The organism is Erythrobacter sp. (assembly GCF_030066995.1).
Classification (GTDB): Bacteria; Pseudomonadota; Alphaproteobacteria; order Sphingomonadales; family Sphingomonadaceae; genus Erythrobacter.
The window spans coordinates 171299-228584 of sequence record NZ_JASJAP010000004.1 but is presented as its reverse complement, the minus strand read 5'-3'; the positions used below and the strand labels follow the sequence as shown (position 1 = coordinate 228584).

Here is a 57286-nt window from a genome sequence, read left to right as displayed (position 1 = left end):
GTTCAGCGTTGCTTTTCAGCGGACGAATGCCCGTGACGCAGGCTTTGCCGGTGAGCTGGTACGAGACGCAGAATATCCACCATGTAACAATTGAGGACTTTCGCCGCCTGGTGAATGAAAGAGGCGCTCGCATCGAACGCCGCTGGTTCTTCTCGGGCGGAGAGGAAATCGGCACGCCAGGCGCAAACTGGCGCGCCGAATTCGCATTGTTTGAGGTCAGCCGCTGAGGCTTAACCAGGGCGGTGAATGCCGCAGATCTTGTGGCCATCGGGATCGGTGAAATAGCACAGATACATCGGACCCATGCTGCCTTCACGGAGGCCAGGGGGGTCTTCCATCGTCGCGCCGCCATTGGCCAGGGCCACATCGTGAAATTTCTGGAGCTGTTCTGGCGAATCGCAGACAAACCCGATTGTGCTGCCATTGGCGACCGTGGCCGGCTCTCCATTGATCGGCTCGCTGATCGAGAACGTGCTGCCATCGTGAACGTAGAACAGGCGGGTCTGTCCGGTGTCGTTAACATGGACCATAGGTTCGCCCGCGCCCAGCACACCGAGAACGGCGTTGTAGAACGTCTTGGACTTTTCGATGTCGTTGGAGCCGATCATCACATGGTTGAGCATTTGGGGGTTCTCCTCTCATCTACGCCCAGACCTTGTAGCCGGGCGTTCAGCCAAAGTCGTATAGTGCCTTGGCCATGATCGAAACCCTCTTTTTGTCCGCGCTCGCGCTTGCGCTTCAGGCCACCAATCCGTCCGAGCCCGCGCCCGTCACGCCCTCCGCCGAAGTTGCCGAGTCCGCACGTGAAACCCGGCTGACAAGCGAAAATCGCGCCGCGATTCGGTGCTCGGCGGCGTTTGCGCTCGCGGCCAACCGCGCGGAGATGGCGGGGGGCGCCGAGCCCGACTTGCGCGAACGGGGACGCGAGTTTTTCGTGGTGACGCTGGCAGGGATTATGGACGAGCATCGGCTCGACCGCGCCGCCATCGAGCGCGAAGTGCGCGCCGAAGCCGTGCGGCTCAACGAAGCGGGTGAGGTCGACGCCGTGATGCCTGCCTGCCTGTTGATGCTGCAAGCCGCCGGGCTCTGATCGCCCTATTCAGAAAGGGGCGTTAACCACGCTTTCAACGCGCGCTTTTGCGCGTTAAGGGTTCGCCGCAATATGTGGTATCTCTACCAATTCCCGCTGTGCCCGTTCAGCCGCAAGATCCGCTTGCTCATGGGCGAAAAGAATATCGCCTATCAGCCCGTGCGCGCGGATCCGTGGAACGCTTCCGACGAGTTTTACAACCTCAACCCGGCCGGGCGCACGCCCGTGATCGTGAGCGAGGATCGCAAGGCGGTGTTGTCGGACAGCCGCGCGATCGGCGAATATCTTGAAGAGACCGTTGATCGTCTGCCGATGATCAGCGGATCGGCCACCGCGCGAGCCGAAATCCGGCGCTTGACCGCGCTGTTCGATGAGAATTTCTTCCACGATGTCACGCAGCCACTGCTCAACGAACGAATGAAGAAACGCCTGATCTTGCGCCAACCTCCCGATAGCACTGTCCTTTCGAACGCGATGCGTATGGCGCATGGCCACCTCGATTACATGGATTGGCTGATCGACACGCGCCCGTGGCTGGCCGGATCGACCATGAGCATGGCGGACCTTGCTGCGGCCGCGCAGATTTCGGTCGCGGACTATCTGGGCGGCATCGACTGGACCGATCACGAACAGACGCGCGGCTGGTACGCGGTGTTCAAGAGCCGCCCGAGCTTTCAGCCGCTGCTGACCGAGCGCATGGACGGTATCCGCCCGCCCGATCACTATGCCAAGGTCGATGCGTGATTTTGTGCGCCGCGCGTCCTATATGCGCCGCGTAACAAGAAGAGGCAGCGGCGATGAGCGAAGACCCCAAGACACTGACCGAAGCGCAGTGGCGCGAACGGCTGAGCGCGGAACAGTTTCATATCCTGCGCGAGGCCGGGACGGAGCGCCCCTTTTCGGGCCGATACGACAAGTTCTACGAGGACGGGGAATATATGTGCGCGGCCTGCGGCACGCGGCTGTTCATCAGCGCGGCTAAATACAATTCGGGCTGCGGCTGGCCCGCCTTCACACGGCCGGCGGACGAAGACACGATCGAAGAACGGCGTGACATGTCGCACGGCATGATCCGTACCGAGGTTCTGTGCGGCAATTGCGGCAGCCATCTGGGGCATGTTTTCCCCGACGGCCCTCCCGAGGAAGGCGGACTTCGTTATTGCATCAACTCCGCCGCGCTCAGCTTTGCCCCCGAGAACGAGGGATGAGCGCGTAAACGGTTGCGCGATGCGCCGTGTGGTGCAGATCGGGCGGGGACGCGCCCGTGCGTCGGTGTTCACTCCTTGTTACAACTTGCCTATGCAGGGCGCTCTTCATGATCATCGATGACCGGGCACACAGCGCGTAATGGCAAAACGCGGCAGACAGCTGACAAACAAGGACAAGCGAGGCAGCCGCCGGGGCGCGAGCGAACGCGCGCGCCAGGCTGCGCCGCGCAAGAAGGCGCCCCGCAATGGGGGCTCGAGCGGTGAAGAGCGCCCTTCGTTTCTATGGAAATGGACCAAGCGCCTGGTCGTGGCGGGCGTCGGTGTCGCGCTACTTGGCGCGGTTTTTCTGGCGTTTGCGGTCGGTTTTGCCGCGCGTGAGATCCCCAGCTTCTATCAGCTCAAGTCCACCCAGAACGCCCAGACCATTCTGGTGCGCGCGCGCGACGGATCGGAAATAGTCGAACTGGGGCCGAGCTTTGGTGTCTGGCTGCCGTATAACGAAATTCCCGACACCATGAAAAACGCGATGGTCGCCGTCGAGGACAAGCGTTTCGAGGATCACTATGGTGTCGATCCGATCCGGCTGACCGGCGCGATCATCGAGGGGCTAACCGGCGCGCGCGAACGCGTGGGTGGCACTTCGACGATCACGCAGCAGCTGGCGCGCAACATCTTCCTCAATTCCAATCGGACCTATGACCGCAAGGCGCGCGAGGCGGTGCTGGCCATGGCGCTCGAATGGAAGTTCACCAAGGAACAGATCCTCGAGCTGTATCTAAACAAGGTCTATTTCGGCGGCGGCGCCTATGGGATCGACAGCGCGAGCCGCAAATTCTTCAGCCACCCGGCGAAGGAATTGAGCGTTGCCGAAGCCGCGATCATCGCCGGGCTTGTGAAGGCACCGAGCCGGTACTCGCCGACCGCCGACGTCCAGGCCGCGGTCGACCGCGCGAAAGTTGTCCTGCGGCTGATGCGCGAGCAGGGCTATATCACCGCCAGTCAGGCGCGCGTTGATGTCGACACGGTTGAGATCAAGCAGCAGGCGGGCACCAATTCGGTGCGCTATTTCACGGATTGGGCGCTGCCGCAGCTCGATCTGCTGCTGCCGGAAACCTCCGCCCCGATCGAGGTGTGGACGACGCTCGATGTGGGGATGCAGCGCGCAGCGACTACGGCGGTGAAGAGCAATGTGCCCGACGGTTCGCAGGGCGCGCTTGTCAGTCTCGACGGCGACGGCGCTGTCCTCGCATTGGTCGGGGGGACGGATTACGTCGCGACGAATTTCAACCGCGCGACCGACGCGCTGCGCCAGCCGGGATCCTCCTGGAAACTGTTTGTCTATCTCGCCGCGCTGGAAGAAGGGTACACGCCGGAAAGCCGCGTTACCGACGAACCGGTTCGCTTCGACGGCTGGAGCCCGAGCAACGCCAACGGGCGCAATATCGGCGAGACCAACCTGCGCACCGCCTTTGCCTTTTCGATCAACACGATCGCCGCGCAGCTGGGTAACGAGGTGGGGTTTGGCCGGGTCGCCTCGACCGCGCGCCGTTTTGGCATTTCCTCGACTGTTTCCAGCTTTCCCTCAATGGTGCTCGGCACCTCAGAGGTGCGTCTGATCGAGATGACCCGCGCCTTTGCCGCAGTTGCGGCGCGTGGGGAAAGCGTTGAGCCCTATGGGATCACCAAAGTGGTCACGGCGGGCGGTGAGCTGCTTTACGAGCGCCGGAAACCGCCCCGGCGCACACTTGTGCCTGAATATGTGGCCGCTGGAATAACCGATCTGTTGCAGGCCGCCGTCCAGACCGGGACGGGCCGCGCGGCGCAAATCGAAGGACGCCATGTCGCGGGGAAGACCGGTACGACGAGTTCGAACAAGGACGGCTATTTCGTCGGCTTCTCTTCCGGTATCACCACTGGCGTGTGGATGGGTCGGGACGACGCGCGGCGCGTGCCGGGCTTGCAAGGCGGGCGCGCGCCCGCTCAGGCTTTTGCGGCGTTTATGCGCGTCGCGGTGAAGGATCGCGCGGACATCCCCTTTGACACCGAGTTGAACCTGCCGGACTGGATGATCGAGCCCGATGACGAATACCTCTATGGCGATCCGGACGACTATTATTACATCGACGAGCAGGGCAATCTGGTCGATCCGGGCCGCACCGAGTTCGAAGACAGTTTTGGGGTGCCCGAAGGCAGCGATGACACATCGCCCTTAACTCCAGAGCCTCCTCCTGCAGCCAGCGAGGACTTCCTTGAGGAGGCGACCGGTCAGAACCTGCCGCCCGACGAGCCGCCAGCGCGTCCGCCACCGAACGACGGTGAGCCCCCGTCGTTTGAAGAGGTTTTTATCGACTAGAGCGGATCGGGGTGGGGCCAAAGCTCATGAAAAAGGCGCCCGGACAAGGAAGTTCCGAAGCGCCTTTTCCTGTTTCGCGCTGATCCGAGCCCCGCGTTTAGCGCAGGCGCACGGCTCTGAAGAGGGTGATGCCGCTTCTCTGACGCACGCGCAGCAAGAGCGCCGCGCGTTCTTCGGTTTCGGCCAGATCGATTTGTTCGCGAAGCGCCTCGACCGTGCCAACGGGTTGGTAATTGGCCTCAAGGATGAGGTCGCCGCGACGGAAGCCCTTGCGGCCCGCGTCCGAATTCGGATCCACCGCAGCGACCACGAGGCCGACCGTGTCTTCGTCAATACCCAGACGGCCCGCGATTTGCGGCGTGAGCGGCACAACCTGAAGGCCAAGCTTGTCGGCCACCACATCGTCCATCTCTTCCGGGTCCATCGGTTCTTCGGAATCGGGATCGAAGGTTTCCTGTTGCGCGCGCAGTTCCTGCTCGCTTGGACGCTTGCCCAGCGTCGCTGTGAGCGAGACGATCTGGCCGTTGCGCAACACTTCGATCGGGATAGTCTCGCCCGGCTGGAGATTGGCGATGAGGAAGATGACGGTCTGTTCCTTGGTCACTTCCTGATCGTTGATGCTGGTGATGATGTCCCCGGGTTGGAGGCCGGCGGACTGCGCCGCGCTGTCATCCTGCACGCTCTGGACGATCTCGCCGCGATTGGCCTCAAGGCCCAGCGAATCCGCCATGTCTTCCGTGACCGGACCAAGACCGACGCCCAGGAAGCCGCGCTCAATCTCGCTGCCTTCTTTAAGCTGCTGGACGATCGGCGCGGCGATTTCGGCGGGGATGGCAAAGCCAATGCCCACGCTCCCGCCCGAAGGCGAGAAAATCGCGTTGTTGATGCCGATCACGTTGCCGCGCATGTCGAACAGAGGGCCGCCCGAATTGCCGCGGTTGATGCTCGCATCGGTCTGGATAAAGCGGTCATAGGCGCCGCCTTGCCCCGTGTTGCGATACACAGCGGAGATTATCCCGCTGGTCACTGTCCCTTTGAGGCCGAACGGATTGCCAATGGCGACCACCCAGTCTCCCGGGCGCGCCTGGCTGGAATCGCCGAATTTGACGAAGGGGAAGGTCCGGTCCGACTTGATCTTGAGCACCGCAAGGTCCGAGGGCGCGTCGGCGCCGACCAGCTCGGCTTCGTACTCGGTTCCGTCAGGCATGGTGACCGTGATTTCCTCCAGCGTCGCGCGATCATTGGGCGCAACCACATGGTTGTTGGTCACCACGAAGCCGTCCGCGGAAATAATGAAGCCGGAGCCCAGCGACTGCGCCTCGCGCGTCTGCGGCTGCGAGCGACCGCCGCGGCGGCGGTTGAACAGCTCGGCAAAGGGCGTGCCGGCAAAGGGGTTGCGATTGATTTGCACGCGCTGCCGGGTCGCGATGTTGACGACCGCGGGCTGCAGCTGTTCGGTAAGGTCGGCAAAGCTCGCCGGCGCGCCAGCCCGCGGGACGATGCGCTGCATCACTTCGGTCTCGTTCTGGGCTACCTGCGCGCCAACAGGTTGGCCGGTCATCAGCGTCACCGCTGCACCGCCCACAAGGAGCGCGCTCGTCAATCCATACACATACCGCACGTTGCTCACGTCCTTCTTTTCCTTTTCGTCTACGCCCGCCCAAAGCGGACCCGGCGCGCAGTTCGGCGCCGCGTGTGTGGTCCAGTTACGCCCTCGTCTTAGGGCAAGACGCACTGAACGCTGTTTGAACAGTCCAACCGCTCGCCGGACCGTGTTGACGGTTCGTCGTTCGACGCGACCGAAACGGGCGCGCCGGACGCTCTGGATCAGGGCTGGCCCTGGAACTGACGGAGATACTCGTTGTCGGTCGACAGGATGATCGAGCTATCGCCGCGTCCCTCCCCCTTGGCAAAGCTGGTGTCGTAACTCTGCATTGCCCGATAGAAATCGTAGAACCCTTCGTCCTTGCCGAAGCTGTCCGCATAGATGCGAGCCGCTTCGGCGTCCGCCTCGGCGCGGATGATGCGGGCATCGCGGGTGCCTTGCGCACGGATGGTTCGCGCTTCCCTTTCGCGGTCCGATTCCATGCGCTGGAAAGCCGATTGCAGCGGCGCGCCTTCGGGAAGGTCGGTGCGCTTGATCTGCACATCGATCACCTCGGCGCCGTATTGTCGCGCCTCGCGGTCGAGGTTGGCGCGCACATTGGCGAGCGCGGTCCCGCGCTCGGCGGTGAGCATGGCGGCGAAGGTGCGGCGACCCAGTTCCTGACGCAGCGCAGAGTTGAGGATCGGCTCAAGCGCGCCGCGCACACCGTCAGTCGTACCTGCGCGCTCGATCATGCGCTTGGGATCGGTGATCTGGAAGCGCGCGTAGGCGTTGACGAGAAGACGCTGCTGGTCGTTCGAAAGCACTTCCTCGTCGGTCATCTCGAGGTCAAGCACGCGCTTTTCGATGCGTCGCACCGACTGGATGATCGGAACCCGGAAATAAAGCCCGGCTGGGTGCGTGTCCTCAACCTTCGGTGTGTTGACGAGGCCGATGGGTTCACCGGTCTGGATGACGACGACTTGCTCTTCCTCGTTGACCACGAACGCGCTCATCATGAAGGCGACGATGGCGAGGCCCACCGCGACGAAGGCGAAACGATACTTGGTCCAGATGTTTTCCACGATCACTGCCCTCCTGTCGTTGCGGTTGTGGGGGGAGGGGGCGGGGTCGAACGACGACGCACCTCCGGCAGCGGCAGATAGGAAGTAACGCCCTCCGCTTCGACAACGGTCTTGTCGGTTTGCGAGAGAACGCGCTCCATGGTTTCGTAGTAGAGGCGCTGGCGGGTGACGCCCGGTGCAAGACGATATTGCTCATACACCTTGTCAAAAGCCTCGGCCTCACCTTCCGCCTGGGCGATCGTCTGCTGCGCGTAGCCCTGCGCCTGGTTGCGCGCACGGTCGGCGTTCTGTTCGGCGACGGAGACGTCGCGGAAGGCTTCGACCACGGCGCCGGGCGGGTCCGCCTTCGCGATTTCGACACCAACGACCTGAATGCCGGATTGGTAACGGTCGAGCGTTTCCTGCATCCGTTCGCGCACCGATTGCTGGATCTCCGCACGGCCTTGGCCCGTGAAGGTCTCGTCAAGCGTCTTTTCGGCGACCGACGCGCGCATCGCGGCTTCGGCCACTTCGTTGACAGTCTCTTCAGGCTCGGCCAGCTCGAACTTAAAGTCCGGCAGATCCTTGATACGCCAGCGCACGATATAGCTGAGGTCGACCAGGTTCTGGTCGCCTGTCAGGATCAGCTTTTCGCTCGAACCGCCCGGAATGTTGACGGCGCGCACGCCCTCTACGTCTTCCACGTCGACCGTCTCTATGGGATACGGCAGGCGCAGATGAAAGCCGGGCTGCAAGGTCTCAACATAGGTACCAAGCCGTTTGACGACGGCGTTTTCGCGCGGCTCGATGATGTGAACGCCCGTTACGGCGTACCATAGGGCCAGCACAGCAAAAATGATGACTGGCGCCCAACTGCGACCGCCCGGAAGCTCGGGAAGGCGAAGATTGGGACCGCCCGGACCACCACCGCGGCGCGGGCCTTCGGGGCCTTTGTTCTTGAAGATGTCTTCGATGTTGGACGGGCGTTTACCCCCGCCTCCGCCCGGAAGCCAGGGGTTGCGCGGCCCTTCGCTCTTGTCCGGCTTGTCGCCCGTGGGCGCGCCGTCTTCGCCGGAGCCACCGCCCCAGGGGCTCTTTTTGCCAGCCATGGTCAAAACGCCAAACGCCTTGCCAAGCCGTGATGTCAATCCGTCCGTATTCTGCATGTCTTCCTTATAGGAACGCAAAACTGGGAAAAACAGGGGGTGGCTCTCGAATTTTGCTGGCGAGACGATCCTCAATTGGTGTTAGGGACAAAGTCGCTATGAGCGACAGCGATCCCTCCCCAGGCGGTTCCACCGACAAATCCGCGACTCCGTCGAGCGAGGCTGATGCGCGCCTGCGAGGCGCTTTGCCGCCCGACATGGCGCAGCGTGTGCGTTCGGCGCGTCTGAAGGATGGGCGCGCGATCCTCGTCGCTGAGGCAGGCGATTTGTCAAAAGGCGCGCGGGTCGAACTCGAAGCCGCAATGAAGCTGGCGGTCACACGACTTGACGACGTGTCCGAGGTGCACATTGCGCTCACCGCCGATCGCCAAAGGCGTCAAATCATCACGGTCGGATCGGGCAAGGGGGGTGTGGGCAAATCGACGCTGACCACCAATCTCGCCGTGGCGCTGGCGCGCATGGGCCGAAAGGTCGGCGTGATCGATGGCGACATTTACGGTCCTTCGCAGCCCAAACTGCTGGGCACCGAAGGTGAGCGTCCTGTGGCGCAGGACGACAAACTCGTCGCGATCGAGAGCCCACACGGCGTAAAAGTGCTCTCGATGGGCCACCTTGTTGCCCCCGGCAAAGCGCTGGCTTGGCGTGGGCCGATGGCGGGCAAGGCGCTCGGTCAGCTGGTCGAGGCCGATTGGGGCGATACTGACATACTGCTGATCGACCTGCCGCCGGGCACCGGCGATGTTCAGCTTTCCATGATGGCGGACAGCAAGCCCGATGGCGCGATTCTTGTCTCGACTCCGCAGGACCTTGCCTTGCTCGACGCCGCGCGAGCCGGGCAATTGTTCGAGCAGGGCGATGTGGAGATCATCGGTCTGGTTGAAAACATGGCGGGCTATGAATGCCCAAAATGCGGACATATCAGCGACCCGTTCGGACAGGGAGGGGTTGAACGGTTTGCGCAAGCGCTCGAAATACCGTTTCTCGGGCGTATTCCGCTGACGATCGAAACCCGGCTCGCTGGCGACAAGGGCGTGCCCCCGGCGGTTGAAGACGGCAAGGCTGGCAAGCCGTTCCACGCTGTCGCTGAGCGCCTGGCGCGCTGGCTGGACACCGGAGCGTCGTAGGCGATGAAGATTTCGCGCCGCGGCCTTGCAACAGGAGCGGCCCTCGGGGGTGGCTTGCTGGTGGCGTGGTGGTGGGTGCCGCGCAGCGTGCCCAATCCGCTCGCCCCCGCCGAGGGAGAATTCGCCTTCGATGCGTGGCTCAAGATCGGGGAGGACGGTGTTGTCACGGTCGCGGTCCCGCAATGCGAGATGGGGCAGGGGATCACCACGCTTCTGCCGCAGATAATTGCCGACGAGCTGGGTGCGGATTGGCGCCAGATTGCGGTCGAACCCGCCGCGGTCTCGGGTGCTTACGCCAATGTCCCGCTGGCCAGTCGCTGGCTGCATCTGTGGGATCCGCTCTTGCAAGGCGTGTCCGAAAGTCTCGATGCATCGCTGGCTGAAAGGCTGGCGACAGCCCGGCGGTTCAACGCGACGGCCGATGGCACGTCCATTGCTGCCTACGAAGAGCCGTGCCGGATCGCGGCGGCGGGGGCGCGGGCGATGCTGGCGATGGAAGCGGCCGAGCGCTGGGGCGCGAATTGGGAGCAGTGCGAGGTCTCCGGCGGCCTTGTACGCCTGGGGCAAGAGCGCGCCGCGTTCGGCGAGCTGGCGGCGGGCGCGGCCACCCGAGTGCCGCCCGACCCGCCCCCCTTGCGTCCCGATCCGCCCGCAGAGGTGGTATTCTCAGACGTGCTCACCGGGCCGGAAAGCGCCGGCCTTGCGCATCCGCGCATCGACTTGCCGTCCAAAGTCGACGGCAGCCATCAATATGCAAGCGATGTGCGCTTGCCTGGCATGGTCTACGCCTCGATCCGCCATGGCCCCAACCATGGCGCGCAGCTTACTGGTTTTGACGTGGATCGCGCCCGGGGCTTCGAAGGCATCAAGGGTGTCGTGCGTTCAAAGCGATGGGTTGCGGTCGCTGCAACCACCTGGTGGACCGCCAACGAAGCGCTCAAGGCGATGAAGCCACAGTTCAAGACGCTCTATCCGGTCGAAAGCGGCGAAATTGCAGGGCGGCTGAGCACTTCGCTGAACGGCGGCCCCTCCTTTCGAATTGCCGAGAAAGGCCTCAATGAGAAGGGCGGCGACGCTTTGCAGCGCGTGGATTTTGCGCGGCGTTACGAGGTTGAACCCGCGCTCGCCGCGCCGTTGGAGACCGCCAGCGCCGCCGCGCGCTACGCAGGGGGGCGCCTCGAATTGTGGATGGCTGCGCAAGCGCCCGAACAAGCGCGCACGGCCGCGGCCAAGGCGCTGGGTATCCGGCCCGAGGATGTAGCCCTCTATCCCATGCCCGCAGGTGGCAGCTATGACGCGCGGCTCGAACACGATCACGCGATCGAGGTCGCGCTGATCGCGCGCGAGATCGGCGCGCCCGTGCAGCTCACATGGCCGCGTCGCGACGAGCTGGTGCGCAGCCGCCCGCGCGCGCCCGCTCACATGTTGCTGGGCGCGCAGCTTGCAAGGCCACTCGGCGCATCCAGAGCCTCGTCGGGCAGCATCGATGCCTTGCGCGTGCGCATTGCCTGCCCGCCCTCCACGCTGGAATTTGGCGAACGCCTGTTTCGCGAGCGCACCTGCTGGGCTGCAATCCGCGAGAGTGAGGGGGAAAAGGACGTTCTGGCCTGCGAAGGCGCGGTGCCGCCCTACCGTGTGCCGCGCCTGGCGGTCGATCACGTTCCGGTCGAGATCGGCCTCCCCACTGGCCGCGTGCGCGGCAACGCTCACAGTTACACCGCTTTTGCGATGGAAAGCTTTATCGACGAGATCGCCGCCGCGCATAACCGCGAGCCGCTGTCCTATCGCATTTCGATGTTGGGCGATGATGCGCGCCTTGCGGCTTGCCTCCAGCGCGCGGCGCGGTTGGCTGAGTGGAACGGCGGCGCGGACCAGAGCGGGCAGGGGCTGGCATGCCATCGCATCGGCAGCGCACAAGCCGGCGGGCGGATCGCATGCGTGGCGACCGCGCGCGCTGGGGAGGGAGGCGTTCGTGTGACCAGTCTTTCGGTCGCGGTCGATATCGGGCGCATCATCAACCGCGACATTGCGCTGCAACAGATTGAAGGCGGCCTCATATTCGGGCTGGGCCTTGCGATGGGCGCTGCGCCGCGTTGGCGCGCGGGCCTGCCCACCAGCTTTCGCTACGAAGATTTGGGGCTTCCGAAACTGAGCGATTGCCCCAAGATCGAAGTGGCCTTCATCGCCAGTACCGCACCGCCTGCTGACCCGGGCGAATTGGGCGTGGTTGTCGCCCCTCCTGCCATCGCCAACGCGTTCTATTCCGCCACAGGCTTGCGCCTTCGTCGCCTGCCCCTACTTTCAGATGGCCTATGACCGGAATCCTCGCCTCTCCCTTCCGGTGCTTGCGGTTTTGGTCTGGCGGATACAGATGCGATTTAACGCGTTGAGCGTGCAATGACCTGGCAAAAGCAGCACCTCCCGAACGATCACTCGCCCGTAAAGAGCGGCAGTGTTGGCGTGCTTTTGGTTAATCTGGGCACGCCCGACGGGCCTGATCCCGCCTCCGTCAAGCGCTATCTCAAGCAATTCCTTTCGGATCGGCGGGTGATCGAGCTGCCCGCGATCGCCTGGCAGCCGATCCTGCGCGGCCTCATCCTCAACACGCGCCCGCAAAAGAGCGCGCAAGCCTATTCCAAGATCTGGACAGACCGCGGCTCCCCTCTTGCCGACATTACCGCGAGTCAGGCCGAGGCGATCGCCGAGGATTTGGGTGAGGACATCGTGGTCGACTACGCCATGCGTTACGGAAAGCCCTCGATTGAAGAACGGCTGGTCGCGTTGACACAAAAGGGGTGTGATCGCATTCTCGTCGCGCCCCTCTACCCGCAGTATTGCGCGGCAACGACGGCCACCGTGTTTGACGAGGTCGCCCGCGTTCTGGGGGACATGCGTTGGCAACCCGCCTTGCGCTTTTTGCCTCCCTATCACGACGATCCGAACTACCTCGATGCTCTGGCCGAGGATTTGACTCGTCAGGTCGCGGCGCTCGATTTCAAGCCGGAAGTGATGCTCCACTCCTTTCATGGAATGCCGCAGCGCACGCTCGAACGGGGCGATCCCTACCATTGCCACTGCCACAAGAGCGCGCGCCTGTTGCGCGAGCGTCTGGCCGATCGCCCCGAGTTTGACGGCGTGCGCTTCGAGACGACGTTCCAGTCGCGCTTCGGCCCGGCCAAATGGCTTGAACCCGCCACCGATGACACGCTGATCGCCGAGGGCGAGAAAGGCACGAAGCGCCTGGTCGTCGCCGCGCCAGGTTTTTCGGCGGACTGCGTTGAAACGCTCGAAGAGCTCGCGCTTGAAGGCCGGGATGAGTTCGTCGAAGCGGGCGGCGAGGATTACGCGGTGCTCAGCTGCCTGAACGTCAGCCAAAGCGGTGTCGCCATGCTCGAAGCGATGATCCGGCGCGAGCTTTCGGGCTGGATTTGAGGCTTAACTCAATTTACACTTGTGTCAGTTGCATTTGCGAACCGAGATCGCGCTAGCACGCTTGGACCGCAGAGTATCCTGAATAGCCGCTTTGGAGAGAGCAGAGACAGACTATGGCAACCCTGGCCCCCCAAGCCGAGAAGGCGCAAGCCACCGCAGCGCCGGACAAGACAGGCCCACTGAAGGCGTCCCCGTTTGCGCATTGGAGCGAGGGTATTCCGGCAGACGATGCGATCGCGCACGTCCCGGGCGAAAAAGGCTGGCCGGTCGTCGGCAACACTTTCACACAGCTCGCCGATCCGCATGCCTTCACCCGGCGCATGGTCGAGACTTATGGCAAGGTTTACAAAAGCTTCGCTTTTGGCGGCTGGCACGTGTCCTTGATCGGTGCCGAGGCTAACGAGCTGGTGCTGTTCAACAAGGACAAGCTGTTTTCTTCCGAGCAGGGCTGGGGCCCGGTGCTTGATCAGTTGTTCCCGCGTGGGCTTATGCTGATGGATTTCGATCACCATCGGATAGATCGGCGCGCGCTGTCAATTGCGTTCAAGCCGGAGCCGATGCGCCACTACATGGGCGCGCTGAATTCCGGGATTGCAAGCGAAACCGCCAAGTGGGAAGGCGCGATGGAATTCCAACCGGCCATCAAGCAGCTGACGCTTGATCTGGCTGCGGACAGCTTTCTCGGTATCCCATGGGGCCCCGAAGCAGACCGGATCAACACGGCGTTCGTCGACATGGTTCAGGCAAGCGTCGCACCCATTCGCAAACCGCTGCCCTTTACGAAGATGAAAAGGGGCGTCGATGGCCGCGCCTACATGGTCGACTATCTGACCCGCGAGACCCATCGCAGGCGGGCCGAAGGTGGCGGGCAGGACATGTTCAGCCAGTTCGCCACCGCCACACGCGAAGATGGCTCGCTACTGCCCGTGGACGAAGTGGTCGATCATATGAGTTTTCTCATGATGGCCGCGCACGACACGATCACCTCGTCGGCCACCTCGCTGATCTATCACCTCGCAACGAAGCCCGAGTGGCAAGAGAAGATGCGCGACGAGATCATGGCTGTAACCGGCGGTCCGGACGGCGTAATCGGTTCGGGGGGGAGCCCGCGACCGCTCGATTACGATCATCTTGGCCAGCTTGAGCTCACCGAGATGATCTTCAAGGAAGTTTTGCGCCTGATCCCGCCCGTCCCCTCCATGCCGCGCCGCGCGTTGCGGGATTTCGAGTTTGGCGGCTATCATATCCCCGCCGGGCAGATGGTGGGCATCAACATCCACTGGACGCACCACTCAGAGGAGTACTGGGACAACCCCTACTCCTTCGATCCGATGCGCTTCACGCCCGAGATGGTGAAGGCGCGGCACAAATACGCCTGGGTGCCTTTTGGGGGCGGGGCGCATATGTGCCTGGGCCTTCATTTCGCGTATATGCAGATCAAGGTGCTGATGGCGCAGCTGCTGCAGCGCTATCGGATTGAACCGACGAGCGGCGGGACGGATTACAAGCCCGACTGGCAAGCCTGGCCAATCCCCCAGCCCAAGGACGGGCTGAAGGTGACGTTTAAGAGTCTCTAAGTCTTGCTCGCCCATCCGGGCGAGCATCCTCGGTGCTGTTCCCTACGCCGAAGCTTCGGCTTCGGGGCACCTGCGGGCGGCCGGTCGGCCTTGCGGTTTGCTGCCGCAAACCGTCCTTAGCGCTTATCTCACCTGATCGTGCGAAACGAAGTCCATCATTTTGCAAGCGCGATTGCGCGCCCGCAGCGGGTCCGCAGGAGAAGATTCCCCGGAGGACGACTAGCGAGGACGATCGCCCGGATGGGCGATCATGAAACAGAAAACCCGTCACTCAAAAATCCCAGGCGATGCCGTCTTTTTCCCAGTCGCCGTAGCGGGTTGGAGACTTTTCGCGCGGTTCGCCCTTCAAAGGGTCGACAGCTTTGGGTTCGGGTGCCGGATCGTTGGTCCAGTGCGCCGGCTTCTTGAAATTCTTGGCGGCTTCCGATTTCTTTTTGGTCATAGCCATTTAACGCGCGCGCTGGCGCTTGGTTTCAGGGGTCGCTATCGCGGCCTTAATGGCCCAACCCACCGGGATTCACGCGCGCCGCGCTGCGCTCAAGCTGCTCGACGCCGTGCTGCGCCGGGGCGAGACGCTGGAGCAGGCCGCCCCCTCTGCCCTGCGCGATGTGCGCGACGCGAACGACAAGGCGCTTTCGCGTGCGATTGCAGGGGAGGCGTTACGCTGGCTGATCGACCTCGATCACCTGATTGACAGCGCCACTCAAAAGCCGCTGCCCAAGGACGCGAAGCCGCGCAGCGTGCTGCGGCTGATGTTGGCGCAGGCCTTGCGGTTGGAGACGCCCGCGCACGCGGTGATCGCGACGGGACTTCCGCTCCTCGCCGGAGGTCCGCGGCGGCTTGCCCACGGCGTCTTTTCGACGCTCATGAAGCGGAATGTTGCGCTTCCTCGGGTTCCCACACTTCCCGCTGAGGTGGTTGTGCGCTGGGGGACTGAGCGCGCCGCTGCCACATCCACCGGTCTCACCGAGCCGCCGGAGGTGGATCTCAGACTCAAGAACGCCGCGGACACCGCGCTCTGGCAGGCGCGGCTTGGCGGGATGAGTCTTTCGTCCGGTCACGTTCGCGTCCCGCGCGGAACGCCGGTTGAGAAGCTCTCAGGCTATGAGGAGGGCGCATGGTGGGTCCAGGACTTCGCCGCCAGCATTCCAGCGACCGTCTTGGGAGGGGGCAGGGGGCACGCTCTCGACCTGTGCGCAGCGCCCGGCGGCAAGACAATGGCGCTGGCGGCAAACGGCTGGAATGTCACCGCAATCGACATCTCCAAGCGGCGGCTCGATGCGCTCAAGGCCAATCTCAAGCGCACCGGTCTTACATCGTCGACCGTGCGCGCCGACGCTCTGAAATGGGAGCCCAAGCACGCGTTTGATGCGATCCTGCTCGACGCACCGTGCACCGCGACGGGCACATGTCGCCGCCATCCCGACGTGCTGCACCGCATCCGCCCGCAAGAGATCGTCCAGATGGTCAAGATCCAGCGCGCGCTCATTGCCAGGGCAACCGATTGGCTTAAGCCAGGCGGTACGTTGATCTACGCGGTGTGCTCGCTTGAGCGCGAAGAGGGCGAGGAGCAGGCGGAGTGGATCGACGCGACCTTTAACCTCTCGCCCATGCCTATCCGCGTCGATGATTTGCCAGCGGGCCTGAAACCCACACCCGAAGGCTGGGTGCGCACGCATCCGGGAATGCTGGGCGATGAGGGCGGGCTCGATGGGTTTTTCGTAGCTCGATTCAAGCGCCGTCCTTAGCAAAAAACGGGGCATCGACTTGCAATCCACTTTGGAGTGATATAGTGACTTAATACACTGAGGCGGTGGGGATATCCTATGTTCTGGCCATATCTTGCAATCGGGTTCGGCTTTGTGTTCGCGGTCATGGTCTTCACCCGCGCCCTTGCGCGCAAAGCGCCGTTCATGGGCTGGCTAAGCGCGACCTTTCTGGTTCTCAACGCATCGTTCAACTCGGCAGCGCCGCTGCGTGGTGTGATCGATCCGACTTATTCCGGCTATCAATACGGCATGCTGTCGGCTCAAAGCGGCTTCGCAGTCACGGCCATAGCGGGAACCGTGGTCGTCTTATTTCTTTTGGCGGCATGGATCGTGACCTGCGGGCGTGTGGATCGATCCTTCTTTGTTGCTGCGGCAATCCTCTTGCTGGCAGGCTTGAACACGCTCATTCCGTCGCTCACGGACGGCGCAACTTCGGTGTTCGAACTGGGTGAGTTCATCCGGCTTGAGGGTATCGCCGCGCTTGCAGCGATCTTGTCCTTAACATCGCTGCCCCTTCTCATCGGAGGAGCATGGGCCTTGAGCAAAGCGCTGCAATTGAGTGCAGATGGACAGGTCCGCGCGTGATCTGACGCGGTACTTCGGTCAAGCCTTCACGTATTTCTGAAAGCTCTTCCTCAGCTTCATGATCTTGGGCGGGATCGTCGCGAGGCAATAGGGGTTTCGCTGCCCTTCGCCATCCCAGTACTCTTGATGGTAATCCTCGGCGACATACCACGGCTTGGTCTGCTCGCCGTCAACGAGACCTTCGATTGTCGTCACCGCGCTTCCGCTATTCTCCGCGTTCCAGCGTGCAATCGCCGCTTCGGCTTCCTCGGCCTGCTTGGCAGAAAGCGGGAAAATCGCCGAGCGGTACTGTGTGCCCACATCGTTGCCTTGGCGATTGAGCTGGGTCGGATCGTGCGTGCCCAGGAACACATCGTAGATTTCCGCAAGGCTGATCACGGCGGGATCGAAGGTTACCCTTATGCCCTCCGCATGGCCCGTGCGACCGGAGCACACTTCCTTGTAGGTTGGATTGGCTGTGGTGCCGCCGATATAGCCGCTTTCGACCGCGCTCACGCCGATAACGTCCTTGAACACCGCTTCGGTGCACCAGAAGCATCCGCCCGCAATGATCGCTTGTTCCATCTCGCATTCTCCTTCGACCAGCCATGTAGGGTCTTCGTAGGGTCAAACCACCCCCGGACTTGTCATTGCGATGCCACCGCGTCAGGAGAGGACGCAGCAGAATATTCAGAGGAGAGGACGTTCGTCATGAAACCTGCATTCCTTATCGCCCCGATTGCTGCGCTCATCGCCAGCGCTGCTGTGGTCTCGCCCGCTTTTGCCGATGGCCACACCGAAGGCTCCGCGCCCAGCCTTGAAGAGGTGCTTGCCAGCGAAAAGCGCGGGGAGGATGGCAAGCGCGACCAGTATCGCCGCCCGGTTGAAACGCTTGGCTTCTTCGGCGTCGAGCCGACAATGACGGTGGCCGAGTTCAGCCCGGGAGGCGGCTGGTACACCCGCGTCCTCGCACCGTACCTAACGCCCGAAGGTAAGTACATCGCGTTTAACGGGGACAGCGAGGGGCGCGCCTATCGCACCCGCGCTCAGGAAGCGCGCGCCAAGGGCTGGACCGAGCGCTTCAAGGCCGGCGTGGCCGAGATGGTAGGCGCGAAGCCGGACGCCGTGACCGCATTTGAGATCGACGAGATGCCTGATGGCGTGGAGGGCACGGTGGACCGTGTGCTCATCTTCCGTTCGATGCACGGCCTCAACATTGGCAACACCGCGGACGACGTGCTCAAGGCGGCGCGCAAGATGCTCAAGGACGATGGCATGGTCGGTGTCGTCCAGCACATGGCTCCCGAAGGTGCGAGCTATGACGACTACGGCGCGCGCCAGCGCGGCTACATGCGCAAGGAAGATGTTGTCGCGATCTTCGCGGCCAACGGCTTCGAACTGGCCGCCGAAAGCGACATCAACGCAAACCCCGAAGACCCGGCTGATTGGGAAAACGGTGTGTGGACGCTGCCACCGGTGCTGGCGACTGGCGAAAGTGATCCCAGGCGTGCTGAATATCTCGCGATTGGCGAGAGCAATCGGATGACGCTGCTGTTCAAGAAAGCCGGCTGAGCGGATCGCACAGGAGGAATGGGATGAAACTCAAGGTCATGATTCTCGCGAGCGCGTTGGCGCTCGGCGCGTGTGAAGCAAACGTCTCGGTGGAAGCAACCGAGACGGACACCGAGGCGTCGGTCGACAACGCAAAGCTTGCAGAGGTTCTCGACGCTGAATTGCGGGCCGAAGACAAGGCGCGCGACGCGTTTCGAAACCCGGCTGAGACGCTCGCCTTCTTTCAGGTCGAGCCGAGCCATACGGTGATCGAATACGCGCCGGGCGGCGGTTGGTACACTCGGATCCTTGCGCCCTATGTGGCGGATGAAGGCCAGTATGTGGGTGTGGGTTTTGGCCCGGACGCGGCGGCTTCGCTGGGCGAAGCCTTTGTGGAGCGGGTCAAGGAGGGGGCGGCGACCTTCTCGCAAAGGCAAGCCGAAAGCACAGGTATCGCGGCGGAGAAGCTGCCTTATTACTTCACCAGCGCCATCCCCGATGAGATGGAGGGCACGGTCGATCGTGTGCTGATCATGCGCATGATGCATAACCTCAAGCGGTGGGGCGTTGCGGATGCCGAGATCGAGGGCCTGTTTGCCGCGCTTAAACCGGGCGGCATGCTTGGCGTCGTGCAGCACCGCGCCAAAGCCGAGGCGGCGGACGAATATGTTGACGGGAACAAGGGCTATCTCAAGCAGGACGAGATGATTGCCTTTTTTGAGGGCAAGGGCTTTGAGCTGGTGGAGACAAGCGAGATCAACGCCAACCCCAACGATACCGCCGACTATGATGACGGCGTTTGGACCCTCCCGCCGAGCTTCGCAAAAGGCGACCAGGACCGCGAAAAATACGCGGCGATCGGCGAGAGCGATCGCATGACACTTTTGTTCAGGAAGCCGGCTTGATGGCAACCGGCCTGTTCATTCGGTCAACGTAACGCTAACGGGCGGCGATATGAGCACACTGACCGTCGCCGCCCTGCAGCTTTCTCTTAGCCGCGAGCGTGAAGGCGAGAACATCGCCGCCGTCGCAGCGCTGGTCAAGGAAGCCGCGGCCAAAGGCGCAAAGCTGATCCTTCCTCCGGAGCTTTTCTCCGGTCCGTATTTCTGCCGCGAGGAGGATGAGGCGCTGTTTGCGCTGGCCCGTCCCACGCACGAGCATCCCAGCGTGATCGCCATGCAGGATCTCGCGGCAAAGCTGAAGGTGACCATCCCGACCAGCTTCTTTGAGCGCGATGGGCATCATTACTACAACACCCTCGCCATGATTGGCCCTGACGGCGAGATCATGGGGACCTATCGCAAGAGCCATATTCCAGATGGGCCGGGTTATGAGGAGAAGTTCTATTTTCGCCCCGGCAATGACGGCTTCAAGGTGTGGGACGTGCCGGGTGATGCGGGGCAGAGTGTTCGCGTCGGCGTCGGCGTGTGCTGGGACCAGTGGTATCCGGAAGCGGCGCGGGTGATGGCGTTGCAGGGCGCGGAAGTCCTGTTCTATCCCACCGCAATCGGTTCGGAACCCTACGATACCGATCTCGACACCAGTCGCATGTGGCGCCGTGCCATGATCGGCCACGCAGTCTCCAATTGCATACCGGTGGTCGCGAGCAATCGGATCGGGGCCGAGGGCCCAGAGGGGGCCGTGCAACGGTTCTACGGCCACTCCTTCATCAGCGACGAGTGGGGGGATCTGGTTGCCGAGTTCGGAGCAGAAGAAGAAAGCCTCCTGATCGCAACACTCGATCTGGCGCGCGCGGCCACACACCGGGCGGGCATGGGATTCTTCCGCGATCGTCGCCCGCAGCTTTACGGCCGGATCGCCGAGGACATTTGAGCGAGACCTATCTCATCGCGCTGGGCTCCAACATGCGCGTCGCGAGTCTCGGCGGGCCGCGGCGCGTGCTGGCGGCGGCGCTTGAGGCCTTGCAGGCCGAAGACCGGGTTGAGGTTGTGACGGCCGCGCCGGTTGTGGAGAGCGATCCGGTTGGCCCCTCGCTCAGGCGCTACGCCAACGGCGCGGCGGTGGTGGAAAGCGCGCTTGATCCAACCGACATGCTGCAAGTCCTTCATGCGGTTGAACGCCAATTTGGCCGAACCCGAGCGCAGCGGCGCGGCCAGCGTTGGCGGGCAAGAGCGCTCGATCTCGACATCATCCTGTGGAGCGGAGGGGTGTGGGTGAGCCGGGAGCTGACGATCCCGCATCGTGAGATGCGAAGCCGCCCATTCGTCCTCGGCCCGGCTAGCGCGATCGCCGCCCGCTGGCGTGATCCGGTGACAGGTCTTAGCCTTGAACAGCTCAAGGCGCGCCTTATGTCCAGGATCCGCGCTTGACCCGAAGGGCATCGCTTTCTATCGGGACGCTCCAACTCGGCGCTGATTTGCTTTGGCGCGGCCCGGTCACGGGGGTCCTTAGCTCAGTTGGTAGAGCAACTGACTTTTAATCAGTAGGTCGCTGGTTCGAACCCAGCAGGACTCACCACCCCGTCGCCCTCGATCATCCAATATTTGCGACAGCGGCGTAACAATTGCCTCGGTGATTGTCAGACTTCTTTCGCACATTCGTAGTTCCCCCGTCACCTGCTGCACGTAGGCGACGCGCATCGAGTTGATCCGCATTCACGGGCCTTGAGGGGGAATTCTATGCGTTTTCGTTACTTGTTCAGCGGTGCGTCTGCCGCCCTCGCTGCGTGCCTGGTCACACCGGCCTTTGCCGGTGAAGTGCGCGGGACCGTCTCCGATGCGAGTGAGGTCGACGCTCTTCGTGCAGCCGAAATTCTGATCGTCGAATTGGGCCGCCGTACGACGACCGCACGCGACGGCAGCTTTGTTTTCAGGGATGTCCCCGAGGGAAGCTACACGATCGTCGCCAGCTATGTCGGCGCGCCCGAGGTTCGCTATACGATCGCGGTTTCGGCTGAGGGAACGGTGACCCGCAATTTCGCCCTTGGACAAAGCGGGACCGCTATCCTTGTGATCGGGCAAAGCGCCGCGCAAGCCTCTGCCCTGTCGCGCAAGCGCAACTCGGACGTCGTCTCGGACGTTTTGACGCGCGATGCCATCGGTCAATTCCCTGATCAGAACGTCGCCGAAAGCCTTCGGCGTCTGCCTGGCATCAACATGCTCAATGATCAGGGCGAGGGGCGCTTCGTCGCGGTTCGCGGCCTTGACCCCAATCTTAACGCGACCTCAATCAATGGCGTGCGTATCCCGGCGCCTGAGGGCGACATCCGCGGCGTCGCGCTCGATGTGGTCTCCAGCGAGATCATCGAGAGCATCGAAGTTCAGAAATCGCTGACACCGGACATGGACGCCGACACGATTGGTGCCTCGATCCAGATTAACACGACCAGCGCGTTTGATCGCAAGGAGGATCTTTACGTCGTTAAGCTGGGCGGCAGTTACAATGAGCTGCGCGATACGTTCACTGCCGATCTCGGCTTCGACTTCGCCACTCGGTTGACGGAGAACTTCGGCGTCAGCGGTGGTCTTTCATATTACAACCGCGAATTTCAGACCGACAATATCGAAGCCGATGACTGGCAGCTTGAAGATGGCCAGATTTACGCTGAGGAAGTCCAGTATCGCGACTATCTTGTCGATCGTGAGCGTATCAGCGCGACCTTGGGTTTTGACGCCAAGGTTGGCGAGAGCACGGAGCTGTATCTCAAAGGCGTGTGGAGCCAGTTCGACGACCAGGAGTTCCGCCGCCGCCTGGTATTCGGACTCGGCGATGCCAATGTAAGCGGAACCAGCGCCAATCCGGTGTTTGACGATATCCGCGATCTAAACGATCCCGAGGACGAAACGGTGATCGAGGTTGAGCGAGACATCAAGGACCGTTTTGAACGCCAACGTATCCGCACGCTCGTGTTCGGCGGCGAGAGCGATTGGGGCAATCTGAACGCGGAATACTCCGTAAGCTGGGCCAAATCCTCAGAGCTCGAAAACCAGGGCTCGGTGGATCCAGCGGTCTTCCTGGGCGAATTTGAGAACGAGCTGACCGTTGGCTTTGACTTCACCGATTTGCGCCGTCCGGGTTTTGATGTTGCGACCGGTGCGGATGCGTTCTTCGATCCGTCGACCTACGAACTGGACGAGGTTGAGTTGACCTCGCTCTCAGATGCGGAAGATGAAGAGTACGCGGGCCGGTTTGACCTCGGCTACGACATTCTCACCGACAGCGGCGTGTTCACCATCCAGGGCGGCGTGAAGGCTCGTTTGCGTGAAAAGACCTTCAACGGCGAGATCGAGTTCTACGAAGCTGATGATCTCGACCTCTCGCAGTTCCTTGGTGAGGGCCCGAGCAACACGCTTGCCAATCTCGATCCGCTGCCTGGCCTCACCGAATTCAGCGATTTCTTCGACAGCAACCCCGATGTCTTCGGCGATCCGGTTCAGCCGGACTCCGCGATCGACAGCGCCAATGAGGATTACGCAGTCGAAGAGGATATCCTGGCAGGCTACTTGCTCGGGCGGTGGGAAACCGACGAGCTGCTGGTGATTGGCGGGGTGCGCTATGAGCGCACCGACAACGTGTTAAACGGTTTCACGACCGCCGTGGATGGCGATGAGAACGTCTCGGTCACCCCGTTGAACTTTGAGCGGGACTACGATCAATGGCTGCCTAGTCTGAATATGCGCTACGCGGCTCAGGACAATCTGATCCTGCGCCTGGCTGGCTATCGCAGTCTGGTGCGACCCGGTTTCGAACAACTCGCACCACGGGTGGAACTTAACGAGGATCGCGAAGCGGTGATCGGCAACCCTGAACTGGACCCGACGACGGCTTGGAACTTTGACGCCTCGATCGAATACTATATGGCCAATAACGGCGCGATCACGGCGGCCTTTTTCTACAAGGATATCAAAGACTACATCACTGGGTTGGTGATTGAGGAACCGGGCGAACTGTTTGGCGTGCAGTTCGAAGAGGCCGAGACCTTCGTCAACGGTGAAAGCGCCGAGGTCTACGGCTTCGAGTTCAGCCTCTATCAGAAACTCGATTTTCTGCCCGGCTTCCTCGATGGCACGCTGGTTCAGTTCAACTACACATACACTGATGCGAGCGGTCTGATCGCTGAGGATCCGGTAGGTGAGGTTGGCGCGGATCCAACCTTCCGCGAAATTCAGCTCCCCGCCACCAGCGAGAACACTTTCAACGCCGTGCTGGGCTATGACAAGGCGGGCCTCAACCTCCGCTTGGCCGGGACGTACCGCGACGGGTTCCTTGACGAACTGAACGCCGATGGGCCGGACTTCGACCGGTACACGGACAGCCTGTTTCAGCTCGATTTTACCGCCCGCTATCAAGTGACCGACAATGTGCAGGTCTACTATGAGTGGATCAACATCAACAACGCGGAATTCTTTGCGTTCAACAATCTTGGTGGTCGACAGAACCTCCTCCAGTACGAAGAGTACAACTGGACGATGAAGGGCGGCCTGAGGCTGACGTTCTAGGGGGACTTGGCAGATGATTCGCCCGTTCCACAGCTTTTCCCTGATCACGCTCGCGATTGCGGCGGCGTGCGCCACGGTGCCTCCTGAAAGACGGGGCGGCGATCCTGCGGTTGCCGTTACAGCGCGCGCCGAGACGGCACCGGTCGGCACCATCAACGAAGACGCAGCGGACGATCCCGCTATCTGGCGCAACGCTGAGGACCCGGCGAAGAGCCTGATTGTGGGGACCGACAAGAAGGGCGGGCTTTACGTCTTCAATCTCGCTGGCAGGCAATTGAGCTTTCTACCAGCCCAGGGCCTCAACAACGTCGATCTGGCCCAGCTGCCCGATGGGCGTGTGCTGGTGGCCGCGAGCGACCGGTTTGATCCAGAAACCGCGCATGTCCATATCTCGGTGCTCGACAAGCAGTCGGGGTTTCTCGAGCCGATTGAGCGTGCACCCGTTGGGGCCGGGGAGGGCTATGGCATCTGTCTCTCTGAGCCTGATGGTGAGGGCTATGTGGAGATCTTTAGCGCTCCCAAGAACGGCGTTATCTACAGCCTGAGTTACAAGCCTGGAGCGCCCGCTGCTGCTCCTCGCACCCTCACATCGGTCCCCAGCCAGCCCGAAGGCTGCGTTGTCGATGATCGCACCGGCACGCTTTATGTTGGCGAGGAACTCGCTGGTATCTGGGCTATCGACATCGCCAGCGGTGAGAAGCGTCTCGTTGCGCCGACGGGCACCGGCATGACCGTGCCCGACGTTGAAGGGCTCGCGATTGCGCCCGAGGGCGAGAAAGGCGGCTACCTTGTTGCCTCCAGCCAGGGCGACAACGCCTTTGCGGTCTACCGCTTGCCGGGGGTCGAACCGCTTGGGCGCTTCCGCATCTCCGAAGGAGCTTTCGGCAGCGTCGAGGAAACCGATGGGATCGAGCTTGATCCGCGTTCCTTCGGTCCTGATTTTCCCGGCGGCCTGTTCGTCGCACAAGACGGCGTGAATCCGCCAGCGGCGCAGAATTTCAAATTGGCGCGCTGGGATGAGATTCTAGCCGCTTTGGAGGCGGCACGTAACCAAGTGCGCTAAGGGAGAAGGCCGCCGCCACGGCGATCATTCCTCAAGCTTCTCATAAGGCAGTGTGTTCTCGAACGTGCGCTCGGGCGGTAGCGTTGCCGTGTTGGCCAGTGCCTTGCTCCCGTCAGCGGATTTCTCCAGCCGGAACTCATCGTAAAGCGCGCCGTCTGCGCTGTAGGCCGCGTAGTGGAGCTGTCCGTCCTCCAGCTCAATCACCTGAAAGAATTGTGTGTTTTCGCCCTTCCGATCCAGCGTGACGCCGTTCGGCGCGTATCTATCCCAGCCATCTTTATTGAACGGGTACATCTTTGCCCCAGAGACAGAGTTGACGAACATCGTCATGACGCCCGCTTTGTTGGTGGCCGCCTGCCTCACAGGCGTCTGTCCTCGCGCTGCACCGGCGGGCAATGTGCCGCGCGCATAGGTGTGGTCGTGCCCCTGCAAGACCAGATCGACCTCATGCTTGAGAAGGATCGGAAGAAGCCTCGCGCGGCTTTCAGGGTTGTCGCGCCCCCGGCCCGAGGAGAAGATCGGGTGGTGCATCGTCACAACGCGCCAGCGTGCATCGCTCGCGGCCAGCTTCGCATCCAGCCAGACCGCCTGCTCGCTCATATCCTCGATATTGGTGTTGAGCACGAAGATTTCGAGGTCCGGAGCGTACCGGATCGAATACACGGTCTCGTGCAGTTCGGGCGACAGCCCCGTCTCAACCGGAAAGCGAAACTGGGGCCGCCACAGGATTGAGAGCAGCTCGACCTCTTCTTCGTTGGAAAGCTCAAAGTCGTCATACTCGTGATTGCCCGTCACGCCGATCGCCGGAATCATCCCGTGGATAAAGCCGCCGGCCTTGAACCAGTTCGCCCATTCCAGATCGCGCGAGCCGCGGTTCACCAGATCGCCCGCATGCAGAATGAAACGCGCGTCGGGCGCGGTGCGAAAGGCTTCGCGGATCACGCGCGGCCAGTGCGAGTCCAGATTGTTCTGCGCATCGCCCAGATAGATGAAGCGGATCGGCCCGTCGCGCGGAGCAGTGCGGGTCTGAAACCATTCACTCCACATTCCATCCGCGCCCTGCACTCGGTAGGCATAGAGCGTGTCGGGCTCCAGACCGTCAAAGCGCACAGAGTGGTGATGCGTCTTGGGCAGCCCGGTGTTGTCGCTGACCTCGAAGGTGAAGCCCTTGCCTTTAATGACCGAGAGATCGAGGGCTTCGGTCTGAGCGGGGACCGAGAGCGCTTCGCGATCAAAGCGGGCATCGGGCCTGGCGAGAGCGATCTGCGCGCTGGTCTCGCTCACGCTCCTGTCGGTGCGCCAAGTCACGGCGAGGGTGGTTGCCGGATCGCCGTCGATTGTGGCGACGATGCGATCGGGCCAGCTCGTCGCCTCCTGCCACGGAAGCACCGCGTCGTTGTGTCCGTCCGGATGCGCATGAACGGGGCTAAGACTCAAATTCGCGAGAGTGAGACCAAGACTGATGGCTAGGCTACGGCGCATGGTTTTTCCCTTTTCCTTGGGGAAAGGCCTATGCCCCGCTCGCGACAGCACGATGACGGTTGGATCGCGACCGCGCGGTCATTCGCAGTTCCCTTCAATCGCTTTGGCGACTGTCCAGCCATTGAGCGGCGCGCACGCCAAAGGTGATGAGGAAAGGCACTAAGACAAAGCTGAGCGTGACCTTGGCAAGCACTTGTCCGACTAGTAGGTTGGTGATGTCGAATTCGCCGTAGAACGCGAGCGTGACGAAGATCACTGAATCCATCGCCTGGCTGAGCGCTGAGGCCACTGCGCCGCGCAGCATGAGGCCAAGGGTCGTCGTTTCGCCTTCGCCGCGAAGGCGATCGAATATCCATACATTCAGAAGCAGCGAGACAAGGTAGGCGACTGGTCCGGAGGCCACGACGCGCCAGAATTGGCCGTGCACCATCTCAAAGGCCTCAATGGCGCCAGGCCGACCCTCGACCATTTCGGGCGACACGGGAAGCGTCAGCACGAGCGTCATTAGCAGAATGGAAACGGCCAGCGGCAGAAACCCCCACCACACAATTCGGTTCGCCAGCGTCTTGCCATAAAGCTGCGACAAGGTGCTTGAGATCACGACGAGAATCAGGAAGGCGAAAATTCCGCTCTCAACCGCGAGGTCGGTCGGCCACAATTGCACCTGCTTGTACGCCAGCACGCCCGCCAGCACGGTCATCCCGCCATACAACAGAGTGAAGACGAACAGGCCCAGCGGCATATTGATCGCCGCAGGCGAGGGCGGGCTGGCAGCGGTGGCTTGCGGAAACAGATCGGCTTTATTCATCCTCCCAAGCGGTAAAGCGCCACTCGCGAAAAGGGAAGGCGCGTGGCTATGCTCTTTGGGGAAGAGCCTTCAAGGTTGCGCCGCGCGCGCGGGGATGCAACACACAGCCTGCTAGGCGAGCGCGTCTGGCTGGGGCCACAGGCCGCACGGCGGTCGCACCCGTCGTTCTGACGGGTTAAACTGGGATCGTACCACCGCTGTGAATGATTATCTTGCGTCCGCCGGGTCGAGCGTTCTGGGCATTTTCGCCATTCTCGGTCTCGCCTTCGCCTTGTCCTCGGGCAAGCGGATTATCAACCTGCGCGTAGTCGGCGCGGCGTTCGGGTTGCAGGCACTGATGGCGCTGCTTGTCCTGCGCACCGATTTTGGCGTGGGTCTTATCCAGTTTCTCTCTGACGGAGTGATCGCACTTCTCGACTATTCGAAAGTCGGCATCACATCGGTGTTCGGGCCGATGGAAAGCAATCCGTTTGCCAACACCTTTGTCATCGCCGCCCTCCCTGTCATCGTCTTCTTCGCGGCGATTGTCTCGATTCTTTATCACCTGGGCATCATGCAGCGGCTGGTGCGCTGGGTGGGCGGCGCGATCGGCTGGGTCACCGGGATCAGCAAGGTTGAAGCGTTGGGCGCGGCGGCGAACATCTTCGTGGGGCAGTCAGAAAGCCCGCTTGTGGTGCGTCCGTATCTGGAAGGCCTGTCACCATCGCGCCTGTTCACCTTGATGAGTGTCGGCATGGCGGGCGTCGCTGGAACGATCCTTGCCGCCTATGCCAGCTTCATCGGCAACGAGACGGTGCCCTATCTTCTTGCTGCGGCGTTCATGTCAGCGCCAGGCGGCATCCTGATGGCCAAGATCATCATGCCCGATGATCCACGCTCGGATGGAAGCGCGGCCCCGACCCATGTGGGCGAAGAGCCTAGCCTCGCACGGCATGCGCTCAAGCGCGATCAGGGCGCGGTTGCACCCGGCGCGCGCGTCACCATGATCGATCGCAACGGCGAGGAAGTGGAACTGCCGCAGTCGCGCATCAGTGGAGCCGGCCCAGCCGCGCTGGTCGAGGGAGCGGAACCGGAAAACGTCGAGATGGCGGAGACCTTTGAGGAAGGGCATCGCCCCGCCAATATAATCGAAGCGGCCGCGCAGGGGACTCAGACCGGCGTCAAACTGGCCGTCGCGGTCGGCGCTATGGTGATGGTGTTTGTGGCCCTCGTCGCGCTCGCCAACGGCCTTCTGGCCGGACTTGGAGCCTCGTTGGCCAGCGCGGCTGAAGGCATGGGCCTACCTTTCGCGCCCGCGACGGCACAATGGCTGAGCACGCTCAGTCTTCAGACGTTGCTGGGTTATGTCTTTGCGCCGGTCATGTTTCTGATCGGCATACCCGATTGGCAGCAGGCCCAGCTTGCCGGTGGTCTGTTCGGGACCAAGGTTGTGCTCAATGAATTCGTCGCGTTCATCGATCTGGGTGCGATGGGCGAGGGTGAGCTTACGCAGCGCAGTCGCGCGATCGTTACCTTTGCTCTTTGTGGCTTCGCGAATTTTTCGTCAATCGCGATCCAGATGGCGGTCACCGGGGGGCTTGCGCCCAATCAGCGCCCCGTAATCGCGCGTCTTGGCCTCAAAGCCCTGGCCGCGGGAAGTCTCGCCAATTTGATGAGCGCGGCTCTGGCGAGCCTGTTTCTCCCGATTTGATCCCGCTCAAAGCTCGCCCAGCGCCAAGCCGACACACAGCGTCCGACTTGGCACGAGCAAGGGCGATGACTAATGAACATCATGATTGATATGGCGACCAATAAGGCACAGGCTGCTCCCGTGAACGATACCACCATCAACATAGCCAGTGTCAGCCTGGCGCAGCCGCTTGAGGATATTGCCGACGAGCTTGGGCGCAGCTTTGCGGAGAACGGCTTCGCGGTCATCCGCGATCACGGCATCCCGCAAGAGCTTATCGACCGCGCCGAGGCGACGTCCAAGGCCTTCTTCGCGCTGCCCGAAGCGACCAAGAGGGCCTACGCGATCGAAGGCGGCGGCGGCGCGCGTGGCTATACGCCCTTTGGGACGGAGAAGGCCAAGGACGCCAACGTCTTCGACCTCAAGGAGTTTTGGCACGTCGGACGCTCGCTCCCCGAGGGGCATGAGCTTGCTGAGTTCATGGCCCCCAATGTCTGGCCAGATGAGGTCGATGGCTTCAAGAGCACTTACACCGAGTTATTTTCGGCGTTCGAAACCGCAGGGTTGCGTGTCCTTGAGGCGATCGCTCTGCACCTTGGTCTGGAGCGCGATTTCTTCGCGCCGACTGTGGCAGACGGCAATTCGGTGATGCGGCTGCTCCATTATCCGCCGCTCGGCCCCGACGCGCCCGAGGGCGCCATCCGCGCGGCGGCGCATGGCGATATCAACACGATCACGCTGTTGCTGGGAGCGGAAGAAGCCGGGCTTGAACTCCTTACAAAGGCCGGCACATGGCACGCCGTCGATGTGCCAAAGGGCGCGCTGGTGATCAATGTTGGCGATATGCTCGAACGGCTGACGGCGGGTAAGCTCGTTTCGACCACGCACCGGGTTGTCAATCCCGCCGGGCAAGCTGCGCAGCGCTCGCGATACTCGATGCCGTTTTTCCTCCACTTCCGTCCAGACTATCTGATCGAACCGCTCGAATCGTGTGTCGATGAGATGGGCTCTGAGAGCGCCGAGCCGCCAATCAGCGCCCACGATTTTCTGATGCAGCGCCTGCAGGAGATAAACCTGGCGTAGCCGACGCGAAAACGCGGTTCCTGGCGGCCACTGAGTCGAGAAAACCCCGCCTCGTTGCATCCACGCAACACAGTGCCAAAAGTCGAGCTATTTCGCGGGTTTGCGGGCCGGGCAGCGACCCTGATCCGGCCCTTGAAATTCAGCCGCCGTTCAGTTTCACAAAACTGTCACATAATGGTAGCTTTTCCGACTTGGAAGCTTCCTAGGGCGACCGGGCTCACATCCTTTCCACTGTGACCAGGGGCCCAGAATCATGAAAATCAAATATCTCCTGGCAGCTAGCGTTGTTTCACTCTCCGCCGCTGCTACCCTCTCCGCACCCGCCTACGCGCAGCAGATCACCTCAGGTATCGAAGGTCAGGTGACGACCGACGCCGGTGAGCCGATCCCCGGCGCGACAGCGACCATCACGGACACTCGCACAAACTCCGTTCGCACCGCCACAGCCGACAGCGAGGGCAATTTCCGCGTTCAGTCGCTTCCTCCTGGCGGCCCCTACACCGTGACCATCACGGCGCCCGGATACGAAGGCCAAACGGTTGAAGACGTCTTTGCCGATCTGGGCCGTCGCCAGAGCTTCAGCTTCACGCTCACCAGCACCGCGGCCGGCGCCAGCGACGAGGTCATCGTTGTCACCGGGGCCCGCGCCCGCGCCAGCCAGGTCGCCGTCGGCCCGGGTACGGCGTTCGGCACTGAGACGCTGGAAAACTTCCCGTCGATCACACGCGACATTCGCGACATCATCCGTATCGACCCGCGTGTAAGCCTCGATCGCGACAACGAAGTCGATCGCATCTCGTGCATCGGCGGTAACGACCGTTCGAACACATTTACGGTTGATGGCATTGTTCAGTCGGACACGTTCGGTCTGAACGGCACCCCGTTCGCCGCGCGTAACTCGCTGCCGCTTCCGTTCGACGTGGTCGACCAGACCTCGGTTGAATTTGCGCCGTTTGACGTTGAATATTCCGAGTTCACCGGTTGCCTTGTGAACGTTGTGACCAAGGCCGGTACCAACCGTTTCAGCGGTTCGGCCTTCTTTACCTACTTCGACGCGGGACTTCAGAACGACGAGATTGACGGCCAGCCGTTCAACGCGGGCGAAGAACAGCGCTGGGGTGCCACGCTCTCAGGTCCAATCATCAAAGATCGCCTGTTTTTCTCATTCGGTTATGAAGAGGCGGATCTCGCCGAAGGCAACAACCTTGGCACAGCGGACAGCACGGCTGGTAACACCCGCGACTTCGTCACCACCGAACAGTTCAACGAATTCGACCGCATCGCCCGTGATGTCTACGGACAGGATACCGGTGGCATTCAAAGCACGCTGCCGGAAGGCAACGTGCGCTATTTCGGTCGCCTTGACGCCCTGATCACTGAGGATCACCGTCTTGAGGGTACCTATCAGCGTCTTGAAGAAACCAACGTCGAATTCGACGGCGGTGGCGACAACTTCACGGGATATAACTCGTTCGAAGATGAAGGCACCATCTCGGATTATTATTCGGTTCGTCTCTACTCGAACTGGAGCGATGTGCTTTCGACGGAACTGCGTGTCAGCCGCGCCGAAGTCGGCGACGTTCAAGGCCCAGTCGGAGCTGGGGAAGCCCAGTCCGACGATCCGACCGTGCGTCTTGAAGTGGGCGTTGAGAACGTGACCGGCCCGGGTGAAGATGGTATCCTTGGTACCGCAGACGATGAGATTGAGCAGGGCACGCTCAGCACCGGTCCGGGCATCTTCCGCTCGGCCAACCAGCTTGACCAGAAGATCGATCAAGCGCGCTTCCAGATGAATTATGACGCTGGCAACGGCCACAATCTGAAGTTTGGCTTCGAAGTCAACGATTTGGAAGTCTTCAACCTCTTCGCCGTCAACGCTACGGGGACCATTTTCTTCGAAAGCCTCGAAGACTTTGAAGCGGGTATCGCGGCAGGCGGTACGGATGACAGCGGCGATCCGAATGATATTCTGAGCGGGAACAACGTTGGCGCGGACATCAACGTTGCCGTCGACAACGACATCAACAACGCCGCTGCGGAATTTGGTCGCCAGATTTACTCGGTCTACGCTCAGGATGAGTGGCAGGCCACCGATCAGCTCGCGGTGAACATGGGTGTTCGTGTTCAACTTTATGACGGTGACGCACCGCAGGCGAACCAGAACTTCATCGACCGGTATGGCTTCACGAACGCGGTTTCCTTCGGGACGCTCGATCCGCTGATCCTGCCACGCGTATCCGCCACTTACGAATTCGACAATGAAGGCTTCTTTTCGAACAGCCGGATCACCGGCGGCGTCGGCGTCTTCTCGGGTGGCGACCCTGTTGTCTGGTATTCGAACGCCTTTTCGAACAACGGTTTTACCACTGGCCGTGCGACGAGCAACGAATGCAGCGATGCGGAGCTGGGTCGTGACGCCAATGGCCAGTTCAGCGTGCTTGAAAACGGTCAGTTTACCGGCGTTCCGCAGTGCGTCGTGAATGCAGGTGAAGCCGAAGCGTCGGCCGGTCTCGCTGACGTTCAGTCGATCGACCCGAACCTCGACCTGCCGTCGGTCGTCCGGGCGAACGTTGGTTTTAACACGACCGTGGGTTCCGAAACCGGCTTTTTCAGCGACTGGAACCTGCAGCTCGATTACATCTATTCGCGTTTCAACGACACCTTGCAATGGGTTGATCTCTCACAGGCGGTGAACCCGAGCCTGGGGCTAGACGGCTTCACGGTTGATGGTCGCCCGATCTATCGGGCGGTCGATGTCACTCGCGCTGGCTGTGACGCGCAACTTGTCGGAACCGGCGGTGTCGGCCCCGAATATACGGGCCTGACGGATGAGTGCTTTGGAACCTTCCGCGACGACAATATCCAGTTGACCAACGGGCCGAGCACCGAAAGTCACGCTCTTTCCTTCATCCTTTCGAAGCGGTTCGACAGCGGGCTGTTTACAGATAACGGCAGCACCAACTTCACACTTGGTTACTCCTTTACCAACGCTGAGAATGCGCGCGATGCTGCAAGTTCGACGGCAACCTCTTCCTTCGATGGTGTGGCTTACTTCGATATTCAGGACCCGGCGATTGCGACATCGAACTTCGAGACCCAACACAACATCACTGCGAGCCTCTTCCTGCGTGAAGAGTTTTTCGAGGGATACAGCACGGGTCTGGGTATCTTCTTCAACGCTCGGTCGGGCCGTCCTTACAGCCTTACCTTCGATGGTGGCGGTGAGTTTGCCGACAGCGCATCCGGTAGCGACAACGCGCTGCTCTACATTCCGACCGGCGTGAACGATCCGAACCTGACTGACTACAGTGGCCTTGGTTTCAGTGCTGCGCAGCAGGCCGCCTTGCAGGCGGAACAAGCGTCAGCGGTTACAGGCCTTCTCAATTATCTCGAAAATGATGAGGGCGCGGCAAGCTGCGACTTTGAGCTAGGCGAAACCATTGAACGCAACACCTGCCGGAATGACTGGTTCTTTGATGTCGATTTCCGCATCAGCCAGGAAATCCCGTTCATTGGCAACCTGACCGGGATTGCGGATGATCGGATCGAATTCTTCGCGGACTTCTCGAACTTCCTGAACTTGCTCGACAGCAGCTGGAACGTGCTCCGTCAGCGTAACAGCCGGGTTGATCTTGTCGACGCCGGTATCGAGATCGACGATCCCGAGGATCTTGTTCCCGATGCGGACGGCGACTTTGACCAAATCAGTGCTGGTGCTGTCGACTCGCAGGGGCGCTATTCCATCTCGAACTTCGCCCCCGATGATGACAATGATGTCACCCAGTCGGCATCAGCATGGCGTATCCAGATCGGCGTTCGCTACGAGTTCTAAGCTCAGCGCTCACTGACTGATCCAACAAGAAGCGGCGGGGCCCTATGGCTCCGCCGTTTTCGTTTTGGTGCCGTCCTAGTCTTGCTACTAGCCTTGCGAAGATCGGCCCTCAGGCAGCGCGCGGGCGGGTTCGTCGGCAAGGGCCAGCAGGTCAAACGCCAGCGCCTCGCACTCGGCGCTGGAGCCTTCGTCGCGCAGCGCTCTTTCAAGCTCGGCGGCGTACTCCCCCAGCTCGGCCTCCCCGAAGCTCCCGGCCGTCCCGGCGAGCTTGTGAAGCAGCCGAAGCAGGCTTTCCCGGTCCTCGCGGTCTTGTGCGCGGCGCTTGCCTTCGAACCCGATCAGGCCATCAGCCAGCCCCTTACGGACCGCTTCGATCGCTTCCCTACGCCGTTCCAGCCACAGGTTCAGCAATCGCGGGCCTGGAGTCGATTTCCCTTCGCGCGCGCGCTCCATGGATAGATCGGCCTCGCTTTCCATCCCGTCTTTGTCTGAGGCGTCTTTGTCTGCGGGTGGGGTCGGCGGGCCCGCTGCCACAACCCGCGCTTTCCTGTCGGCGGGCATGCCGTCTTCCGGCGAGGCCTCGCTCTCCTCGCTTTGGTGGATCAGGGGCACGTCGCGGTCCATCGGCGCCTCGACGATCCGGGTAGGCAGCCAGCGCTGCAACGCCTGAACGAGATCCGAGAACACGATCGGCTTGGCAAGGTGCGCCTGCATCCCGGCTTCGCGCGCCCACGCCACATCTTCGGGGAAGGCGTTCGCCGTGAGCGCGACGATCGGCAGTGTGTCGGCCCCGATCCCTTCTTCGCGGATGGCGCGGGTTGCGGCGTAACCATCGCAATTCGGCATCTGCACATCCATGAGAACGAGGTCAAAGGGACGCGCGCGCACGACGCTGTCGATGACCATCGAAATCGCTTCATTGCCATCTTGCGCGATCGCTACGTTTTGCCCGCAACGCTCAAGCATCTCGGTCACCAGCATGCGGTTGACGTCGTGATCTTCGACCAGAAGGATGCGCGCTTGCTGAGGCAGATCCTGCGGAATAGCAGCCTTTGGCGCTTCAGGTTGTGGGGCGTCTTCGGGCGCGACCAGGGTGGCGGGGAGAATGAGGGTGAAGGTCGATCCGAGCCCAGGCTTGCTCTCCACCTCGATATCGCCACCCAGCAATTCGGCGAGTTGTCGGCTGATGGAAAGCCCCAGACCCGTTCCCCCAAAGCGCCGTGCGGTCTCGCTCTCGCCTTGTGTGAAAGGGCGGAAAATCCTCTCCAGCCGGGCTGTGCCGATTCCTATGCCGGTGTCGCGCACCCTAAGGCCCAGTTCGCCGGCATTGGCCCAGTAGCTCACGCACACTTCGCCGCGTTCGGTAAACTTGATCGCGTTGCCGATGAGGTTGAGCGCGATCTGGCGGAGGCGCAGACCATCGGTGATCACCGTCGCGCCCGCCTCCGGGCCACCGAGTTGCGTATCACCGGGCGGCAAACCGTCCGCTTCAGCATCATCACGCTCAAGGCGAAGCTCGAGACCTTTCGACTTGGCGCTTTGCCGGTGCAGCGCCACGCACTCCTCAAGCGTTGCAAGAAGATCGATCGGCCGCGCGTCGATTACGATCTGTCCCGCCTCGATCTTGGAGAGATCGAGAATATCGTTCAGCAACAGCATCATCGAGCGTCCGGACTCAACGATCATCTCGGTGTGTCGACGTTGCTCCGGATCGAGCTCGCCTTGGAGCATGAGTTCGGCAAAGCCCAGGACGCCGTTCATCGGCGTGCGGATTTCGTGGCTCATATTGGCGAGAAAGTCGGACTTGGCGTTAGCCGCGTTTTCGGCGTGCCGCCGCGCGCGGGTGAGCAGCAGTTCCAACTCCACGCGTTCGGTGACGTCGCGGGCCGAGATGATCACGCCCTCGCGCTCGCCAGTGATCGGGTCCAAGGTGATGGCGCAGTCCGCTTCGATGAACACCGGTGCCCCGTCGGCGCCGTCCAGTCGGCGGCGATAGGTTAGCCGTTCCTTATCGACTTGACCCTTCAGCAATCTCGAGACGGCATCGGCGATCCGCTGGCTCGCATCCTCCTTGGTGAGTTTGCGGATTGGGCGCCCGACGAAGTCGCCCGGAGCCTCCCCCAGAACATCTCGGACTGCGGGTGAGGCGTAGGTGCACACGCCATCACCATCAAGCTTAAGGACCGCATCGGTGATGCTGTTGGCGAGCAGCGCCATTTCGCGCCGCCCCTCGGCAATCGCTTCGGTTAGCCGATCGCGCCCGGCCAAGGTCGCCGCGATGGGCAGCCCGATGAGGAAATTGACCGCGATGAACGCCTGGATCAGGTGAAGCCGAACCGTCGGAGAGCCGCTGGCTTCAAAAATCGGGCCATAGCCGCCCCAGGTCATGGCGGTTGAGACCACGGCGATAAGCGCAACATGCAGCGCGGTGCCCACACTGCCCAAGCGAAGGGCGTGCGCGAGAGTCACGGGCACGACCAAGAACAGCAAAGGATAGGCGTTCTGGCCGAAGACCAGAGCGACACAAAGCAGGGTGGCTCCAAGCAGAGCCGCGCCTTCGGTTATGGTTCTGGCCGGAGGACGGCGACGCTGCGCCAGCGCGTCGCTGACCAGCAACACCATCGGAACGATCAGGATCATGCCCATGCTGTCTGTGAGGAACCAACTGAAGGCTCCGTCGAGCGCTGAGGCCCACGCGGTCAAACCGCCTCGGTCAAACAGCGAGAGAAGGCCGGGAGACATGGCGAGCGAGGCTATGCAAGCCGAAGTCAGCGGCCCGATAACACCTCCATTCCAGAGAAACCGGGCCAGTGTCGTTAGATTGGTCATGTCCGGCTCGGGCCCGCAGCCTCGCCGGGTCAGCCACGTGACAAGGATCACGGTGGCCATGTTCGCCGTGGAAAAGACCAGCGCTGTGTCGACGGCGTTGCCGCCGAGCGTGTTGGCCAGGAGGCTGGCGGGAAAAGCCGCGGCGTAAAAGCCGATTTCGTTGCCCAGCCTCGCGCGCAAGAGAAACGCAACCGCGCCGGCGTTCGGCAACCAGACGGTGGCGAGGGATGTGTCGAAGCGCGAGAGCGAAAGGCTCAAAAGCGCCAGCGCGAAGAAGAGGGCGGCGCCAGCCAGACCCCCAATCAGGCTTCGAAGATCGGGCGGTGCGCGCGCGATCAATGGCGGTGTGAGCGGCGGTGAACGCTTTGGATCGGGCATTGGCTCTGACGGCGTGGCTGGCTCGGTCGACACCCCCGGCCTCACGCGGCCAGGATCACCTGAATAGATGCCCGGTTCCATGTTTCAGTTGGCCGTCCCTTCAGACGCGCGACCGGTCCCATCCGAAAACCGGTCCACCGGCGCGATACGATGGACCAGAGCGTGCCTTCGAGATGGGTCAATGCGCCCGGTGGAAATGCGGCTGATGCCCTTCTTCGAAAAAATCTTCGGCTTTGGTATAGCCCGCGCGCGAGGAGAGGGGGGCGCAATCGCCTCCGAAATGGAGCGGATGGTGAATCGGAGCGCTGATATCGAGGGAACGCTTGGGAGCGAAGACAAGGCGCGCAAGACAGTGCGCTGGCCTTTGCTGGCCGGGATCGTAGCGTTTCACCTTGCCGCGCTCTACGGCCTTGCCCACGCGCTCGTTCCCGACATTGTGAGCTCTGTCGAGCGCGAAGTGGTGGCCGCCTTCGTGGTCCCCACCTCGCCCCCGAGCGAAAGTCCGCCGCCGGAAAATCGCGCTGAACCCGATGAAGGCGCACAGGGCGCACCGGGCCGCGAGGCCGTGCCCGCAGCGATCACCGCACCACCGGTGCCAACGCCGATAGCCAAACCCGAAGATCGCCCGCAATCCGCCTCCACCGGCGCAGTTCCGGTGTCAGGCGCGCGCAAAACTGGCGAAGGCACCGGGGCGGCCGGTCAAGGCCTTGGCACCGGTTCCGGAAACAGCGGGAGAGGACAGGGCGGCGTTGCGATAACCCGGCCCGAGCATATCTCCGGCTCGATCAGCAACGCGCGCGATTACCCCACACCAGCGGGCGGACGAAGCGCCCGGCGAGGCACCGAAGTCATCGTACGCGTGACGGTCGGGATCGACGGGCGCGCGCACGGTTGCTCGATCTATCGCCCAAGCCCTGATCCCGAGGCGGATCGGATAACCTGCCAGCTTGTGGTCGAGCGGCTGGGCTTTCGCCCCGCACGCGACGCCAAAGGCAACCCGGTCGAGGCGCCGTTCTACTGGCGACAGCGCTGGTTCTGAGCGCGCCTTCCAGACGCCTCGATCGCTTCCATTTTGGCTCCGATAACGCTCTGGCATCCGGCCTTCGCGCTGCTATAGCCTGGCGCATCATGAGCACCCCGGCTCTCATACATCCTGTGATCTTATGCGGCGGCAGCGGCACTCGGCTTTGGCCCGTCAGCCGCAAGCAAAAGCCCAAGCCCTTTCTGCCGCTGATTGGCAAGAGGACGCTGTTTCAACAGGCCGTTGCCCGCGTGACCGGTTCTGGCCGGTTTGCCCCGCCCATTGTTGTCGCGGGTGCGCAGCATTGCGGCCTGATCGAAGATCAGCTTTCGGGCGTGCCCGACTATCGTCTGATCGTGGAGCCTGAGGGAAAGAACACCGCGCCAGCCATTGCTGTTGCTGCCGCGCGATTGCCCAGCGATGCGATCATGCTCGTGTGTCCGAGCGATCACCACATCGCCGATGACGACGCGTTCCGGCGCGCGGCCTTGGCGGCGGCTGATCTGGCGAGCGAGGATTGGATGGTGTCGTTCGGGATTGCGCCGGAGCGACCGGAAACCGGCTATGGCTATTTGCACCGCGGCAAGCGGCTCGCTGACGGCTTTCAGATCGCCGAATTCGTCGAGAAGCCTGACCTTGCGACCGCGAAAGCCTACCTCGCGAGCGGTGAGTACAGTTGGAATGGCGGCATCTTTGCCTTTCGCGCCGGCGCCTTGCTGAACGAGCTGAACGCTCACCGACCGGCTATGGCTCAAGCGGTGGCTGCGGCGGTCGCGGCGGGGCGCGAGGAGGGCGCGCGCTTCCACCCGCAAGCCGAGGCGTTTGGGGAAATTGACGGGGAATCGATTGACTACGCGGTGATGGAGAACACCGATCGCGCCGCCATGGTGCCGGTGGATATGGGATGGTCGGACATCGGCAACTGGGCCGCCCTGCACGACGCGCTTGGCGCTGGAGGAGAGGCCGACCGATCCGTGAAAAGGGACGAGCTTGGCAACGTGACACGCGGCAAGGCCGATCTCGACAAGACGTGTCGCAATGTCCTGGCCGTCAGCGACGGTCCGCGCATCTCGGCGATCGGTGTTGAGGATGTCTGCATTGTCGTTGCGGACGGTGAGGTTCTGGTCACGACGCGCGAGGGCGCCCAACGGGTGGGCAAGCTCCCCGGAGCCAGTCAGCAATGACCAGCGATGCGGCTTTGGATGGCACCGCGCGCCAATTGCCGACGCGGAAGGTGGAGAAGGTCTGGGGCCGCGACACGCTTCCTGAGCCTTTTGTCGCGCCGGACGCTGCTCGCATCGGAGAGATATTGTTCGAGCCGCCCCCCGAAATGCCTGAGTTGCTGGTCAAATACCTTTTCACCAGCGAGAAGCTCTCGGTTCAGGTTCACCCTTCCGACGCGACGGCGCAACCGGGCGAGGCGGGTAAGGACGAATGCTGGCTGATCCTCGATGCCGAGCCCGGCGCGAAGCTGGCGATCGGTTTTGACGAGCGCATCTCGCCCGCGCGGATTGAGGCGGCGGCGCGCGATGGCTCGATCGAAGACCTGCTGACATGGCATGACGTTGCGCCTGGAGAGATCTATTATCTTCCCGCCGGCACCGTGCACGCGATCGGTCCGGGGCTCGCGCTCGTGGAAGTCCAGCAGAACAGCGATACGACATTCCGGCTCTACGATTACGGGCGCGATCGGGACCTGCACCTTGAAAGGGGCCTCGCGGTCGCGCAAGGAACGCCATACGCAGCGCGACACAAGGGCACCGTCGCGCAGCGCGAACCCTGCCTTGTCGATGGACCCTATTTTCGCCTTGATCGCATCGTGGGAGAGCCCAGCGCCGCCGACCGAGACGCCTATTCGCAAGGCGCGCTCGTGCTCCCGCTCGAGGGCGAGGTCACCTTACGCGGCGCCGCCGGCGCGGTGAAAGCGGGCGAATGCGCCTACGCCCCTTCGCTCGACGCGATCGACTTACGACACGCGGGCGTGACGCTGCTGACGCGAACCGCCTAGACGCCTGGCCGCCTGGCCGAGTTCAACCTTCAGGCGGACTTGGCCTCGGAGGACTTGGCCTCGGAGGACTTGGATTTGGCGGGCTTGACTTTGGCTTGGCTCGCATAGGCCTCCAGGACCTGTTCGATTTCGGCGCGGCCATAGGGCTTGCGCACCACGCTCATCGCACCAAGTTCGTCGATCTTGGCGCCCAGCTCGGCGTAGCCGGTCGCCAGCACGAAAGGAACGCCGCGCTCTTTGAGCTCTTCGATGACGAGCGTGCTCGATTCGCTGCCAAGGTTGAAATCGACAATTGCTAGCTCGGGCTCTTGGTCTCGAAGCGCAGCGAGGCCGGCGGCCACGCTGCTGGCGACGTCAACGAGACCGACGCCCAGTCGCTTCAGGTTCTCCTCGGTATCGAGAGCGATGATGATGCTGTCCTCGACCACCAGAACGCGGCGTGGAAGACCGTTTGCCGTATGGGGGGACTGCGCCGCGACGATACGATTGTCGTCGTTCGACGCAGCGGGATGGTCCGCTTCAACCTCTGCGCTTCGGTGGCTGACATACCGGCGGGGGACAACAAAGTCGGCCTCCAGCCCCGCGAGCTGGAAACGCAACCGTGCCTCGCCCTTCAGCTCGAAGGGTATCGAGCGCTCGATAATGGTGGAACCGAAACCGCGCCGTGTGGGAGGCTGCACGGGTGGCCCGCCCCGCTCGCGCCATGCGATAGCGAGATCGTCCAGCGCGGTGCGCGAGACCTCGACCGTGACCGAGCCCGAGCGATCGCAAAGACTGCCGTACTTTGCCGAGTTGGTCATCAACTCGTGTACGACCAGCGCGAGCACGGTGTAGGCTTCGGGCGCGATAAGGACCGATTCCCCGATGAGCGTGAAGCGGTCCCACTTGCCGGTGAGATACGCCTCGATCTCGCTCTCGAACAGCTTGGCGAGCGGCGCTGGCGTCCAGTTCTCGCGCGTTATGTTGTCGTGCGCGGACGCGAGCGCGGCGATGCGTCCACTCACGATCGAGGCGAAACTCTCGACGTTCACGGCGTCGTGCTGCGATTGCGAAACCAGGCTGCGAATAAGGTTGAGAATGTTGCGCACGCGATGGTTGAGCTCGGCGATAAGCAGGTCCTGCTGCTCCTGCGCGCGGTGGCGCTGGCGCGCCACCTCGTCGGACATGCGCAGGATCACCTCAAGCAGGGCAACGCGCAGTCCTTCGGCGATCTGCAGGTCGTCCTCGCTCCATTCCTCGCTATGCCCGTCGACAGTCTTTTCCCACGCCGCGAAACTCTCTCGGGGTTGCAGCCGTTCGCCGGGCGTCGCCACCTTGGCTTTCGATGGATCGCCGGCCCAGGACACGGTTTGGGTCAGCGGTTGGCGCCAAAGGATCAGATGCTCGTTGGAATCGCGCGATATTGGAATGATGAGAGCGCCGGTCGCGCGCTCGGCGAAAGCCGACGCCGACGGGATATGCTGGGCCAGATTGGTGGTGCCATAGGCCACTTGAACATCCGCGTCGCTCAGATCGCCCGCGATCGCGGCGAATTCCGCTTCGCTCGGCGCGGCGCCGTAGCTTGTGAACTCGTTCGAGACCTTTAGGCTTAGGCCATCATGCGGGATCAAACCCTCCAGCATCTCTGCCACTCTCGCGACATTGGCGCCAAGGGACTCGCCATCGGCAAGGTTTACCATCAGCGTATTGTGCAGATCCCTCCCGCGCGAGCGCAGCCGCTCGGAACGGTCGATCAGCATTCGATCGAGGATCAGCGAGAACATCTGACTGAAGGTCTCAGCCACGGTCCTGAGCGAGAACGAGGGTAGCTTTGGTTCGCCATGATGGCATGAAATCATGCCCCACAGTTTTCCGCGGCGCACGATCGCCATGGCCAGCGTCGCGCCGACGCCCATGTTGGTCAGGTATTTCAGATGCATGTTGGAATGCGCGCGCAAGACGCTCATGGACAAATCGAGCGGCTGGCCGCCGAAGGTGACGGCCGGGTCAACCGGCGATGGCTCGGCCGAGACATCGGCAATCACCCGGACCCGGTTGCGGCGAAAGAGATCGCGAGCCTGTTGCGGAATGTCGGCCCGGGGGTAGCGAAGCCCGAGATAGGGCTCCAAATCCTCGCGCGCGTCTTCGGCGATCACTTCGCCGCTCTCATCGGCATGAAACTTGTAGACCATGACCCGGTCGTATCCGAGCATCTCCCGCACCAGCTTAGCGGTTTGTGAGCACAGGCGGGGCAGGTCGTTGATCGTTTCAAGCTTGGACACCAGGGGCGCGATGAGCGAGACGTGGTTCACGAACTCGTCCGGGTCATGCCGCTCGAACTCGACAATCACCCGCTCGCCGACCTTGTGCACGGCGCAATCGAACAACGTCTCCGGCTGGGCAAGGGCAACGCCAAACAGCCGCTCGACCGCGTCCTCTTCGGTCAGGCGTCGGGCGGCTGATTTCAGAGCCTCCACAGCCTTCGGCAAGAGCACCTCGTCGAGCGCGGCGCCAATCTTCGGCAGCGCGCCGAGGTTAAGCAGCTCTGCGCAATTGATCGAGCGTTGGCCCACGCGCCAATCGCGGCGCAAGGCGATTAGGGCGCCAAATGGCTGGACCGCCGCAATATGATGGATCGGTTCCCGATCGCATTCGGTGAGTTCGCGCGGTGTGGAATGAAAGTTCATCGGGTCCCGTTCTCTATCGCCGCCTCGAGGACCCCTCCCGAGATGCCGCCTTGTTCAGCCTGGCGGTGCCTGTGCGTGCTCAATGAAGTGCTCGAATACGTGGGATGCGGCAAGGCTGGCCACTTCGACTGCCTCCATTTCGGCGCCATTTTCGAGCTCGATCCGCAATCTTTTCCAGAATTCGAGCATTGCGGGGTCGCCCAGAAAACGTGTCGGCCAGTCCTTTGCCCCGTTCGCTTGCGCTGTGCGACGCACCTCGGCGAGGATCGATCGGTTGCCAAGCGCGGAACCGGCCAGCACCCAGGCCGCTCCCAAAGCTTCGCAGCGCGCGGTTTCGTCGTCTCTGCGCGCGCCAGTGTGGGCGACACCCTTCGGTTCGAAGCGAGCGTGGGGCTTCGGCAGTTTGCAGCCCAGTTGGTCGAGATCCTCGGCGATCAGGGTAGACTGGGGCGGGGGGCATAGATCATCGGGCGCGCTTGCCTCCAGCCACGCTTCAACGGGCACCCGCGCCGCGTATTGAAGGGAGAGGAAGTGCGCGTAATCTTCGAGCGTACTCCAACCCGACGCAGCGCGCATCGTGCCATCTAGCAGATCATGAGCGTTGGCCGTCGCCTCTCGCAAGGTCTGGCGCAAGTTATCGCTAGGTCCGGCAAAGCCCATCACACCACTCCCGCCTGCGCATCCAATGTCACATTGAATAGTCAACAAGGACGTCCAACCAACCTGACACAGAGTTCCGAGATTTGCAAACGCAAGCCGACCGGCCAATTGCGTGGAACCGCTTATAATGATCGCGAAAACCCCGAAAATCCGGGTCAGTCACTAGGTGAGCAGCCGCGTGCCCTCTTTGCGCACGGAGCTTTCGATCTTGCCGTTCAGAAAGCTCAGGATGAGCGGCAGGTCGACTTCGATCACAACGTGATCCTCGGCGATGTCCACCGATCCCCTGATGCGCTGACCGGCAATCGCCACGAGGAAGTCCATGTGATCCTCGTTTGCCCAGTTGCTCTCAAGGCTGGCCATGCCTTCGGGAAAATAGCTTACGATCTCGCCTTTGCGCTCTTCGAGCCGCCGCCGGATCTCAGTGCGTTCCAGTTGGTGGGGCAAACGAACCTTCATCGGTCCTACGCGCTCTTCTCTTCGCTCAGCGCCTCGGTCCCGCCATAGCGGTACTCCAGGTAACGGTCCTTGATCGCCAGATCGTCCATCGCGCCTTCGGCAAGCTGGCGCGTCACGCGGTCGATCTCGCCGGACAGCTTGCCCAGGCTGTCGGTCAGACGTTCATCAGCGCTCTTGCCGGTGTGTTTCTCGGCGCGCAGGTGCTCGGGGATCTTCTTGTAGTTGTCGATCGTCTCGGGAAGATATTCGCCGACCAGCTCGCGCACGTCGTTCATCGCCGGATGCGCAGCGTCGATCGTTTCGAGCTGAAGGCCCAGTGCGTCGAGCTGCACGCCGAGTTGATCGACCACGCGTACGGCGGGCGGGGGCAGAGCCTTGCGTTGATCTTCCAGCCACAGTTCGGTGTTGGCGACCATCTGCTGCGGGCTGCCAAGCTTGAGGTCTTCGCGCTTGGGTGGCTTCACCTTGGGGAAGCTCGAAAACACCGCCACGGCGAGAGCGGTCGCGACGACCACTGCCATTACGCCCCAGAATCCGATCCCGTTGAACATTGCGCCAGCTATTCCCGCGCCGAGCCAGATCGCGACGATGGCAAGGACGATGTTGCGGACCTTCTTGAGCAGATTTTTCAGCTTGGCCTCGGCGCTTCCCTTGCCGATGCTGTCGGCTGGCCGGTGCGTGCCGCCGCCGCGCTGCACCGCAAGCGATTGACGCGCGGCGCCCATGATCTGATCGGATTGCTTGGTGGTGTCGACCATGCGCGTGCCCGTTCAGGATTCAAGCGCCAGCAGCGAAGGCTCGCTCGCGACCTTGGCCTGTGCCTGGGCCTGACCTTCGGCGCGCGCGATATAGCCTTTCGACTTCTCGACCTCTTCCGAAAGCACGTTGACCGTCTGCTTCATGGAATCGAGCGCGCGGGTCTTGAAATCATCGACCTCGTCCATTGTGTCGTAGATGTTCTGAAAGGCGCGCTGTAGCGTCTCCAGCGGAATGGTGGAGGAAGCGGCCTGTTCGTGGATCTGTCCGGTCTGCTCGCGCAGCAGCGTGCTGGTGGAGTCGATGATGTTCGCTGTCGTCGAATTGAGCGAGGTGATCTGTTCCAGCACCAGTTTCTGGTTGGTCATCGCCTGCGCGACGGTAACCGCGGTGCGCAGCGCGCTTACGGTCGTTGTGCTCGCGCGATCCACGCCCTTGACCAGCTCCACGTTGTTCTTCTTGACGAGGTCAAGCGCGAGATAGCCCTGCACGCTGACCGCCATCTGCGTCAGGAGATCCTGGGTGCGCTGGCGCACATAGAACAGCGCGCTTTCCCGCAGCGCCTTGGCTTTTTCGGGATCGCTCGCGTCCAGCTCGATCGCCTTGGCTTCGAGCCGCGCGTCGAGTGTCTTGGCGATGTGGATCATCTGTTCCAGTTCGCCCATCGCTTCCCACAGTTTGGCGCGTTCCTGATCGATGGCGGCGTTGTCGAGCACCAGTTCCTTCTTTCCGCCTTCGAGGCTTTCGAGGATCGACTGGATGTGCCCCTGCGAGCTTGTGTAGCTGTCGAAATAGTTCTGCAGCTTGCTGCCGAACGGGATGATGCCGAAAAGCTTGCGCGGCTCCATCAGTTTGCCCTTTCGCCCCGGATCGAGCTCTTCGACGGTGCGGCGCAATTCGGCGAGATCCTTGCCGACATTGTTGTCTGAATCCATCGCTCGCACGGGACGATCGAGAAAGCGGTTCGAGTGACCCGCCGCCGCGCGTATCTGCTCCTGACCCATGCGGGTGATCTGATCCACCTTTTCGCCGAAAGCCGGCGAGTTGGCATCGACCGAGATCAGGTCGGTCACGAAGCTGTCGACCTTCTGATCGAGCTTCGACTTCTGCTCGTCGGAAACCGGAACGAGCCCGGCGGCCTGTTCCGGCGCGACGACAGGGACGGGGTCGGGCGGGGTCAGATCGAAGGCAGCGGCTTCCTTCGTCGCGGTGGCGATATTGGTGACGGCCTCGTTTTCGGTGCTCATAACGGCTTTTGTGCTCCCTGTAACGATGCCTGCACGAGCGGGCTGTCGTTGCGTTTCCCAACTGTATTAGGCATCTAAAACACGAGTTTCAAGAATGCCCGATCCGACCGCTGCCGTCCATCGTAATGCGCGTATTGGCAAAATCGCGTTAGCGCCTTGCGCTGCAATCGCGCTTTTGTTTGCAAAAGACTGGGAGTATCGCACGTCATTGGACGAAAAGGAGCCATGCATTTGGCGACGTTGGACAACAGGTCTGAAGAAAATCCGGCGGGCGCCGCACGGATAGCCGAGCCAAGCGCCGGAGGCGTGAGAAGCCGCCGGACCCCCTTTTCGCGCGTTGTCTTCAGTCTGCAAAGGTATTGGCTGCAAGACGTCATCGGAACGGTCGACCAGGCCGAAGTGATCGAGAAGCGCCGCGCCGAATGCTCCTTGTCCGAACGTTACCTGTTCATGACGGCAATGAGCGCCGGTATCGCCGTTCTGGGTCTTCTTCTGTCCTCTCCGGCGGTTGTCATCGGGGCCATGCTCTTGTCGCCGCTGATGGACCCGATCATGGGCCTGGGCTTCGCGCTTGCAATCGGCGACTACCACTGGCTTCGCCAATCGGCGCGCAGTCTGGCATGGGGTACGATCGTGGCGATCGGGCTGACCGCGCTGGTCGTCTTCGTGTCTCCGATCAAGACGATCACGCCGGAGATCGTGGCGCGCACCGAGCCAACCTTGTTCGATCTGTTTGTCGCGCTGTTTTCCGCTCTGGCTGGCGCATACGCCATGATCAGAGGCCGCTATGGAACGATTGTCGGCGTGGCAATCGCCACGGCCTTGATGCCGCCGCTGGCGACCGTTGGCTTCGGCTTTGCGACCTGGAATTGGACCGTCTTCTCCGGCGCGCTGCTGCTTTATGTCACCAACCTCATAACCATCGCATTGACCGCCTGGGCGATGGCGCGGGCCTATGGCTTTCGCACCAGTCTGACGGCACGCCAATCGAACTTTCAGAATCTTGCGGTGTTTGCCGTCTTCATCGCCTTGATCATTCCGCTAACCTATTCGCTGCAGCAGATCGTCTTCCAGACAAACGCGCAGCGCATCATGCGCGCGGAGATTGAGGACGCCTTTGTTCGTGACAGCGAGATCTTTCGTCTCGACGTCGATTTCCGCGCGGACCCCATCCTGGTGAGCTCGACCGTTTACACGCCCACGCTGCAACCCAATGCCGAGGCCGAGATCGAGCGCGCCTTTAACGCGCGTCTCAGTCGACCCGCGCAGCTTTCCCTCACTCAACTGCAAGTTGGAACCAGCGCCACAGCAGCGCAGGCCGCGCAGCTTTCGGCGGCCCGAGCGAACGAAGAGCAACGCGAGATTGCCCGCGCTGAAGATCTTGCGAAACGGCTCGCTCTGGTCGCCGGTGTGCCGGAAAGCGATGTGACCATCGATCGCACGCGCCGCCGCGCCATGGTGCGCGCGCAGCGTCTCGAAGGCGCGAGCCTGGCCGCCTATCGCGCGCTGGAGGACCGCATCGCGCAGACCGAGCCGGACTGGACCATCGAACTGCTTCCTCCGATGAGCGATCTGCCCGACCGTATCGGTTTCGAAGCCCGCGAGGTCGAGGAGGGGGAAGAGCCGGCTCTCGTCTTGACGGATCAAGGACGCGACGCGCTCGACACGGTGGCGTGGGCGTCGGCCCGCTTCAACGTGCCGATTGTCCTCGTCGGACCGCAACAGGACGCCGAGCGCGCGCAGGAGCTTCTTGCGCAGCGCGGCGTCGCCGTGAGCGTCGAAGAGGGAGGCGCAGCGCTCCGCGCGCAGTGGCGTCCCTAGGCCGCCAGTTTGATCGGAACGATCTCACCCGACAGATAGAGCTTCTTAGCCTTGGCGCGGCTGAGCTTGCCCGAACTGGTGCGCGGCAGCGTGCGTGGCGGGACCAGTTCGACGACGCAATTCATGCCCGTGACCGAGCGAACCTTGTCCGAGATCTGCTCGCGCAGCTTCACACGCTCGACCGGATCGGACACGCGGCAATGGACCAGCACCGCCGGCGCCTCTTCGCCGTTGTCGGTCTCGACCGCGAAGGCGGCGATATCGCCATGGTTGAAGCCGGGCAGTTGCTCGACGGCCCACTCGATGTCCTGGGGCCAATGGTTCTTGCCGTTGATGATGATCATGTCCTTCGCCCGCCCCACGATGAACAGATAACCGTCCGCCAAGTAGCCCATGTCGCCGGTGTCGAGCCAACCATCGACGATGGCGTCGGCGGTCGCTTCCTCGTTACGGAAATAGGAATGCATCACCGAGGGCCCCCGGCACCAGACCTTGCCGATCTGGTGATCGCCGCGTGAGTGTCCGTCTTCGCCCCGGATGGCGACCTCCATGTCGGGCAGAGGCTTGCCGCAATTGACAATCGCGCGGTAGCGGGCCGGGCGCGAAATGTCGCGCGGCGTGCCCGAAAGGCGCTCTTCTTCGACCAGTTCGACCCGAATGCCTTCGCCGGGCGGCGTTACCGTGACGGCCAGGACAGCCTCGGCCAGACCATAGGAGGGGGTGAAGGCGCTCGCCTTGAACCCGGCGTCACTGAAGGCGTTGACGAAGCTCTGCATCACGTCCGGGCGGATCATGTCGGCCCCGTTCCCGGCCACACGCCAGCGCGAAAGGTCGAAGCGTTCGGCAACATTGGATTGGCTCGAAATCCGGCGCGCGCAAATGTCGTAGCCAAAGGTTGGTGAATAGGAGAGCGTGTTGCCCGGATTGCGGCTGATCATGTCGAGCCAGGCCAGCGGGCGGCGCGCAAAGGCATCGGGTTTGAGGTAATCGCCGCTCACCTGATTGGCGATCAGCGACAAAAAGCATCCGACAAGCCCCATGTCGTGATACCATGGAAGCCAGCTTACGCAGCGATCGTTCGCGCCCAGATTCATGGAGGTCGAATGACCATAGAGGTTGTGGAGCAAGGCCTTGTGCGTCACCGCCACGCCTTGCGGGAAGCGGGTCGAGCCCGACGAATATTGCAGATAGCAGATATCCTCAGGACCGGTGTCCGGCAGCTCACACGGTGGCGCTTTGCGCAAGGTGAAGGTTTGCCAGCTTTCGGCGGGGCAAGACTGCCTGTCCGCAGCCGCTTGCGCCATCTCTCCGATTGCCTCGGGGTAAAGCAAAAGGGCCGGGTCCGAACTTTGAAGCTGGATCGCGAGCTGATCGATGAAGCTCTCCTTGCCGCCAAAGGTCGTGGGCAAGGGCAGGGGCACGGGCCAGGCGCCCGCGTAGATGCACGCGCAAAACAGCGCGGCGAAGTCGGGCCCGGTCTCAGCTATCAGGGCGACGCGGTCGCGCGGTTTTATTCCGGCAGCGATAAGCCTGCGCGCCATGAGGAGCGCGTCTTCGCGCATTTCGGAGTAAGGATACACGCGCTCAAGTTTTCCACGCATATCGTGGAAATTGAGGCCCTTTTGGCTGCGCGCAGCGTAATCGAGAGCCTCGGCAAAGGTCGAAAACTCCGCGCGCCGGCGCGGCAGATCGCAGTCATTTGGCGTCGGCGTCAATACGTCGTCGGTCATTTTTCCTAGCGAAACCCGTATGTTGCTTGGCCCCAAGGGCCTGCGCTACTGTGTCCTTCAAGCTCTGGCCAAGAGCACCAAAGCCATCCGATTTTTTTCCATTTGATAACGACTGTGGCACGAATAAGGCGAAATGGTTTCACGAGAAAGCAAAATGTCATCACTTGGTAGTGAGACCTCCGGGCGCAAACAGAGCCCCGAACGCGCGCGAAAGGCACGCAAGCGTGCGCCTCTCGACGAGAGCGCCTTGCGCGATCTCGCCTTGGCCTACGTTGCGCGCTTCGCAACGACGGCGGCCAAGCTGGAGGGTTATCTCGCTCGAAAAATCCGCGAGCGCGGGGTTGCCGAAGACGCCGACGGGCGCACCAGCGAGCTTGACGTGACCGGGCTGGTGATGCGGCTGGTCGAGCTTGGTTACATCGATGACGAGGCGTATGCGCGCGGCCGTTCGCGCGACCTGACGCAGCGGGGCTATGGCAAACGCCGGGTTGAACAGGCGCTGTGGGCGGCGGGCGTTGAGGAACAGACCCGAGCGGACAACGCGCCCGGCGAAGCGGCAGGACGGCGCGCCGCCATGCTGCTGGCAAAGAAACGCGGCTTTGGCCCCTTCGCGCGCGCGTCTCTCGATGATGAAGCCGACAGCGAAGCTGTGCGCAAACGCAAGGAAAAACATATCGCCGCCATGCTGCGCGCCGGGCACGTGTTCGAACACGTCCGGTTCATCCTCGACGCGGCGCACGCAGACGACGTAGAAGGCTGGGTGATCGAGGCCGAAGAGGAAGAACGCGATGATCAGGTCTAGCCGCAGGACCGGCGATTGGAGGGGCGTGTGGGCCGTTGCGCTTGCGCTGCTGGTGGCGGCGTGTTCTCCGGTGGACGCGGCGAGGGAAGTGCCCACCGCTCCTTCGGCGACGCAGGCTGCGGACGCGTCCAAGAGCGCTGTCCATCCGATCTCCGGGCTTCAGATCGCCGAAGTCACTGTGGTTAGCGGAGGCAAGCGTTTCCCATTCAAGACCGAGCTTGCTTTAAGCCGCGAAGCGCAGACGCGCGGCCTCATGTTTCGCGAGGCACTGGCCGATGACGAGGCCATGCTGTTCCCCAACGATTCGCCGCAGATGCGCAGCTTCTGGATGAAGAACACGCCGATCAGCCTCGATATCATCTTCATCGGCCCTGATCGCCGGATCACGAATATCGCGACCGCGGTGCCCTATTCGCTCGATTCCGTGCCATCGGAAAGCGAGGTCATCGCGGTGTTCGAAATTCGCGGCGGGCTGGCTCAGGAATTGGGGATCAAGCCTGGCGACAGCGTCGAGTGGGAACTGCCCTGACGAGAGCCGCCGTGCGAACGCGGCAAAGTCACTTGGCGCGCCAGAGAGCTTGGGCTAAACGCCGCGACCATGGGAATCTTCGGAAAAATCTTCACCTGGTGGGATGGCGCGACGCTCGGCACGCATCTGTGGGCCAGCCGCCAGGGCGGCGAGCATGTCGGCACCGACCACGCGGGGAACAAATATTATCGCAAGCGGCGCAAGGGCGATGAAGCCTCGACCGGTTCCTACACGCAGCGTGAGCAGCGCTGGGTCATTTACGATGGCGCAAACGATGCAAGCCGCGTGCCCTCCGAGTGGCACGGCTGGCTGCACGGCGCGTTCGACGATGTGCCCGAGAGCCACTTGCCGCCCGCCAAGGTCTGGGAAGCCGATTACACGCCCAACGCGACCGGAACCGCCAAAGCCTATCTGCCACAAGGCGCGCTTGAGCGCGGCGGCAAACGCGCAAAGGCGGATGGCGATTACGAAGCCTGGTCGCCTGAGAGCTGACTGTACTTCACCATGCGCCCGCCATTTCTGATTGCCGCCGGGGCCCTTGCGTTCGTCGTCAGCGCCTGCGGTGAAACTGCGGGAGAGGGCGAGGCGCTGGGTGAGAGCGCGGCGGTCGAGCCTGCAGGTGAGACGGAGGGTGAGCCGGACACCGACGCGGTCGAAGGGGCAACGCCGGTCGAGGAACGCGTCGCAACCATCGGCCTGCTCAACAAGCGCAACAATCTGAGCCAGGATTTCGAGATGCGTCCGGGCGATGTGCGCGAGGAGGGTCCGGTTATCCTGCGCCTGGCTACGTGCGAACGAACCGCGCCGTGGGAAATGCCTCAGGAAACCGGCGCGTTCGTGCAGCTTGATGTGCTTGAGCGCGGGCAGAGCGAACACACGCGGGTTTTTTCAGGCTGGCTTTTCAAGGAATCGCCCAGTCTCAACGTTGTCGAACACCCGATCTACGATGTCTGGGTCAAGGATTGCGCGATGCGCTTTCCGGGCGAGTCATCGGGCAACAGCTGAACGCCGGGGACAGAGCCCGCAACCGCTTCGCGCGTAAAGGCTTTGTACGCCTCCATCAGGCTCATTCGTGGTCGACCCCGCGCCCGCTCCAGCGCCTGCAAATACATGCGCTGCGGCATCTCGATCGCTCCGAGCGAGGCCAGGTGATCGGTCATGAACTGGCAGTCGAGCAGTTGATAGCGCGCCCGGCGCATCAGCGCGACCAGCCAGGCGAGCGCGACCTTGCTGGCGTTGTCTGTTCGCGAAAACATGCTCTCGCCGCAAAAGACCCGCTCAAAACACACGCCGTACAGTCCTCCCATCAGGACAGGCGGCCCGTCGGCCTGGTCCGAGGCGCGCCAGCATTCGATCGAATGCGCGTGCCCCGCTTCATGCAGCGCGACATAGCTGCGCAAGATGCGATCGCTGATCCAGGTTTCCGGGTGGCCGGGACGTGGTTCGGCGCAGGCCTTCACCACCTCTTCGAACGCGCCGTCGAGCGTTACAACAAAGCGATCCGCGCGCACGACCTTGCGCAGCGACTTTGACAGGTGGAACAGGTGCAGCGGCAGGATCGCGCGTTCCCGCGGCTCTACCCAGAAGATGTCCGGATCCTCGCGCTTGTCGGCCATCGGGAAAATCCCGCTGCGATAGGCGAGCAGCAAGGTCTCGACGGGAATCGCGCTGCGCAAGGGAGAATGCATGGGGCCAAGAGTAGCAGGCGAGGCTCTTCAATAAAGTACGAAGGCGACAAGTTGATGCTTGAGAGTGTTGCTTCGCCCTCTCGGCTCCTCTAAAGGCGTGCGTCCAAGTGCAGGGGCGTAGCTCAGTTGGTAGAGCATCGGTCTCCAAAACCGAGGGCCACGGGTTCGAATCCTGTCGCCCCTGCCATTTCCTCCCATGTCGCAGAAGAAGGCCGTCGGCCCGCTTTGGGCATCCGCTGCGCCTGCAACCACGCGCGCGGAAACTGCCCGGTGATCGCACACCGCCTCGGCTCCGATCCTGAACCGGAAATAACCCGCGATTTCAGCATCCGGTCAGGAGCGCTTGGGCATGTAATTTCTGCATCGGAAAACGGGAACTGACGACCTTCGAGTTGCGCCAGGAACCCTGAAAGGAGGACGAAAATGTCTTATCTTAGTCTCAACCGTCCGCAGCCGAAACTCGCGGGTGAGCCGCTGGCGATTTCGGCGCTGTGCGTGCGCGCGCTTCCTCGCGGGGTGGTGAGAGCGCGACGCGCAAGCGCCGATGCGCGCGAACCGGGAAGCGGCGCGTTGGCGCGCCTTGCCCAATGGCTGCGCGCAGGGCGCTGATCATCCTGCCTTCAAGCTGAGACCCACACGCGCCGAGTGCAGGTGGAACCTTCCCTTCGAGCCGCGCATGGCCGCGTCTGAACGGGCCGCTCAGTATTCCTCGGGCTCTTCGGGGGTTTCCTTGCCGTAGGTCTTGCCGGCGTGCTTGTCGCCGCGCGCGAGCTTGAACACGACGCCGGACAAAAGGACAAGCGCGAGAAGGTTGGGCAGCGCCATCGCGGCGTTCGAAATGTCGCCCAGACGCCAGACCAAGGTTAGATCCTGCGTCGATCCGACATAGATCACGACGCACCACAGGACGCGCCAGATCATGTGAAGGATCTTTTCACCCCGCCGCGAGGAACCGGGCACACGGTCATAGATGAACGTGATCGCCCGCTCCCCGTAATAGCTCCAGGTGAGCAAGGTGGTAAAGACGAACAGGATAAGCGCGATCGAAGCGATAAGCGTGCCCACCGGGATGGAAGCGATCGTGAACGGGAGCGCGGCCGCGAAGGCGCCGCTGGTCATGGCAAAACCGCGCAGATCGCTGTTCCAGGCGTGATTCACTGCTTCGCCGCCGCCGGTGAACTCGCCTTGCACGGTCAGAATAACAAGCGCTGTCATCGTGCAGATCACCACGGTGTCAATGAACGTGCCCAGCATCGCCATGCGGCCCTGCTGCTCGGGATCGTTGGTCTGCGCAACCGCGTGCGCAATCGGCGTTGAACCTTGTCCCGCCTCGTTAGAGAACAGGCCGCGCGCCGCGCCAAAGCGGATCGCGATGATGAGAGCTGCGCCAAGAAAACCACCGGTTGCAGCCTGCGCATTGAACGCGCCGTGGAAGATCAACCCGAAGGTTTCGGGCAGATCGCCAGCGTGCAGCGCCAGCACGATGACCGCCATCGCGATATAGGCGGCGGCCATGAAGGGAATGATCTTTTCAGCCACGCTGCCGATCGACTTGATCCCGCCGATAATCACGATGAAAACCAGCACCGCGACAATCGCGCCGCCCAGCCACTCCTCGATCCCGAACAATTCGTTGAGCCCGTCCGCCACGGCGTTGGCCTGGATCGAATTTCCGGTGACCATCGCCGAAAACAGCGTGCCAAGGCAGAAGACGATGGCAAGCCACGTGTATTTCGGACCCAGACCCAGCATGATGTAGGTCATCGGACCCCCGCGATAGACCCCATCCGAGGTCTTCTCGCGATAGCGGATCGCCAAAGAGCCTTCGCCAAAGGCCAGAGCCATGCCGAAGATCGCGGTGATCCACATCCAGAAAACCGCCCCTGGTCCACCCATCGCGATCGCGGTGGCAACGCCGGCCAGATTGCCGGTGCCAACCTGACCCGAAAGCGCGGTGGACAAGGCGGCAAACGGGCTGATTTCCCCGTCGCCTTCGCCCTTGCGGCTCCGGAACAGGCCGGCAAACGCGCCTCCGAGTTTCACGAGTGGGTAAAAACGCAGCCCCACCATCATGTAAAAGCCGATACCGAACAGAACGATGACCATTGGCGGGAACGGCTCTCCGGCAATGGTCAGGAAGGGCTCGCCCATCCATGTGCCCACCCAGATGAAATCGGAAATGTTGGTGACATGGTCGATCAGGCTCATTCCGCCTGCGTCATTGGCTGCCATGTGGTGAGATATCCCTGTAGTTCTTTGCCCGAAGCGACGCACGCTAGAGTTGTGCGCCGCAAAACGAAAGCCCCTAGCTCCAAGCTCGCGCTTGCAATTCCTCTGCGACGGGCATAATGGCAACACGTCTTCCCGGACATCGCAGATTTCAAAGCTTGAGCGGCGACCTTGTCCCGCAGAGCGATGAGCCCTACCTGTCGGGGAGACGAAACCTTTTTGCAAAGAGCGCCGCACGATCATGGCCGAAGAAACCAAACCGAAGAAAACCAGCGTCCCCGAATTCGTCAATCAAGTGCGTTCGGAGACTTCGAAAGTCGTGTGGCCCACGCGCGATGAGACGATCCGCACCGCGATCTTCGTCTTCATCATGATGGTGCTCCTGGCGCTGTTTTTCCTTGGCATCGACACCGTGTTCCAGGCGGTGGTCAACTTCGCGCTCTCGCTCTCGATCTAAGGCCGCGCCTCAACCCAAGGGCGCTCACGAAGCCCCATTATACTGTGCAGGAAACACCATGGCTCGCTGGTACATCATCCACGCCTATTCCGGTTTTGAAAACAAGGTGAAGGAATCGATCCTCGCCGAAGCGGAACGGCTCGGCCTTTCCGAAGGCGTCGAGGAAATCGAAGTGCCGACCGAGACCGTAACCGAAGTGAAACGCGGCAAGAAGGTGCAGGTCGAGCGCAAGTTCATGCCCGGCTATGTCCTCGCCAAGCTACGGATGAACGATGATATCTATCACCTCGTCAAGAACACGCCGAAGGTGACGGGATTCCTGGGCAACAACAACAAGCCCCAGCCGATCAGCGAGAAAGAGGCCGCGCGCTACTTTGGCGGGGTCGAGGAAGCCAAGGCCGCACCCAAGGCGCAGGTCAATGTCGATTATGAGATCGGTGATCAGGTCAAGGTGCTCGACGGACCCTTTGCGAGCTTTAACGGCGTTGTGGAAGAGCTCGATTTCGACAAGGGCAAGGTCAAGGTCAGCGTCTCGATCTTCGGCCGCGCTACCCCGGTTGAACTCGACTTCGAACAGGTTGAACTGGTAAAGTGAGCTTCTGAGCTGAGACTGACGCCTGAGGGAGACACGCGAAGATGAAAGCGCCGACAGCCAACCTGCTCAACGCTTTTGTCCTGATCGCGATGTCGGCCTGGGCTTATCTGTCCTCCGTGACGCCCTCGCTCACCGCTGTGATCCCCGGCGTGTTCGGAATGGCGCTGTTGCTGTGCCAGCAGGGTGTGATGCGCGAGAACAAGCTGATTGCGCATGTGGCCGCGGGGCTGACGCTGGTGGTGTTCGTGGCCCTTATCATGCCGCTGCGCGGCGCCTTTGCTCGCGGCGACACCTTGGCCATCCTGCGCGTTGCGGCGATGATGGCGACCAGCTGGTTCGCCATGATCGCATTCATCCGCAGTTTCATCGCCGCGCGCAAGGCGCGCGAAGTCACCGCGCCCTAGGCCGGCCAGAAGGGCTGACCGGCCTTGGCCTGAAGGAACAGCGCGGCGGCCAGGCCCAGTTGCGCCAGCGTCACGCCAGCCACGATCCCTTTCGCGTTCCATTCCCGGCGATCCGCCAGCCACCCGGCGAACGGAACGGTCTGCATCAGGTGCAGGCTGACAAAATGCGCAGGCCGCAGGTCGCCATATTCTCTCGACCAGCCGAAGAAGGGCACGGTCGCTCCGCCGCCTTCCAGCGGCGCGCCGACATAGCGGCTGGAACTCGACATTTCGAAGCCGAAGTAAAGCGTCGAGAAAAACGCGCCCGTCAGGCCCACGACCGAGCCAAGCCACAAACCAAAGCGCGAGCGGTCTCCCTTGCGCCAGATTTGCACGGCGAGCGCCATCGCGATTGTCATCAGCAGGAACGCGCCCACGCCCATCGCGGCGTACATCAGTCCCTCGAACTGGCTGTCGTAATTGAAATGCGAGCGCTTTGCCTGCGCGGCCTGAACGGCCACCCAAACGTATTCGAGCAGGAGCGCGAAACCCGCCAGATAACTGAACACGATCAGGGTTGGCCCGGTGCGTACTTTGCGCGGTACAAGCTGTGCGAGCGCAGTGATCGTGAAGAAGTGCAGAGCGAGCGAGATGTTGAATTTCTGAGGCTTCACCCAGACCGGAGCGCTGTCGAGCGCGCGCGGGTCGATCAGCATGGCGGGCACAAACACGACAAAGCTCGCAGCCATTAGCAACGCCAAGGAGAGGTTGAGCTGCGTCATATGGTCGCTCGAAAGCCGGGGGACGAGAGAAACCGGATCGCGGGCGGGAGCGTCTGTGGTGGTCACGCCGGAAACTCCCGCATCGCGGGGTCGGAGCTTCCGCGCGGCCAGCGCAGCGTGCCCGCCTTGATGGTGAGAAAGATCGCTAGACCAATCGGGCCGAGCATGAACGTCGCGACAAGGATCGGCGCCTGCACCAGCCGGTTGAGGCCGATCTTGTCCGCTTCGACCGCGATCCAGCCGCCTATGAACAGATCGAAGGCGAGATAGTGAACCCATCCCGCCAGCAGCATCTCTCGCTTGCCCAACACGGCGGCCACCTGATCGAGCGAGCCGAAGCCGCCATTATCGACGCTGAAGAAATAGG

Annotated in this window: 51 protein-coding genes and 2 tRNA genes (2 of these 53 cut by a window edge); 34 read left to right on the top strand and 19 right to left on the bottom strand. The window is 62.1% G+C overall.

Annotation, left to right across the window (positions count from 1 at the left end):
• Positions 1 to 227 carry the 3' portion of a methionine biosynthesis protein MetW gene (gene metW / locus QNI87_RS11195; RefSeq protein WP_300596471.1) on the top strand. It extends 376 nt beyond the left edge of the window, so 227 of the gene's 603 nt are visible here — the last part of the coding sequence; the start codon falls outside the window, past its left edge; its stop codon occupies positions 225 to 227.
• Positions 228 to 230: 3 nt separating this feature from the next.
• On the opposite strand, the gene QNI87_RS11190 is transcribed toward metW, so the two are convergent.
• Positions 231 to 623 (bottom strand): VOC family protein, encoded by a 393-nt coding sequence (locus QNI87_RS11190; protein WP_300596469.1) that lies wholly within the window; start codon positions 621 to 623, stop codon positions 231 to 233.
• A 68-nt stretch (positions 624 to 691) separates the two neighbouring features.
• On the opposite strand from QNI87_RS11190, the gene QNI87_RS11185 reads away from it, so the two are divergent.
• The 4 genes from QNI87_RS11185 (at position 692) to QNI87_RS11170 (ending at position 4651) form a co-directional block, all read left to right on the top strand.
• On the top strand, positions 692 to 1090 hold the full coding sequence (locus tag QNI87_RS11185; RefSeq protein WP_300596467.1) for a hypothetical protein: 399 nt from the start codon (positions 692 to 694) through the stop codon (positions 1088 to 1090).
• A gap of 72 nt (positions 1091 to 1162) precedes the next feature.
• On the top strand, positions 1163 to 1834 hold the full coding sequence (locus tag QNI87_RS11180) for a glutathione S-transferase family protein (RefSeq protein ID WP_300596466.1): 672 nt from the start codon (positions 1163 to 1165) through the stop codon (positions 1832 to 1834).
• A gap of 53 nt (positions 1835 to 1887) precedes the next feature.
• Positions 1888 to 2298, top strand: coding sequence for a peptide-methionine (R)-S-oxide reductase MsrB (gene msrB / locus QNI87_RS11175; protein ID WP_300596465.1), 411 nt, complete (start codon positions 1888 to 1890; stop codon positions 2296 to 2298).
• A 139-nt stretch (positions 2299 to 2437) separates the two neighbouring features.
• On the top strand, positions 2438 to 4651 hold the full coding sequence (locus QNI87_RS11170; RefSeq protein WP_300596463.1) for a PBP1A family penicillin-binding protein: 2214 nt from the start codon (positions 2438 to 2440) through the stop codon (positions 4649 to 4651).
• A gap of 97 nt (positions 4652 to 4748) precedes the next feature.
• Here the strand turns inward: QNI87_RS11170 and QNI87_RS11165 are convergent, their stop codons facing one another.
• From QNI87_RS11165 to QNI87_RS11155, 3 genes are all read right to left on the bottom strand, one after another.
• The gene (locus QNI87_RS11165; protein WP_300596461.1) at positions 4749 to 6281 is read right to left on the bottom strand and encodes a Do family serine endopeptidase; all 1533 of its coding nucleotides are present in this window, start codon (positions 6279 to 6281) and stop codon (positions 4749 to 4751) included.
• Positions 6282 to 6478: 197 nt separating this feature from the next.
• Complete coding sequence (locus QNI87_RS11160; RefSeq protein ID WP_300596459.1) at positions 6479 to 7321, bottom strand: protease modulator HflC; 843 nt, start codon at positions 7319 to 7321, stop codon at positions 6479 to 6481.
• 2 nt (positions 7322 to 7323) lie between these two features.
• Complete coding sequence (locus QNI87_RS11155) at positions 7324 to 8466, bottom strand: protease modulator HflK (protein ID WP_300596457.1); 1143 nt, start codon at positions 8464 to 8466, stop codon at positions 7324 to 7326.
• A gap of 98 nt (positions 8467 to 8564) precedes the next feature.
• Between QNI87_RS11155 and QNI87_RS11150 the strand changes: the two genes are divergently transcribed.
• The 4 genes from QNI87_RS11150 to QNI87_RS11135 all read left to right on the top strand — a co-directional run bounded on the left by QNI87_RS11150 (position 8565) and on the right by QNI87_RS11135 (position 14599).
• Positions 8565 to 9590: an Mrp/NBP35 family ATP-binding protein gene (locus QNI87_RS11150; protein WP_300596455.1), complete on the top strand. Its 1026-nt coding sequence runs from the start codon at positions 8565 to 8567 to the stop codon at positions 9588 to 9590.
• Between the two features lie 3 nt (positions 9591 to 9593).
• Positions 9594 to 11906 carry a molybdopterin cofactor-binding domain-containing protein gene (locus QNI87_RS11145; RefSeq protein ID WP_300596453.1) on the top strand — a complete coding sequence of 771 codons (2313 nt, stop codon included), beginning with the start codon at positions 9594 to 9596 and terminating at the stop codon, positions 11904 to 11906.
• 81 nt (positions 11907 to 11987) lie between these two features.
• Entirely contained in the window at positions 11988 to 13022 is a 1035-nt protein-coding gene (gene hemH / locus QNI87_RS11140) for a ferrochelatase (protein ID WP_300596451.1), read from the top strand.
• Positions 13023 to 13135: 113 nt separating this feature from the next.
• Complete coding sequence (locus tag QNI87_RS11135; protein ID WP_300596448.1) at positions 13136 to 14599, top strand: cytochrome P450; 1464 nt, start codon at positions 13136 to 13138, stop codon at positions 14597 to 14599.
• Between the two features lie 271 nt (positions 14600 to 14870).
• Here QNI87_RS11135 and QNI87_RS11130 read toward each other — a convergent pair whose 3' ends face one another.
• Positions 14871 to 15047, bottom strand: a complete 177-nt coding sequence (locus QNI87_RS11130) for a DUF1674 domain-containing protein (RefSeq protein WP_366146183.1) — start codon at positions 15045 to 15047, stop codon at positions 14871 to 14873.
• 49 nt (positions 15048 to 15096) lie between these two features.
• Between QNI87_RS11130 and QNI87_RS11125 the strand changes: the two genes are divergently transcribed.
• Both QNI87_RS11125 and QNI87_RS11120 read left to right on the top strand, forming a co-directional pair.
• Complete coding sequence (locus tag QNI87_RS11125) at positions 15097 to 16347, top strand: RsmB/NOP family class I SAM-dependent RNA methyltransferase (protein ID WP_300596446.1); 1251 nt, start codon at positions 15097 to 15099, stop codon at positions 16345 to 16347.
• A 78-nt stretch (positions 16348 to 16425) separates the two neighbouring features.
• Positions 16426 to 16953 (top strand): hypothetical protein, encoded by a 528-nt coding sequence (locus tag QNI87_RS11120; RefSeq protein WP_300596444.1) that lies wholly within the window; start codon positions 16426 to 16428, stop codon positions 16951 to 16953.
• 18 nt (positions 16954 to 16971) lie between these two features.
• On the opposite strand, the gene msrA is transcribed toward QNI87_RS11120, so the two are convergent.
• Positions 16972 to 17517 carry a peptide-methionine (S)-S-oxide reductase MsrA gene (gene msrA, locus QNI87_RS11115; RefSeq protein WP_300596442.1) on the bottom strand — a complete coding sequence of 182 codons (546 nt, stop codon included), beginning with the start codon at positions 17515 to 17517 and terminating at the stop codon, positions 16972 to 16974.
• A 126-nt stretch (positions 17518 to 17643) separates the two neighbouring features.
• Between msrA and QNI87_RS11110 the strand changes: the two genes are divergently transcribed.
• The 7 genes from QNI87_RS11110 to QNI87_RS11080 all read left to right on the top strand — a co-directional run bounded on the left by QNI87_RS11110 (position 17644) and on the right by QNI87_RS11080 (position 25005).
• Positions 17644 to 18504, top strand: a complete 861-nt coding sequence (locus QNI87_RS11110) for a hypothetical protein (protein WP_300596440.1) — start codon at positions 17644 to 17646, stop codon at positions 18502 to 18504.
• Between the two features lie 23 nt (positions 18505 to 18527).
• Positions 18528 to 19388 carry a methyltransferase gene (locus QNI87_RS11105; protein WP_300596438.1) on the top strand — a complete coding sequence of 287 codons (861 nt, stop codon included), beginning with the start codon at positions 18528 to 18530 and terminating at the stop codon, positions 19386 to 19388.
• Between the two features lie 49 nt (positions 19389 to 19437).
• Positions 19438 to 20316, top strand: coding sequence for an N-carbamoylputrescine amidase (gene aguB, locus QNI87_RS11100; protein ID WP_300596436.1), 879 nt, complete (start codon positions 19438 to 19440; stop codon positions 20314 to 20316).
• Positions 20313 to 20813, top strand: coding sequence for a 2-amino-4-hydroxy-6-hydroxymethyldihydropteridine diphosphokinase (gene folK / locus QNI87_RS11095; protein WP_300596434.1), 501 nt, complete (start codon positions 20313 to 20315; stop codon positions 20811 to 20813). Before aguB ends, folK begins: the two co-directional genes overlap by 4 nt.
• Before the next feature lie 72 nt (positions 20814 to 20885).
• Positions 20886 to 20961 (top strand) — tRNA-Lys (locus QNI87_RS11090).
• A gap of 161 nt (positions 20962 to 21122) precedes the next feature.
• A complete protein-coding gene (locus QNI87_RS11085) occupies positions 21123 to 23942 on the top strand; it encodes a TonB-dependent receptor (RefSeq protein ID WP_300596432.1) in 2820 nt (939 codons plus the stop codon).
• Positions 23943 to 23955: 13 nt separating this feature from the next.
• Positions 23956 to 25005, top strand: a complete 1050-nt coding sequence (locus tag QNI87_RS11080) for a phytase (protein ID WP_300596430.1) — start codon at positions 23956 to 23958, stop codon at positions 25003 to 25005.
• Between the two features lie 24 nt (positions 25006 to 25029).
• On the opposite strand, the gene QNI87_RS11075 is transcribed toward QNI87_RS11080, so the two are convergent.
• Entirely contained in the window at positions 25030 to 26487 is a 1458-nt protein-coding gene (locus QNI87_RS11075) for an FN3 domain-containing metallophosphoesterase family protein (protein WP_300596428.1), read from the bottom strand.
• Between the two features lie 94 nt (positions 26488 to 26581).
• Positions 26582 to 27295, bottom strand: a complete 714-nt coding sequence (locus QNI87_RS11070) for a queuosine precursor transporter (protein ID WP_300596426.1) — start codon at positions 27293 to 27295, stop codon at positions 26582 to 26584.
• Positions 27296 to 27494: 199 nt separating this feature from the next.
• On the opposite strand from QNI87_RS11070, the gene QNI87_RS11065 reads away from it, so the two are divergent.
• The 3 genes from QNI87_RS11065 (at position 27495) to QNI87_RS11055 (ending at position 33879) form a co-directional block, all read left to right on the top strand.
• The gene (locus QNI87_RS11065) at positions 27495 to 28985 is read left to right on the top strand and encodes a nucleoside transporter C-terminal domain-containing protein (protein WP_300596424.1); all 1491 of its coding nucleotides are present in this window, start codon (positions 27495 to 27497) and stop codon (positions 28983 to 28985) included.
• A gap of 81 nt (positions 28986 to 29066) precedes the next feature.
• The gene (locus QNI87_RS11060; protein WP_300596654.1) at positions 29067 to 30047 is read left to right on the top strand and encodes a 2-oxoglutarate and iron-dependent oxygenase domain-containing protein; all 981 of its coding nucleotides are present in this window, start codon (positions 29067 to 29069) and stop codon (positions 30045 to 30047) included.
• A gap of 253 nt (positions 30048 to 30300) precedes the next feature.
• Entirely contained in the window at positions 30301 to 33879 is a 3579-nt protein-coding gene (locus QNI87_RS11055; protein WP_300596422.1) for a carboxypeptidase regulatory-like domain-containing protein, read from the top strand.
• Between the two features lie 87 nt (positions 33880 to 33966).
• Here QNI87_RS11055 and QNI87_RS11050 read toward each other — a convergent pair whose 3' ends face one another.
• Positions 33967 to 37167, bottom strand: a complete 3201-nt coding sequence (locus QNI87_RS11050) for an ATP-binding protein (RefSeq protein ID WP_300596419.1) — start codon at positions 37165 to 37167, stop codon at positions 33967 to 33969.
• Positions 37168 to 37267: 100 nt separating this feature from the next.
• Here QNI87_RS11050 and QNI87_RS11045 point away from each other — a divergent pair, with 100 nt between their 5' ends.
• The 3 genes from QNI87_RS11045 (at position 37268) to QNI87_RS11035 (ending at position 40115) form a co-directional block, all read left to right on the top strand.
• Positions 37268 to 38125 carry a hypothetical protein gene (locus tag QNI87_RS11045; RefSeq protein WP_300596417.1) on the top strand — a complete coding sequence of 286 codons (858 nt, stop codon included), beginning with the start codon at positions 37268 to 37270 and terminating at the stop codon, positions 38123 to 38125.
• Between the two features lie 89 nt (positions 38126 to 38214).
• Complete coding sequence (locus QNI87_RS11040) at positions 38215 to 39291, top strand: sugar phosphate nucleotidyltransferase (protein ID WP_300596415.1); 1077 nt, start codon at positions 38215 to 38217, stop codon at positions 39289 to 39291.
• Positions 39288 to 40115: a class I mannose-6-phosphate isomerase gene (locus QNI87_RS11035; RefSeq protein ID WP_300596413.1), complete on the top strand. Its 828-nt coding sequence runs from the start codon at positions 39288 to 39290 to the stop codon at positions 40113 to 40115. The genes QNI87_RS11040 and QNI87_RS11035 overlap by 4 nt, the downstream gene beginning before the upstream one ends.
• Positions 40116 to 40144: 29 nt before the next feature.
• Here the strand turns inward: QNI87_RS11035 and QNI87_RS11030 are convergent, their stop codons facing one another.
• From QNI87_RS11030 to QNI87_RS11010, 5 genes are all read right to left on the bottom strand, one after another.
• Positions 40145 to 42781 carry an HWE histidine kinase domain-containing protein gene (locus tag QNI87_RS11030; RefSeq protein ID WP_300596411.1) on the bottom strand — a complete coding sequence of 879 codons (2637 nt, stop codon included), beginning with the start codon at positions 42779 to 42781 and terminating at the stop codon, positions 40145 to 40147.
• A gap of 54 nt (positions 42782 to 42835) precedes the next feature.
• Positions 42836 to 43444: a biliverdin-producing heme oxygenase gene (locus QNI87_RS11025; RefSeq protein WP_300596409.1), complete on the bottom strand. Its 609-nt coding sequence runs from the start codon at positions 43442 to 43444 to the stop codon at positions 42836 to 42838.
• 159 nt (positions 43445 to 43603) lie between these two features.
• A complete protein-coding gene (locus QNI87_RS11020; RefSeq protein WP_300596407.1) occupies positions 43604 to 43900 on the bottom strand; it encodes a polyhydroxyalkanoic acid system family protein in 297 nt (98 codons plus the stop codon).
• 5 nt (positions 43901 to 43905) lie between these two features.
• Complete coding sequence (locus tag QNI87_RS11015; protein WP_300596405.1) at positions 43906 to 44658, bottom strand: hypothetical protein; 753 nt, start codon at positions 44656 to 44658, stop codon at positions 43906 to 43908.
• A 12-nt stretch (positions 44659 to 44670) separates the two neighbouring features.
• Complete coding sequence (locus QNI87_RS11010) at positions 44671 to 45903, bottom strand: toxic anion resistance protein (protein ID WP_300596403.1); 1233 nt, start codon at positions 45901 to 45903, stop codon at positions 44671 to 44673.
• Between the two features lie 306 nt (positions 45904 to 46209).
• Between QNI87_RS11010 and QNI87_RS11005 the strand changes: the two genes are divergently transcribed.
• Positions 46210 to 47724 (top strand): TIGR00341 family protein, encoded by a 1515-nt coding sequence (locus QNI87_RS11005; RefSeq protein ID WP_300596401.1) that lies wholly within the window; start codon positions 46210 to 46212, stop codon positions 47722 to 47724.
• Here the strand turns inward: QNI87_RS11005 and QNI87_RS11000 are convergent.
• Entirely contained in the window at positions 47721 to 49454 is a 1734-nt protein-coding gene (locus tag QNI87_RS11000) for a fatty acyl-AMP ligase (protein WP_300596399.1), read from the bottom strand. The two genes, QNI87_RS11005 and QNI87_RS11000, sit on opposite strands and share 4 nt — an antisense overlap.
• 154 nt (positions 49455 to 49608) lie before the next feature.
• Here QNI87_RS11000 and QNI87_RS10995 point away from each other — a divergent pair, with 154 nt between their 5' ends.
• The 4 genes from QNI87_RS10995 to QNI87_RS10980 all read left to right on the top strand — a co-directional run bounded on the left by QNI87_RS10995 (position 49609) and on the right by QNI87_RS10980 (position 51790).
• Complete coding sequence (locus QNI87_RS10995; protein ID WP_300596397.1) at positions 49609 to 50256, top strand: RecX family transcriptional regulator; 648 nt, start codon at positions 49609 to 49611, stop codon at positions 50254 to 50256.
• Entirely contained in the window at positions 50243 to 50785 is a 543-nt protein-coding gene (locus QNI87_RS10990; protein ID WP_300596394.1) for a DUF192 domain-containing protein, read from the top strand. The genes QNI87_RS10995 and QNI87_RS10990 overlap by 14 nt, the downstream gene beginning before the upstream one ends.
• Before the next feature lie 69 nt (positions 50786 to 50854).
• A complete protein-coding gene (locus QNI87_RS10985) occupies positions 50855 to 51277 on the top strand; it encodes an NADH:ubiquinone oxidoreductase subunit NDUFA12 (RefSeq protein WP_300596392.1) in 423 nt (140 codons plus the stop codon).
• A gap of 12 nt (positions 51278 to 51289) precedes the next feature.
• The gene (locus QNI87_RS10980) at positions 51290 to 51790 is read left to right on the top strand and encodes a DUF2155 domain-containing protein (RefSeq protein ID WP_300596390.1); all 501 of its coding nucleotides are present in this window, start codon (positions 51290 to 51292) and stop codon (positions 51788 to 51790) included.
• Here the strand turns inward: QNI87_RS10980 and aat are convergent.
• Positions 51727 to 52473, bottom strand: a complete 747-nt coding sequence (aat, locus tag QNI87_RS10975) for a leucyl/phenylalanyl-tRNA--protein transferase (protein WP_300596388.1) — start codon at positions 52471 to 52473, stop codon at positions 51727 to 51729. The two genes, QNI87_RS10980 and aat, sit on opposite strands and share 64 nt — an antisense overlap.
• A gap of 111 nt (positions 52474 to 52584) precedes the next feature.
• On the opposite strand from aat, the gene QNI87_RS10970 reads away from it, so the two are divergent.
• Positions 52585 to 52660: transfer RNA gene (locus QNI87_RS10970), tRNA-Trp, on the top strand.
• Between the two features lie 236 nt (positions 52661 to 52896).
• Entirely contained in the window at positions 52897 to 53082 is a 186-nt protein-coding gene (locus tag QNI87_RS10965) for a hypothetical protein (RefSeq protein WP_300596386.1), read from the top strand.
• Positions 53083 to 53172: 90 nt separating this feature from the next.
• Here QNI87_RS10965 and QNI87_RS10960 read toward each other — a convergent pair whose 3' ends face one another.
• A complete protein-coding gene (locus tag QNI87_RS10960; protein ID WP_300596383.1) occupies positions 53173 to 54705 on the bottom strand; it encodes an alanine/glycine:cation symporter family protein in 1533 nt (510 codons plus the stop codon).
• Between the two features lie 238 nt (positions 54706 to 54943).
• On the opposite strand from QNI87_RS10960, the gene secE reads away from it, so the two are divergent.
• Genes secE through QNI87_RS10945 form a run of 3 tightly spaced genes read left to right on the top strand, consistent with a single transcriptional unit; the run spans position 54944 to position 56158 of the window.
• Positions 54944 to 55159 (top strand): preprotein translocase subunit SecE, encoded by a 216-nt coding sequence (gene secE / locus QNI87_RS10955; protein WP_300596381.1) that lies wholly within the window; start codon positions 54944 to 54946, stop codon positions 55157 to 55159.
• 58 nt (positions 55160 to 55217) lie between these two features.
• Positions 55218 to 55754, top strand: a complete 537-nt coding sequence (nusG, locus tag QNI87_RS10950; RefSeq protein ID WP_300596379.1) for a transcription termination/antitermination protein NusG — start codon at positions 55218 to 55220, stop codon at positions 55752 to 55754.
• A 41-nt stretch (positions 55755 to 55795) separates the two neighbouring features.
• Positions 55796 to 56158, top strand: a complete 363-nt coding sequence (locus QNI87_RS10945) for a hypothetical protein (protein WP_300596377.1) — start codon at positions 55796 to 55798, stop codon at positions 56156 to 56158.
• On the opposite strand, the gene QNI87_RS10940 is transcribed toward QNI87_RS10945, so the two are convergent.
• Positions 56155 to 56985, bottom strand: coding sequence for a hypothetical protein (locus QNI87_RS10940; RefSeq protein ID WP_300596375.1), 831 nt, complete (start codon positions 56983 to 56985; stop codon positions 56155 to 56157). The genes QNI87_RS10945 and QNI87_RS10940 overlap by 4 nt on opposite strands.
• A protein-coding gene (locus QNI87_RS10935) for an ABA4-like family protein (protein WP_300596373.1) crosses the window boundary here: on the bottom strand, positions 56982 to 57286 show its 3' portion. Its footprint extends 187 nt past the window's final position; the window shows 305 of its 492 coding nt (coding positions 188-492); its start codon lies beyond the right edge, outside the window; its stop codon occupies positions 56982 to 56984. Before QNI87_RS10935 ends, QNI87_RS10940 begins: the two co-directional genes overlap by 4 nt.

Bases quoted from the DNA above. Each gene is read 5' to 3' on its own strand.
- QNI87_RS11190 (WP_300596469.1), bottom strand. From the start codon at position 623: ATGCTCAACCATGTGATGATCGGCTCCAACGACATCGAAAAGTCCAAG.
- QNI87_RS11180 (WP_300596466.1), top strand. From the start codon at position 1,163: ATGTGGTATCTCTACCAATTCCCGCTGTGCCCGTTCAGCCGCAAGATC.
- msrB (WP_300596465.1), top strand. From the start codon at position 1,888: ATGAGCGAAGACCCCAAGACACTGACCGAAGCGCAGTGGCGCGAACGG.
- QNI87_RS11170 (WP_300596463.1), top strand. From the start codon at position 2,438: ATGGCAAAACGCGGCAGACAGCTGACAAACAAGGACAAGCGAGGCAGC.
- QNI87_RS11155 (WP_300596457.1), bottom strand. From the start codon at position 8,466: ATGCAGAATACGGACGGATTGACATCACGGCTTGGCAAGGCGTTTGGC.
- QNI87_RS11150 (WP_300596455.1), top strand. From the start codon at position 8,565: ATGAGCGACAGCGATCCCTCCCCAGGCGGTTCCACCGACAAATCCGCG.
- QNI87_RS11145 (WP_300596453.1), top strand. From the start codon at position 9,594: ATGAAGATTTCGCGCCGCGGCCTTGCAACAGGAGCGGCCCTCGGGGGT.
- hemH (WP_300596451.1), top strand. From the start codon at position 11,988: ATGACCTGGCAAAAGCAGCACCTCCCGAACGATCACTCGCCCGTAAAG.
- QNI87_RS11135 (WP_300596448.1), top strand. From the start codon at position 13,136: ATGGCAACCCTGGCCCCCCAAGCCGAGAAGGCGCAAGCCACCGCAGCG.
- QNI87_RS11130 (WP_366146183.1), bottom strand. From the start codon at position 15,047: ATGGCTATGACCAAAAAGAAATCGGAAGCCGCCAAGAATTTCAAGAAG.
- QNI87_RS11125 (WP_300596446.1), top strand. From the start codon at position 15,097: ATGGCCCAACCCACCGGGATTCACGCGCGCCGCGCTGCGCTCAAGCTG.
- QNI87_RS11120 (WP_300596444.1), top strand. From the start codon at position 16,426: ATGTTCTGGCCATATCTTGCAATCGGGTTCGGCTTTGTGTTCGCGGTC.
- msrA (WP_300596442.1), bottom strand. From the start codon at position 17,517: ATGGAACAAGCGATCATTGCGGGCGGATGCTTCTGGTGCACCGAAGCG.
- QNI87_RS11110 (WP_300596440.1), top strand. From the start codon at position 17,644: ATGAAACCTGCATTCCTTATCGCCCCGATTGCTGCGCTCATCGCCAGC.
- QNI87_RS11105 (WP_300596438.1), top strand. From the start codon at position 18,528: ATGAAACTCAAGGTCATGATTCTCGCGAGCGCGTTGGCGCTCGGCGCG.
- aguB (WP_300596436.1), top strand. From the start codon at position 19,438: ATGAGCACACTGACCGTCGCCGCCCTGCAGCTTTCTCTTAGCCGCGAG.
- QNI87_RS11085 (WP_300596432.1), top strand. From the start codon at position 21,123: ATGCGTTTTCGTTACTTGTTCAGCGGTGCGTCTGCCGCCCTCGCTGCG.
- QNI87_RS11080 (WP_300596430.1), top strand. From the start codon at position 23,956: ATGATTCGCCCGTTCCACAGCTTTTCCCTGATCACGCTCGCGATTGCG.
- QNI87_RS11075 (WP_300596428.1), bottom strand. From the start codon at position 26,487: ATGCGCCGTAGCCTAGCCATCAGTCTTGGTCTCACTCTCGCGAATTTG.
- QNI87_RS11070 (WP_300596426.1), bottom strand. From the start codon at position 27,295: ATGAATAAAGCCGATCTGTTTCCGCAAGCCACCGCTGCCAGCCCGCCC.
- QNI87_RS11060 (WP_300596654.1), top strand. From the start codon at position 29,067: ATGATTGATATGGCGACCAATAAGGCACAGGCTGCTCCCGTGAACGAT.
- QNI87_RS11055 (WP_300596422.1), top strand. From the start codon at position 30,301: ATGAAAATCAAATATCTCCTGGCAGCTAGCGTTGTTTCACTCTCCGCC.
- QNI87_RS11050 (WP_300596419.1), bottom strand. From the start codon at position 37,167: ATGGAACCGGGCATCTATTCAGGTGATCCTGGCCGCGTGAGGCCGGGG.
- QNI87_RS11045 (WP_300596417.1), top strand. From the start codon at position 37,268: ATGCGCCCGGTGGAAATGCGGCTGATGCCCTTCTTCGAAAAAATCTTC.
- QNI87_RS11040 (WP_300596415.1), top strand. From the start codon at position 38,215: ATGAGCACCCCGGCTCTCATACATCCTGTGATCTTATGCGGCGGCAGC.
- QNI87_RS11035 (WP_300596413.1), top strand. From the start codon at position 39,288: ATGACCAGCGATGCGGCTTTGGATGGCACCGCGCGCCAATTGCCGACG.
- QNI87_RS11030 (WP_300596411.1), bottom strand. From the start codon at position 42,781: ATGAACTTTCATTCCACACCGCGCGAACTCACCGAATGCGATCGGGAA.
- QNI87_RS11020 (WP_300596407.1), bottom strand. From the start codon at position 43,900: ATGAAGGTTCGTTTGCCCCACCAACTGGAACGCACTGAGATCCGGCGG.
- QNI87_RS11015 (WP_300596405.1), bottom strand. From the start codon at position 44,658: ATGGTCGACACCACCAAGCAATCCGATCAGATCATGGGCGCCGCGCGT.
- QNI87_RS11010 (WP_300596403.1), bottom strand. From the start codon at position 45,903: ATGAGCACCGAAAACGAGGCCGTCACCAATATCGCCACCGCGACGAAG.
- QNI87_RS11000 (WP_300596399.1), bottom strand. From the start codon at position 49,454: ATGACCGACGACGTATTGACGCCGACGCCAAATGACTGCGATCTGCCG.
- QNI87_RS10995 (WP_300596397.1), top strand. From the start codon at position 49,609: ATGTCATCACTTGGTAGTGAGACCTCCGGGCGCAAACAGAGCCCCGAA.
- QNI87_RS10990 (WP_300596394.1), top strand. From the start codon at position 50,243: ATGATCAGGTCTAGCCGCAGGACCGGCGATTGGAGGGGCGTGTGGGCC.
- QNI87_RS10985 (WP_300596392.1), top strand. From the start codon at position 50,855: ATGGGAATCTTCGGAAAAATCTTCACCTGGTGGGATGGCGCGACGCTC.
- QNI87_RS10980 (WP_300596390.1), top strand. From the start codon at position 51,290: ATGCGCCCGCCATTTCTGATTGCCGCCGGGGCCCTTGCGTTCGTCGTC.
- aat (WP_300596388.1), bottom strand. From the start codon at position 52,473: ATGCATTCTCCCTTGCGCAGCGCGATTCCCGTCGAGACCTTGCTGCTC.
- QNI87_RS10965 (WP_300596386.1), top strand. From the start codon at position 52,897: ATGTCTTATCTTAGTCTCAACCGTCCGCAGCCGAAACTCGCGGGTGAG.
- QNI87_RS10960 (WP_300596383.1), bottom strand. From the start codon at position 54,705: ATGGCAGCCAATGACGCAGGCGGAATGAGCCTGATCGACCATGTCACC.
- secE (WP_300596381.1), top strand. From the start codon at position 54,944: ATGGCCGAAGAAACCAAACCGAAGAAAACCAGCGTCCCCGAATTCGTC.
- nusG (WP_300596379.1), top strand. From the start codon at position 55,218: ATGGCTCGCTGGTACATCATCCACGCCTATTCCGGTTTTGAAAACAAG.
- QNI87_RS10945 (WP_300596377.1), top strand. From the start codon at position 55,796: ATGAAAGCGCCGACAGCCAACCTGCTCAACGCTTTTGTCCTGATCGCG.